Below are 56,557 nucleotides of genomic sequence, written 5' to 3'. Positions count from 1 at the left end.
CCGCCAAAGCCGAATGGCAGCCCGCGTAGCTCCGATTAGCGGTAGCGTAATCGGAGGAATTGTTGGCTTCGAGATGTGCGATTGCGCAAGCTAATCGCACCTAAATTTTGAGTAACTATTCAATGCGAAGTAAAAACGCCTTCTCCCAACGGAGCAGGGGAATGAACACCTCAACGTCAGCTACGCCGCTCGCTGAGCGGAGTCGAAGCGAAATCGCTGGCTTCGGCTCCGCTCAGCCAACGCCTTATTTCTACTCCGCTTAGCCAACTGCTTACATCGACTTTAACCGTTCAACTTAACGCCAATGGTAACTAACTTACCCAAGCGCCCTCTGAACCCTTACAATTTTGAATGACAGCGTATTGCCTTATTGCCGTCTCCGCAAATTTCATCTCATGTGATTGCAAAGGGTCGTCGGCATCCGATGCAATTTTTTTCACGCTTATAGGTAGGGTACACAGCCTCTTCGTTTGGCTTAGTGCGCATAGGGATCGAAAACAGTGTCCCGGTCTACAAGGAGAGCGCCCATGCCGAACCACCACCGCTTATCAAACCATCAGCCATCCGCTCGCGGCAAGTCCAAAATAATGCGCTTGGCGCTGGTCGCGGCGCTGGCCGGCTTGCAGTTGGCTAGCGCCCAGGCGGTGGAAGCCGATGTGGATTTGCACATGCCGGCGCAACCCTTGGCGGCGGCCTTGGAAGCTTATTCGCGCGCTACCGGCTTGCAACTGATCTTCCGCCCGGAAAGCGTGGCCGGCCTGAGCAGCCCGGCCATCGACGGGCGTTACAGCCGGGCGGACGCCCTCCGGCATCTGCTGAAAGGCACCGCCTTGAACGTGCAAACGGTTGACGACCATACCTTGGCCATCAAACCGAGCCAGCAAAATCCGGACAATATCGAAAAGCCCGACGCGGCGGCCACCTTGCCGGCCGTCAAGGTGGTCGGCCAAGCCGCCTATGACGCCACCGATCCCTACAATCCGGATTACGCGTTGCCCAACGCCAGTTCCGGCACCAAAACCGATACGCCGATTATGGAAACGCCGCTGAACGTGCAGGTGATTTCCAAGCAAGTCTTGAAGGACCAGCAAGTGATACGCCTCGATCAGGCCTTGAAGAACATCAGCGGCGTCAGCGTCGCCAACGGCAACAACAATTCAGCCGGCCCCAGCAACGCCGAGCAATACACGCTGCGCGGCTTCGCGACCAGCACCTTGTTCCGCAACGGTTTTCGGATGGATGCGGGCAGCACCTGGTACGGCAACGGTCAACAAATGGCCAACGTCGAAAGCGTGGAGGTCCTGAAAGGGCCGGCCGCGATTCTGTTCGGCCGGGTCGAGCCCGGCGGGATGATCAACGTCATCACCAAAAAACCCAGAGCCACGCCCTACTACGCGATCAACCAGCAGTTCGGCTCCTACGATTTGTTTCGCACCAGTGTCGATGCGACCGGCGCGATCAACTCCGACGCGAGTTTGCTATACCGGGTCAACGCCTCGTTTCAAAGCAATCATTCCTACCGCGATCTGGTCGAAAGCGACGACAAATTCATCGCGCCGGTCATCCAGTGGCAAATCGGCGCCAAAACCCAAGCGACCCTGGAAATGGAGTATCAGCATAAGCGGGCCAGCGAGGATTTCATGATTTTGCCGACCGACGGCAACAACCGGTTTATCGACTTACCCCACCAGCGCAACCTCGGCGAAAAAAACCTGGCCACGACCGACGGCTACTTCGCCGGCTTCAACTGGACGCATCAGTTCAACGAAGATTGGAGCATCAAGCATCAAGTCAACTTCCGGCGCCGCGAGGTGCGGCAAGGCCCCAGCACCTTGCCGATTTTCTTGGCGGGCAACACCCTGAGCCGGGTGGTTTACGGAATCAATCCGGAAACCAACGACACCTTGGCCAATATTCTGGACCTGACCGGCCATTTCACGACCGGTGCGTTGAAACACACCTTGCTGGTCGGCGGCGACCACTACGCCACCGATTATTTTCAGGACCTGACCTTCGGCGGCATCGGTTTCACGCTGTCCGATATCGACATCAACCGGCCCGCCCACCCCGGTCCGGGTTTGGTATTGGACCCCAGCTTGCGCCAGCTTTTCGCCCAAAAAACCGACAATTTCGGTGCCTATCTTCAGGACCAAATCGAGCTTACGCATAACATTCACCTGCTGGGCGGATTTCGCTACCAATATGTGCATTCGAAAATATTTCGCGGCGGCGCGGACGGCGTACTGCGGCCGGACGAATTCGGCCTGCCGCAAACCGACGACGACGTCACCCCTCGCGTCGCGGTACTGTGGCAACCGGCCGCGTCGCTCAGCGTCTACGGCAATTACGTCGAGAATTTCGGCGCCAATACCGGGCGGTTTTCGTTTGTGGAAGGCGCGGCCTTCGGCAAGGCCTTGGCGCCGGAAACCGCCCAACAATGGGAGCTGGGCGCCAAATCCGAGCTGTTCGACGGCCGTCTGCGCCTGTCCTTGGCCTATTACGATCTGACCAAACAAAACGTCGCCACGTTGGACGTCGCCCGCGGCGCGGCTTGCGGCAACAATTTTTGTTATTTGTCGGTCGGCGAAGTCAATAGCAGCGGACCGGAGCTGGACATACAAGGCGAAATTCTGCCCGGCTGGAACGCGATCCTGACCTACGCCCACCAAGACGTGCGCGTCACCAAAAGCTCGGACACCTCCGGCCAGATCAAAGTCGGCAACCGCTTGCAGTTTGTGCCGGAAAATACCGCCAGCGCCTGGAGTACCTACGAAATCCAACAGGGGCCGGCCAAGGGCTTGAAATTCGGCGGCGGCGTAAGCTTGCGCGATTATGTCGTGAATGCCAACAACCAAACCCGTTCGGTCGGCAATACCTTGGTCGGCCTGATGACCGGCTACAGTTTCAAAGTCGGCAAATCGAAAGTGACGGCGCAACTGAACGTCGATAATTTGCTGGACCAACGCTATTTCACCGACGCGTCGCCGGTGACCGACTCCGGTTACGGCTATGTCAGCTTCAGCAACCCGCGCAGTTTCATCGGCTCGCTCAACGTCGAGTACTGACGGCCCTCGTTGCCGATTCTCCCGGCCGTGTCGGCGGGTTTTCCGTCCGGCCGTGCCGGGAGAACGCTGCCGAGGATTAACGGAGCTTTCGAGGTGAAGTTTCTTTATCGAGCATGAAAAATCGTAGGGCAAAGTACGGACACACGCGTATCCGAAGGGGGTTCTCGGTCGCGGCTAAAGCCGCTGCTAGGCCCATCTTTTTTTTCATGCTCAGGGGTGACGAAGCATTTCATGATGGTTACCTAGATGCGATAAATCGCAAATTTCTGTCTGGATTTGACGCCGAGATTCGTCTTATGGATTAAACGACCTTTAACAAACTTTATATGACGCGACACTTCTGGGTTTTGGTACACCGTTACGCCGGCTTGTACATGGCGTTCTTTTTGACCGTCGCCGGGCTGACCGGTTGCGTGCTGGCCTTTTTCCACGAATTGGACAACTGGCTGAATTCCGACCTGTATCGGGTGGAACTTAGCGACCAAGCGATGCTGGACGAGTTTGTATTGCGCGACCAAGCCTTGGCACTGGAACCGCATGCGTACATCAACCAACTGATGTTAAGCCGGGAATCCAACCGGGTTTTCGAAGCGGGGTTGACGCCGCGCACCGATCCGGCCACCGGCAAACCCTACGAGCTGGCTTATCAAAACCTGCGGCTGGACCCTTATACCGGCGGGTTGCTCGGTTACGGTAAGGACGAAGGCTTGTGGCCGCTGACCCGCCGCAACATCCTCCGGGTGATCTACAGCTTGCACTATTCGTTGGCCTTGGACGAAGTCGGGGTCTGGTTGTTCGGCATCGCCGCGCTGATCTGGACCGTCGATTGCTTTGTCGCGTGTTACCTGACCTTTCCGGTGCGGCGTAAATCCCCTCACCCTAACCCTCTCCCTGAAGGAGAGGGAACAACTTCGCGCGGCTTTTGGTCGCGTTGGGCGATTGCGTGGAAAATCAAATGGCCGGCCTCGGCCTTTCGGCTAAATTTCGACTTGCACCGGGCCGGCGGTTTGTGGACCTGGCTGATGCTGTTCGTGTTCGCCTGGTCGTCGGTTGGCTTCAATTTGAGCGAAACCGTCTACCAACCGGTGATGGCCGCGCTGTTCGATATGCCGGATTTACGGCAATTTCCGGTCCCGAATCTGCCGGAACCGCGCCCGGAACCGCGCATAGCCTGGCGTGAGGCGCATGCGTTCGGCCGGCGTTTGATGGCCGAACAAGCCCAAGCGGCGCACGTGCGGGTGCTGGCGGAAGAGGCGCTGGCCTATCAACCGGAGAAGGGCATGTTTTTGTACGTGGTAAAAAGCGACCGCGACCTCAGCCCGGACCACGCCGGCACCGCGATCTGGTTCGACGGCGACAGCGGCCGGTTTGGCGGTCTACTGTTACCGACCGGCGAAAACCTCGGCTTGACCTTGAGTATGTGGCTGTTTGCGTTGCACATGGCAAAAGTCTGGGGACTGCCGTTCCAAATCTTCGTTTGCGCAATGGGCTTGGTGGTCGCGATGCTATCGGTCACCGGCGTCTATATCTGGCTGAAAAAGCGGAGCGCCGCCGGCTTGAAGCGTCAATCGCGAAATCGCCTGCCAAGCGAACAATGAAGCCGATAACCGCAGCCAGCCATTCGGTTTTCAGCTTGGTGCGGTAAATCAACTTTTTAACCGCTAGCCGCACCGACCGGGATAGCACTGTAAAGCTTCACTATTCGGCGTAACGAACCGGGAGAACAATTTGATATTAGAAGCATGCGATTTGAGTAAACGCTATGGGTCCCATTTGGCGCTGGACCGATTGAATCTACAGGTAAAGGCCGGCGAAATCTTTTGTTTGCTCGGCGCCAACGGTGCCGGCAAAACCACGACGATTCATCTGTTTCTGAACTTTATCAAGCCCAGCGCCGGCGTGGCCAGGATAGCCGGCCTGGACGTCAGCCAAAACCCCGATCAGGTTCGGCAACGGGTCGCCTATTTGCCGGAGAATGTCGCGTTGTATCCCAGGCTCTCGGGCCTGGAAAATTTGGACTATTTCAGCCGCTTGTCGGGCCATCGCTATGACAAAACCCGCTTGCGCGACTTTCTGTGCCGGGCCGGCTTGCCGGACGAAGCCGTCGACCGTCCGGTCGCCGCTTACTCGAAAGGCATGCGCCAGAAAGTCGGCATTGCAATGGCTTGCGCCAAGGAAGCCCAGGTTTTATTGTTGGACGAACCGACCTCGGGCCTGGACCCGCAAGCCGCCTACGAGTTTTCCAACTTGCTGGTCAAACTGGCGAACGCCGGCGTGGCCATCTTGATGGCGACCCACGACTTGTTTCGCGTCAAGGAAACCGGTCACCGGGCCGGCATCATGAAGGTCGGTCAACTGTTGACGGTTCTGAAAACCGCCGACACCAGCGCCGCCGACTTGGAACGGATTTATCTGGACTATATGCGGGCCGGTTTGCGCGCTGCGGAGCCCGTCTCATGATTGCCGTCATCGCCGAAAAAGAGTTCACCGAATGCCGCCGCGACGGCCGCTTCAAGCTGGCGGCATCGTTGATGCTGGCCTTGATGATCGCCGCCAGCGGATTTGGTTGGCGCAACTACCTGGATTTGCTAAATCAAGCCGACATCGCCGCCGAGCACGACTATCGGCGTTTCGGCCAACAAGACCCCAAACACCCGCACGACGCCGCTCATTACGGGGTGTACGCCTTCAAGACGCCGCGGCCGCTGACCATTGTCGATGGCGGGATCGAGCCGTACGTCGGCGCCTCGATCCTGAATGGTGCCCACATCCAAGGCGAAGTGGAATATCCGCCGGCCCAGGACATGAGCGCGCTGCAGCGCTTCGGCGACTTGAACCCGGCCAATGCCGCCCAAACCCTGCTGCCGCTGTTGGTGATACTGCTCGGTTTTTCGGCTTTCGCCGGCGAACGCGAGCAAGGCACCTTGCGACAATTGCTGAGCCTCGGACTGCGGCCTTCGCTGCTGCTCTGGGGCAAGGCGGCCGGCATCGCGCGGGCGCTATTGCCAATACTGTTGCCGCTTGCCGGATTCGGTATCGCCACTGCCGGCTATCTAACGCCGGCCGAATCGCGCGGCGACGAACTGGCCCGCGCCGGTTTACTGGTGGTGTTGTACGGACTGTATCTGACTCTGCTGTTGTTTCTGACACTCGGCGTGTCCGCCTGTTGCCGCTCGGCGCGAACCGCGCTGGCAGTGCTGTTGGTGTTCTGGGGCGTCACGGTGTTCGCGCTTCCCCGCATGTTGCTGGATGTCGGCGGCTACGTTTATCCGGTCCCGTCCACTCATCGGTTTTGGGTCAATTTCATGACCGATCTGAGCCAATCTTGGGAAAGCGCCAAACAGACCTTGCAAAAGCAGTTGCTCGCCGAGTACCGGGTCGAGCGCGTTGAGGACCTGCCCTTCGACTACACGGGCCGGAGTATGCAAGTCGGCGAGGAAGCGGCCTGGGCGGTGTGCGAACGTTACGACCGCCAACGCTACGATATTTACGCCCGACAAAACCGCTTACTGGAGTGGGGCACGCTGATCGCGCCGAGCGCCGGCGTCTCGCTGCTATCGATGGCCCTGGCCGGCAACGATCCGGCGCAGCATCAAGCTTTTACCCGGCAAGTCGAACACTATCGTCGCCACTTGAACCGCCTCCTCAACGATTACGTCTCCCGCCATCAAACTCGGAACGCCAACGGTTGGGACAGCACGTTAATCAAAGCCGACGCGAGCTTCTTCCAACGCGTTCCGGCGTTTCGTTATCGGCCGCCCGATTGGCGGGAAGCACTAAGCCCCTATGCAAGAGCCATCGCTTTATTACTAACTTGGACGGCCGCGGCGGTAACGTTTGCCCGCTACGCGGTTTCCCGTTTGTCGGGGGCATCGGCATGAAGGGCTGGAGCTTATGCCGCCTCGAGTGCCGGCAACTACGTCACGACCGGGTATTTTGGGCGACTAGCTTGCTGTGCGCGGCGGCCTTACTGTTCGGTTTCAACAACGGCAGGCAATGGCAAACCGGCCAGGATGCCTTGATCGCCGACTACGCCCAACAGAGCCGCCAAGATTTCGAGGAATTGTTGAACATGGCCAAGGAGCTGCGCGCTAAAAACCAGCCGCCGGCCCAAACCGTCGCGGAGCGGGAACGCGATCCGCGCTACGCGCTGGCCCTGGGCGGCATGGCGCAACATATATGCCGGCAAAACGGTGATCTGGCGGCGCTGACCGTCGGCCAAACCGATCTGTACAACGCCTGTATTCTGGTCAACGCCTGGGAAGTCGGCGGCGCTTACGACGAGCGCTTACATCGCACGCTGGAAAACCCGTTGCGCTTGCTGCTCGGCCGCTTCGACGCCACGTTTGCGATCCTTACGCTATTGCCGATCGCGATTTTGCTGCTGACTTACAACCAATTGTCCGCCGAACGCGAGCTAGGCACGCTGGCCCTGCTCGGCTGCCAACCGGTTCCGCCGCGACGCATCATAGCCGCCCGCTTCGCTGTCAGATCCGCATGCTTCGTCGCGTTGACGCTGCTCCCGTTGAGTCTGGCGCTGTGGCTGGCAGCACCGCCCGCCGACGCGCCAAGCTTTGTCGCGGCTTGGGGCGGTTGGTTGCTGGTCAGTACGGCGTATCTACTTTTTTGGTTTGCCTGCGCCTTTTGGGTCAATTCGCGCGGTCAGAGCAGCGCCGAGAACGGTTTGCTATTGGCGGGACTGTGGCTGTCCTTGGTGGTCGTGTTGCCGGGCTGCCTGAATCTAGGTTTGAAACAGTGGTATCCGCTACCCTCGCGGATGGCCTTCATCGACGCCAGCCGCGAAGCCACTATTGAAGTCGGCAAGCGTAAGAGCGCATTGCTGGGCAAATACTTGATCGATCATCCCGAGCGAGTGCCGCAAACCTCAAGTGTCAATGCCGACGACTTCATCCAGACCCGCATCGCGTTGGACGAGGAAACCCAGCGAGTAATGGCACCCGGCCGGGCCGAGTTCGCGGCCCAGCAAGGCCATCAACGCGAACTGGTCGAACGACTAGGCTTTTTGTCGCCGGCCATCGTCTATCAGCACACGGTTCAGCAACTGACGGGGCAGGGCCAGGATTACCAGCAAGCCTTTCTGGAAGCGGTCGCCGACTATCACCAACGACTGCGGGCTTTTTATTTTCCGAAATTTGTTCAGGACGGGCCGGAATTCAACGATTACCAGGCCATTCCGCAATTCCGGCACCCGGCGCCGGCCGATGCGTTTCGACGGTCCAATCTGCCGCTGGCTTGCGTCGGCGTGGGCTTGCCAAGCTTGCTGTTGGTCGTTGCCGGCTGGCGGAACATGCGCCGAATCCGTTTTAAAGTCGGCGCATGATGGGCATGACCGTTTTCCTGACTCCCAACCAACCACCCCGCCGCGCGGCGCACGCTAAGGCAACGGCCCGCGCATCCAGGTTTACATTGGAAAAGCCGATTGCCGCCTGGTTGGCGGCGTCGTGGTTAACCCTATCGGCTGCCGCATGGGCGGACGATCCGGTTGCCGTGCGGGTCGCGCCGCTCGCCCAAATCGCCATTTACCCCGAATCCGCCGCGCCGGCGCTGGTCGTCAGTTTGAATCACTCGCCGATCGCGGCCGAAATCGACGCCTCGGTCGTCGAGCTGCCGGTCAGGGTCGGCGACACGGTCAAGCCCGGCACGGCCCTGGCGCAACTGGCCTGCCGGAACTTTGAACTGGAACGCGCGCGCCTGCAGGGCGAAAGGCTAGCCGCCCAAGCCAAACTGGAACTGTCGCAATGGCAGCTCAAGCAAGCGGAAACCCTGGCCCAACAACAGACTCTGCCCGACGAGCAGGTCCAGGAAAAACGCGCGCAATTGGCGGTCTTGCGCGGCGAGCTGGCCGCGAATAGCGCCCGTCTGGAAACCACCGACCAACAAATCAAGCACTGCACCGTGCGTGCGCCGTTTGCCGGGGTGGTGACCGAACGTTTGATCGCCATCGGCCAATTCGCCGCGCGCGGCACGCCGTTGGTGCGCTTGCTCGACACCAGCCGGCCGGAAGTGTCGGCGCAAATCCCCGATCAGGAAACCCAGGCCTTACGGCAGGCGAGCGACTTGAGTTTTGAACACAACGGCAACCGCTACCCTCTAAAACTGCGCAGCGTTTTACCGGCCATCCGCACCGAAACCGGCACGCACGACGCCCGGCTGGATTTTGCCGCTACCGCCGCCGAAGCCGGCAGCGCCGGCCGCGTGGTATGGCGGGATAAACGAATGCACGTCCCGGCCGAATTCGTCGTCAAGCGCGGCGAACAATTGGGCGTGTTTTTGAACCGGCAGAGTACTGCGCAGTTTCACGCCTTGCCGGCCGCGCAAAGCGGCCGGCCGGCGGCCATCGCGTTACCGGGCGACAGCCAGCTCGTCGTCACCGGTCAATTTGCGCTACGAGACGGCGCCGCGATCACGGTCGAAGCAGCGCCCGCCGCCAAGAGCAAACCTTGAACATGCGGCTGGATTCGCTGTACCGCAACCATGTCCTGGCCAATCTCAGCTATTTGATGGTGCTGATTCTGGGTGTCTTGGCCTATCCGCAACTCCCCAAGGAAAAGGCGCCGGATACGCCGGTTCACGCCGCCAGCATCGCCGTGGCGCTGCCCGGCGCCGGCGCCGAGGACGTCGAGCGCTTGATCGTCGACCCGATCGAACGCATGCTGCGCGGCAAAATCCGCGACATCAAGCACGTCAGCAGCAACGCCCAAACCGGTATCGCAACAATCACGGTCAGCTTCGAGGAACTCGACAAACCGGTCTACGAACGCCGCATGATGGAGCTGCGGCGCGAGTTGCAGACCTTGGCGCAATCGGAATTGCCGAAGTCGGCCGCGCTGCCGGAGATTTTCGAAGGCAATTTGGGTTCGGATTGGTTCAAGATTTTGGTGTACGGCCCCGGCGAAGACGAAAACTTTCGCCGCCAGGCCCGCCAAGTCAAACTCGATTTGCAGCGCATGCCCGGCGTGGCAACGGTGGAAACGAAGGGCCTGGAAGATCCGGAATTACAAGTGACGTTTCATCCGGAACGTTTGGCCGGCCTGGGCATCAGCCCCACCGCCCTGGCCGATACGGTCGGCGCGTACTTCCGAGACATCGCCGCCGGCGTCGTCAAGGTTGACGAACGCGAGTGGCTGCTGCGCCTGACCGGCACCGAGGACGCGGCAAGCCGGCTGGCACAGTTGCCTATCCTCGGCGCCAAGGGTGAAGTCAGGCTGGGCGATTTGGCCGACATCAGCCGCGCCAGCAAAGCCGTGAAACTGGGCGCGCGGTTTCGCGGCCAACCGGCGGTGGCGGTGATGCCTATCAAGCAAGCCGGCGCCAACACGCTGACCTTGATCGATCAACTGAAAGCCTATATCGATGCCCGCAACCGGGTCGGCGCCCATACCGGCGTGCAACTGTTTTTACTGATCGACCAGTCCGATCAAATCAGGAGCGCCATCGCCACGATGGAGGAGCACGCCTGGTCCGGCATGTTGTTGGTGTTGGCGGTGACCTGGCTGCTGTTGGGTACCCGCTTGTCGCTGCTGACCACGTTGGCGGTGCCGTTCTCGTTGGCCGGGGTCTTCATCGCGTTGCAGATGACTCACCAATCGCTCAATCTCAGTGTGTTGCTGGGGGTCATCATCGTGCTGGGGATGCTGGTCGACGATGCGGTGGTGGTGATCGAGGCGGTCGGCCAACAGTTGCGGCGGGGTTTGCCGCCCTTGTCCGCGACGGTGGCGGCCTTGCGCGAAGTCTGGCTGCCGGTCGCCACCTCCTCGCTGACCACGATCGCCACTTTTGTGCCGCTGATGTTGATGAGCGGCTATCTGGGCATTTTGATGGGCGTGGTGCCTCAAGTGGTCTGCCTGGCCTTGCTGATCAGCATCGTCCAGGCCTTGTGGATTTTGCCGGCCCACGCCGCCGCTACCGTCAGGGCCGAAGCGCAAAATTCCGGCAAAGCCGCGACACATTGGCGAGAACGGATGCGTTTAAGCCTGCAACGCCGCTACGGCCATGCCTTGGTTTACGTGTTACGCCGCCCCATTCAGGCCTTGCTGTTGTTGCTGGCCTTCTTCGCGGTGGCCGGCTCGGCCGTGGCGTTTTCCTGGGTAAAATTTAATTGGTTACCAACGCCACCCGATTACGGCTTTGTCGTCACGCTGGAAATGGCCAGCGGCACGCCGTCCGCGAAGACCCTGGCCACCTTGGAGGAAATCGAACGGCGCATCGCCCCGTTATTCGAGCCGGGAGAATTGCGGGCCAGCGCGGCCGAAAGCGGCGCTATCGCCAAGGAAGGCCAATATTTGTACGGCCACCAATACGGCGATTTGTGGTTCAGCTTGAACCATGGCAGTCGCGATGCCGCCGGCTTGATACCCTCGGTCAAGCCCCTGCTGACGAATCTGGACGGGGCGGTCGAGGCTTGGGTCGAGGGCGAAGGCTCGGCATTGGGCGGCGGCGTCGGCAAGGCGATTAACCTCAACATCCAAGGCGGCGCCGGCGCCCAACTGGATGCCGCCGTCGTCGAATTGAAGAGCATGCTCGCCGCGACGCCCGGCATCAGCCAAATCCGGTTGGACCGGATCGCCGGACTCAGCGAATTGAAATTAAGGCTGGATAGCGCGGCGATTCAACGGGCCAGCCTAAGCCCGGACACCGTCTCCCGCACCCTGCAATTACTGGCGGACGGCGAGAGCGTCGCCAGCTATACCGAGCAAGGCGAGCCGGTCGGCGTGCGGGTGCGCGCCTATCAAAACGACATACGCGACATCGGCGAGCTACTGCGTTACACGGTGGCCCGCGCCGACGGCTCGAGCGTGCCGCTCGGCCAATTGGTCAGTGCCGAGCCGCGTATCGGCCCCGCCAGCATCAATCATATCGATTACCAACAGATGCTGACCCTGCAGGCCGATCTCGATAAAAGCCAAATGGATACCCTGGCCGCCAACCGCGAGATTCAGCGCCGTTGGGAATGGGTCAAGGATCGTTATCCGGACATCAAGGTGAGCTTCGGCGGCGAAATGGAAACCGTGGAAGAAGGCCTAAAACAACTCTGGCAATTTTTGGTGTTGGGGCTGGGGCTGATCTTCATCATCGTCGGCGCGCAGTTCCAAAGTTACGGCTTGCCGCTGCTGGTGTTGCTGAAAATCCCGATGGCCTTCGCCGGCGTCATCCTGGGGCTGATGCTGTCCGGGGAAGCGGTCAGTTTGTACACCTTTTACGGCGCCGTGGCTCTAGCCGGCATCGCCGTCAACTCGGCGATCCTGATGTTCTCGGCGGCCCACGATCGCTTGCAATCCGGCATGGGCGTGGTACATGCCAGCATCTGGGCGGCGCGGCGGCGATTACTGCCGATTCTAATTACCTCGTTGACCACCACGGTCGGCCTGTTGCCGCTGGCGCTGAGCGAGGACCAGTCCGCGACCGCCTGGCGGCCGGTGGCGACCGCGATCGTCTGGGGAGTGGGCTTTTCGACGCTGTTTACCTTATTCCTGATGCCTTTGTTGTACCGCTTGGGGATGGCGTGGGCCTTGCGGGGTAAAACGCATGGCGCTTAACCGCGCGGCGCGGCCGGCGGCCGCCCCAAGCCCATCCGGCCAGCGCCATGCCAGGCCGGCTCCGCGCCGGACTTGCTCGATCGGCTGGCTGCTGGCCGCCGCGCTAGCCGCTGTTCCGGCAAGCGCGCAAAATTTGCTGGCGGTGTATCGCGACGCCCTGCAAGACAATCCCAGTCTGGAAAAAGCCCGCGAAGGCGTGGAAGCCGTCGTCGAAAGCCAATCCCAAGCGCAAGCCGCGCTGTTTCTGCCGGAGGCCAGCTTTAGCGCGAATGTCGCCCGCGACTACCAAAATATTCGTTACGGCGGCGCGGCCGCGATCGGCTTGGGCGGTCGTAGCGAATTCATGACCGGCGCCTATAGCTTATCGATCAGCCAACCCTTGCTGCATATCGACCGCTGGGTCGCGCTGGAACAGGCCGACAATCGGGTCGCCCAAGCAGAGGCCGACAGCAGCGCCGCCGAAATCGCGTTGATGTTGAAGGTTTGCGAACGCTATTTCGACGTACTGGCCGCCGAGGAAAACCTGAAGTTTGCCCAGGCCCAACAGCAATCGCTGCAACGCAAACTCAACGAAGCCGAACAACGGCGGGCGGTCGGCTTTCTGGCGCTGACCGATGTCCAGGAGTCCAGGGCCGGCCACGACCGGGCAGTGGCCGACGCCATCGCCGCCGATCACCAACTGCGCGACGCCCGCGAGGGTCTGAGGGAAACGGCCGGCCAGCAATATCCGCAATTGGACGCACTCAGCGCCGACATGCCGTTGTTGGCCCCGGAACCGGCCGACGAGCAGCGCTGGGTGGAGTTGGCGCTCACCCAAAACTACGGTTTGCTGGCGCAACAAAAGGCCGTTCAGGTCGCCCAAGACGAAATCCAGCGACAGCGCGCCGGCCACCTGCCGACGCTGGATGCCAGCGGCAGCCACGGTTTTGCCACGTCCGGCGGCCGGTTCGGGTCGGCGGATATCGAAGACGACGTGATCGGCCTGAATCTGAACCTGCCGCTCTATCAGGGCGGCCGCACCGAATCCCGGACCCGCGAAGCCGAACACCGCTACCGCCAGGCGCTGGCCGATCTGGCCCAACAAAAGCGCGCGGTGCGGCGCGGCGCCAGTAATGCCTATCTGGGCGTGGTGGCGGGCATCAGCCGAGTCAAGGCACTGCGGCAAGCGCTCAAATCTGCCGAAGCCGGTCTCGCCGCCACCCAGGCCGGTTTCAACGCCGGCCGGCGTACCGCATTGGACATCATCGTCGCCGAACGCGAATTGCTCGGCGCTCAACGCGACTACGCCCGCGCCCGTTACGATTACTTACTCGACAGTCTGCGCCTGAAACAGGCGGTGGGTAGTTTGTCGCCGGCCGATCTGGAACAAGTGAACCGCTGGCTGATACCGGCTAAAACAAACGAGCGCGAGGATGCAGGCACGCCGCTGCCTTAGCATGTGTCGCGGGAAAAAAGGCTAGGGCCAAACCTTGGTTACGTTTTCAGGACGACTGACGGGGAATCAAGGGTTGATGGCGCTGAAAGGCAGCGGTCGCATAGGCGAGACACCGGTGTCGGAACGACATCGATCGCGGCTAAAGCCGCTCCTACACCAGTGATTTTTGATTTTCCGGGCTGCCCGTGTGCCGATCGTCAGGATAGGGGCGTTGATCGCTCCCGGACTACGGCGTGTTTCGCATCAGCCGTTTATGACCGTTCTCGCCAGCTGATTCGAGGGGCCGGCAATTTCCGCGTCGCTTAGATAGCAGCCGGGGTCCTCGGCCCAGAAATCGCCGGTCAATTGCTGGGCGCGGACGCGGGTGTTGCCATTGCAGATGGTTTGATAGTGGCAAGAACCGCAACGGCCTTGCAAGGGCCGGGGCGAGGCTTTCAATCCGGCCATCAGCGGATCGGAGACATCCGGCCAGATTTCCGAAAATAACCGCTTGCGAACATTTCCCAGACCGTAATGCCACCAAAAGGTATCCGGATGGACGTTGCCTAAGTTGTCGATATTGGCGACGTTGACGCCGGACGCGTTGCCACCCCATTGTTGCAATTTAGCCTGGATATGCTCCGTTCGCGCCGGAAAGCGGCGTTTGACCCAATGCAGAAAATACACCGCATCAGCATCGTTATTGCCGGTGACCACTTCGCGGTGCAGGCCTTGCGCCTCCCAGCTCAGCGACTTTTCGAACAACACCTCCATCACTTGGCGGGTCAATCGAAACTCGGCGTCGTCCTTGCGGTTTTTATTGCCGCGCCCGCCGTAATTCAGATGCGACAGGTAAAACTTGTCAATGTCCTCGTCATCCATTAATTGCAGCAGAGCTTCGAAATCGTGGGCATTGTCCTGGGTTAACGTAAACCGAATGCCGGCCTTGATCCCATACTCGCGGCACAGGCGAATGCCGGCCAGCGAAGCGTCGAACGAGCCTTGCTTCCGGCGAAATTTATCATGGGCCTCGCGCATGCCGTCCAGACTGACGCCGATATATTGGTAGCCGATCGCGGCGATCCGGGCGATGTTTGACTGGTCAATCAAAGTCCCGTTACTGGACAGAGCCACGTAAAAGCCCATGTCGCGGGCGCGCCGCGAGATCGCGAAAATATCCGGATGCAGCAAGGGTTCGCCGCCGGACAGAATCAACACCGGTACCTTGAAGGCCTTTAAGTCGTCCATCACCGCGTAAATTTCCGGCGTGGCCAGTTCGCCGGGGAAATCAATGTCGGCCGATGTGGTGTAGCAGTGCTTGCAGGTCAGATTGCAGCGGCGGATCAGATTCCAGATCACCACCGGTCCGGACGGCTTGCGCGCCGGCGTTAACGGCGTCGGCTCCAGCACTTCACGCATGAATTGGCTCAGTCTGAACATGGTTTAGCCGCCAATCCGCAAGCCGGTCTTTTTCAAAATTTTGGTGCTGTACAACACCTCGTGGGCGCGGGCATGTTCGCCCAGGCGTTCGGCGATCATCGCCACCTGCCGCGCGGCATCCCGCTCGGTTTTACCGTGCACCATCGCAAACAAATTGTAGGGCCAATCCGGCAAATGCCGGGGACGCCGGTAGCAATGGCTGACAAATGGCAGCTTCGCCACCTGTTGTCCAAGCGCGTCGACAAGATGATCCTCGACGTCCCACACCGTCATGCCGTTATAGCGATAACCCAGCTTGTAGTGATTAGGCACCGCCGCGATACGCCGAATCACGCCGGTCTGTTGCATCTCGGCCAGGCACAACATCACGGTGCGCGCGGACACTCCCAATTGTTCGGCAACGGCTTGATAGGGCTCGGCCACCAAGGGCAAGCCGGATTGGGTAGCCTGGATGATTTGGCGATCGAGGGGATCGAGCGGGCTGAGACGGGGCACGGTCATTTGCGGATCAGATAACCGATCAAGCCACCGGTGGCCGCTGAAAGAATCGACATCGTCCATTTCTTTTCCTCGGCACTGGCTGAAGCGGACAGCAACGTGGAGTAACACAAGGTAGCAATCGTGATCACAAAGCCCAGCGCCACCACGAACAGGGCCAAATCCTTGAACAATCTTACCCACCGCTCGCCGTCGGTTTCTTCCCGGTTTACCGAAACGCTGAAGGTATGGTTGGGCGGCGGCTGGTTAAGATCGATATGGTTCATAAACCAATGATTTCGGTTTCCAATTTTTGGGTAGTCGGCTCGACCAAGCCCAGCTTCAGCCCACGCCGGCGACCATCCTGCGCGGCCAAGTACAAGGTCATGGCCTTGCGCATGATCTCGCTTTTGTTGGTCTCATTTTCCTGGGCCACGCGATCGAGCTCGCGGTTGAGATCGTCCGACAACACGACATTAAAACGCACGGACATGGCAGACTCCTATTTAATAAATGATGTGTATTTTATACACTCATTCCACACACCGAACAACGTTACCCATGACTCGGATATTCGTATTTCGAGACTCGGCCACGCTAAGCCTCCAACTGCAAACCCACGAAATATTCGTTGATCTTCGGCATGTTGTAGACGACAAGGCCGGTGCGGCGCTCGATTTCGGCGATCACGTCCGCCACTTGCTCGGGTTGTTCGGTGGCCAGCACGAACCACATGTTCAAGACATGGTTGCGGGCGTAATTGTGGGCGACTTCCGGGAAGGCGTTAACGATGTCGGCGACTTCGTCGAAACGCGCTTCCGGCACTTTCAGCGCCGCCAAGCTTAACGCGCCACCCATTTGCTCGGCGTGATACATCGGTCCGAACCGCGATAACACGCCGTCGGCCAACAAGGCTTGCAAACGGCTCAGTAAATCCGCTTCCGCGATGCCCAATTCGTCCGCGATCCGCCGGTACGGCGCCGCGCAAATCGGAAAACCTTGCTGCAAACGGTTGACGATGGCTTTGTCGGTGGCGTCCATGTTCAAGCCAATTGCAGGTCGAAGTTCAACGTGGCCGCGGCCGCTTCGGCTCGGCCCTCGCCAGCCAAAACCGGGCTTTGCCGATGAGCGGCGTGGCGGGCGTACAAGGCTCCGCGCTGCTTGAAGCAACGCCGGCTAAACAGCACCTCGAAGGAGTACTCGTCCAAGCCGCAGGCATCGCGCAACGCCGCCCACTGCGCCAACACCACGTCGCGGCTCTTGCCGTGAATCATGCAATACAGGTTATACGGCCAGACCTCGCCTTGCCGCGGCCGTTGATAGCAAAGATTGACGCAGGCCTGCCGGCTGACCAAGCCGCCAATCTCGGCGACCCGCTGGTCGGGCACGTTCATCACGATCATTGCATTGGCGCGATAGCCCAACTGCCGGTGTTTGACGACGACGCCCCAGCGCTTGATCAGACCCTGCTGTTTCAGCCTGGCCAAGCGGCTGAGCACTTCGTTTTCGCTCAAGCCCAAGCGCTCGGCAATCAACGCATACGGCCGGGCGGCAATCGGCAGGCCCGCCTGCACGGCGGCAATCAAACGGTAATCGACGGCATCAATCATGCAAATTCAACTCGAAGCCCAGGTTGATGAAGTAATCGGCCAGCATCGGCAGTACCATGGCCGGATAGCCGGCTTGCGCTTCGATAGCGGCAATCACCGCGTTAAGATGGTTTTCGTCATCGGCGATCAGCACAAACCACAGATTGAAGCGATTCTCGCGCTCGTAGTTGTGATTGACCTCCGGATACGCACTGACCAATGCGGCGACGCGGGCCAGATCGGCGCCCGGAACAGCCATCGCCACCAACGCACTGCTGCCGATACTGTTTGGTGCGATCACCGGGCCGATACGGCTGATCATTTGCTGCCCGGCCAACTGTTCGAAGGCCTGCAACACCTCGTCCTCTCTGACGCCAAGCTGCGCGGCGATGTCGCGATAGGGTGTCGGGCTCAACGGAAAATCCTGTTGGTAATCGTTGAGCAGACGTTGCTGCAAGGGGGTCAACATGCGCTACCAGCCTATCCGATTCGCGCGGTCCGAGAAGAAAATGCCGCTGGGCTTTTGCGCCGGCAGACGGGCGGTTTCGGCGAAGGTTTCGGTGTCGTAAACCATCACCCGGTCGTCATCGCGCACCGCCAGCCACACCGCTTCGCCGCGCGGGCTGAATTCCATGTGCAACACCCCCTTGCCCGGTTGCAGGGTTTTGACGATATTGAAATCCTTGACGTCGATGACTTGCACGGTCTGATTATCCGGAAAGGCAAAATTCACCCAAATCTGCCGGCCGTCGGGCCGGCCGCTGACGAACACCGGCTGGCCGGCCACCGGAATCCGCTTGACCAATTCCCAGTCCTTTTTATCAATAACCAAGACTTCATGCGCACCGATTGCCGGCACGAACAACCAATCGCCAGCCATGGTCCAGCCTTCCAGATGCGGCATTTTATAAACCGGCAATTGCTCGTCGTCCTTGCCGTAATCTTCGAGGATATGCTCGACGCCATTTTCCGGCTGCCACAAGTCCAGCAAGGCCAAACCTTTTTCGCCGAACAGGCCGGCGGCGTAGAAACGGCCGTCCGGGCTCAACAAGGCGTCGTAAGGCGCTTTGCCGATGTCTTTGAATTTTTTGACTATCGGTTGACGCGGATTCTTGGCGTCGATCAGCCAAATTTCATTCGCTTCGAACAAACTGCAGACGAAACGTTGTCCGGGCGCATCGACCAAGCCGACCACCTTGGACAACTTACCGTCGTCGCCGTAGACGGCCGAAATATCGGCCAGCGGCTCCAGCGTATCGGCATCGAATAATTTCACGCCGCCCGGCGTGTAATTGGATGCGGCGATGACCTTACCGTCCTGCGAAATCGCGCCGCCTATGCTGTTGCCGGCTTGCACGATGCGCTTGGCTATCTGGTCTTGCAGCAAATCCAGCTTGGTCAATCCGCCGTCGCGACCGAACACGTAGGCGTAACGCTGGTCGCGCGAAAACACCACCGAAGCATGCGACAAGTCGCCCAGGCCTTCGATGCGACTCAGCATCGCCGGCTTGCTGGTGTTGACGATTTGCACCGTACCGGCCTCGCGCTCGATGACTACACCGAGATCGCCGGTGGCGCGCAAATCGGCGCTAGCGGACAGGGTGTAAAAAGCGAAAGCGCCAGTCAAAGCAATGAGTCGTTTCATGAAAAACCGTAAAAATTATTCGGCAAATACTTCCTGCAAATCGACCATACAATCCGGAAACATATGCGGTGAAGCGGTATCCTCGCCGGCAAACATCGCCAACAACCGGTATTGATCCTGCTCCTCGTCGAGCACGAATTGATGCACCGCTTGCTCGAACGGGTAAACGATCCAGTATTCCTTGACGCCGCTTTCCCGGTACAGCTCGAATTTGGTCTGGATTTCCTTCTTGGAATTACCCTTAGACAAAATCTCGATGATCCAGTCCGGCGCTCCCAGACAACCGCGCGGGTCGAGTTTTTCGACATCGCGAATCACACACAAGTCGGGTTGAACAACGGTATAAATATCCTGGTTGGCGGCTACCGATTTACGGCGGTCGTATAGACGCACGTCGAACGGGGCGGCAAATGCCCGGCAAGGTTTCTTCCGAAAATACTCGAAAAGCAAACCATTCAACTGCCAGGAAACTCGTTGATGATCCAGACTCGGCGCCGGACTCATCAGGCTGATCTTGCCTTTAATCAGCTCTATGGTTTCGTTCAGGCTCCAGCTCAGGTAATCGGCATAGGAATAATGACCGTTCGGGTCCAGTTGCGAGAGTTCGGTAATCGTGGTCATGGCTGTTCCTCTGAAATCGAAAAGCAAGGTCCGATTGTAAATGGCGAGGTCTTATTGATAAACCCTGCCGCCATGCTTCAACCATCCAGCTGCGTGCCGCCCACCCGGATCGCGATGGGTCCAGTGCAAGGTGCCGCCTTTATCGCTCCACTCGTATTCGCCGGCAAAAGCCAGCTTGTCGCCAACCTTGAGGCCTTCGATTTTCGGCGCCAGGTCAATGTTATGCGCCACCAACAGGGTTTGTCCGGACTCCAGGCGAATGATGAAACGCTGATGACGGCTACCTCGATTGTCGTCGGCCAGCAGCTTGATCACCGTGCCTTCGCCTTCGATTTGCAGGTCGCTACGCTGCTGGCGGTAAGCCTGTTCGATTTGCGCGTTGTCCGCCCAAGCCAAGGGCTGGACGGCGAGAAATAGCGCGCAGCCCAGAACCAGCGCATTGCGTGTCATGGCAGCCAACCTTGCCTCAATCGCGCGATCAACCAACGGCTTTCATTGATGCTCAAAAACGGCTGCCAAGGCGGCATCGCCGTGCCGGCTCGACCTTTCTGGATCGCGTCCAGCAATAGATCGTCGCTCTTGTCGGCCAATGCTTCCGGCATCAACGACGGCCCCAAGCCGCCTTTCGGCGGCAGGCCGTGGCAGGAACCGCAATCATGCTTGAGCATGTTCAGCAATTCCTGCTGGCGAGCCGGGCCGGGTTGGTCCGCCTGCGCGGCAACGCCGACGCTCCAAGCCAGACAGCAAGCCGCCGCGCGCGCGATCAAGGCTTGACGCTACCGTAATACGCGGCGATGTCGTTGATCTCGCTATCGGTCAACGAGCCGGCAATCGCGTTCATGATGTCCGATTTCCGGGTTTTATCGCGGTATTGCTTGATCGCGGTTTTCAAATACTCGGGATCGCGGCCGCCCAGCGGCGGAAACGGCGCGTCGGCGCTCGGCATCCGAATGCCGTGGCATTGCGCGCAAACCGCGCCGGCCTTGTTTTGGCCGACGTACAAACTGGTGGCCTGTCCGGGACCGGCCGCGATTAAGCCACCGAGCAGGATCAAGGAAATTTTCGCTCTCATTTGCCTTGCTCCATTTCGTCGGGCGACAAACCGCGAGTCATGTATTTGACCCGGCCTCTGGAGAAAATGCCGGCCGGGCTTTCCATCGGAATGCTGGCGACTTTTTGCAGGCTGTTGGAGTCGTAAACCACCACTTCGTCGCCGTTATAGCCGGCGCTGATGTAGAGGAATTTGCCGTCGGCGCTGTATTCCGGGAAGTAGGCGTGACCGCCGACATCCAGGGTTTTAACGACTTCCAACGATTTTTTGTCGATCAACTGCACGGTGCGGGCGCGTCTGTCCTTACTGATGATGTCCACCGCGACATAAGGCGCGTTGGCGTGAGCCGCCGGCGATTCGGTGCCGCCGGAAACCGGTACTTGCTTCACGACTTCCATTTTGTCCAAGTCCCAAACGCTGACCACCATCTTGTCGCAATCGCCGAAGTTGGTGCCGAAGCCCAAGGTACGGCCATCGACCTTGACCGCCGAGCCGCCGCCGACGTGCGGCACGCAACCGGCTTCGAGTTTTTTAATCAATTTGCGTTCTTCCAAATCGATCGCGGCGACGATGCTGTCGTCATAGGAAGCGACCATCAACTTCTTGCCGCCGTGGGTCAGGAAGGCGTCATGCAAGTGGCGGCCGACATTTTCGATCCGGGTCACCGGGAAACCTTCTTTCTTGTAATCGACCACCCAAACCTGGCCGGCGTTTTCCAGTGCGATCGCGAAGATGTCGGCATAGGGAGTGCCGATGATCATCCCGGAGTCGGAAGATACGTGTTTGCCGTCGGGATCGGTGCCTTCCAGTTCGAAGGTTTTCAGCGGTTCTAGCGTGTCGGCGTCCAGGATCACGGCGTTATGCGGCACGAAGGAGCCGGCCATGATGTATTTGCCGTCGCGCGAGACGCCCATGCCGGGCCCGTTCCAACCGGTTTTGATGCTGCGCACCGCCTTCATTGAATACAGATCGACCTTGAAAATCTCGGCGGTATCGGTTTTCACGTAAGCCCAACGCGGATTGGCCGGGTTGAAGTCGATAATGTGGGCGGCGGTGCCGGTCGGCACTTCGCCGACTTTTTGATGGGTCGCACTATTGATGAAAATGGCTTTGGAGCCTTCGCCGCGGCCGTATTTACCGCGCGCCGCGACGCCGATCAGATTTTCGAATTTATCGTCGATTTGAAAGGTCGGCTTGGCCGGCAACGTGGATTCGTCCTTGACGTAGACTCTCAGCGACTTCTTCATGTCGTCCATGGTCCAGGCCGGATTCGCTTGCTTCGGCGTGGCTTGCAAATATTTGATGACGCCGCGAATTTCGTCGTCACTGAGTTTGCCGTAGAACGGCGGCATCAAGGTATCGAAACTGCCGGCCATCACGATGGTGCGCAATGCGGTCGGACTGCGGCCCTTCAGCGTGGTGGCGTTGATCGCCGGAGCCAAATAGCCGCCCAAATCCGAGCCGTGGCAGCTGGCGCAGTTATCTTGAAAAATCTGGTGCATGTCGTCCGATTTTGCGTTCGCCAAACCGGATGACAACAGTGTCGCGACGGCGCCCGCCAATAGGGATAGGTTCAGTTGTCTTTTTCTAGTTGTTTTCATTGAAATTCCTGGTCATCCGCTGGTGAAAAAAAGAGTCAACGCGCGGCATTAAACCATAAAAGGTCAGGCCGGACAGCCTTGGGACCCGCATGGTAAAATAAGCGCTTGTTGACTCCAGGCCGAATGTTATACATTAATGTTTCGATTCGCTATCAATTTAACGCTCGATGCACGCTCTTGTCAACCTTCCGCATCCAAACCGAAAGCAACGTATGCAACAGACTGATATTTATGAACTTATCGAGTGCATGACCACGCTGATCCGTTCCGAGGAACGGAAGAAATGCACGGAGTTGGGCTTGCAACCGGTCCATTTTCAAGTTTTAAACTACCTGTCTCGCTGCAACAAATACAGCGACACCCCCGCGGCGGTCGCCAATTATCTGGGAATGACACGCGGCACCGTATCGCAATCGCTGATTATCCTCGAGAAGAAAGGCTATATCGGCAAGACTCAAGACACCCGCGACAAGCGGGTCGTGCATCTGCAATTGCTGGCCGACGGCGCGGACGTGCTGAAACAAGCCAGACCCTCCGACTTGTTTCAAAGCGCCACCCAAATCCTGATCGCCAGCGACGCCCCGCCGTCCGACGCCAACGTATTTCAGCAAGCGCTGACCGCGCTGCAGAAAGCCAACCAGTCGCAATCGTTCGGCGTCTGTAAAACCTGCCGCAATTTCAGCGAGAAAGACGGCGACTATTTCTGCCTGCTGACCCAGGAAAAACTCAGTAGCGCCGATAGCGAACAAATCTGCCAGGAACATGCGCCGCGCTAACCTTGGTGGCCGCAAACGGCGTTCCGCATGACTCCGGCGGTCCGCATCGCGCTGACGCCGGGCGAACCGGCCGGCATCGGTCCAGATTTGTGCGCGCAGCTCGCGCAGTCCGCCCATCCCTGCCAATTGGTAGCCGTCGCCGATCCCGAACTGTTACGGCAACGCGCCGATAAACTTGGACTGCCGCTGACGATAGACCTGTTCGACCACTCAGCGGCTATCGAGCCCAGCCAACCCGGCCACCTCATGGTCCTGCCGGTCGCGATGAAAGCCCCGGCCGACTGCGGCCGACTCGATCGGGCCAACAGCGCTTACGTGCTGGAAACGATACGATTGGCAACGCTGGGCTGCCTGGACGGCCGGTTCGCGGCAATGGTCACCGCGCCGGTGCATAAGGGCATCATCAACGATGCCGGCATCGCGTTTAGCGGCCATACCGAATTCATCGCCGACCTAACCGGCGGCACCCCGGTGATGATGTTGGCGACCCCCGGATTGCGCGTGGCGCTGGCCACCACACATTTGCCGCTAGCGCAGGTCAGCGCGGCAATCACGCCGTCAAGCTTGACCGAGGTTATCCGCTTGCTGGACCGCGACTTGCGCCAACGTTTCGGTATCGCCCAACCTAAAATTCTGGTCTGCGGCCTGAATCCGCATGCCGGGGAAGGCGGTCATCTGGGTCGAGAAGAGATCGAGACCATCGAACCGACCCTCGCCTCGCTACGCGCCGCCGGTTTGAACCTGATCGGCCCGCTGCCGGCCGACACGCTGTTCACCCCCAAATACCTGGACGATGCCGACGCGGTGTTGGCGATGTACCACGATCAAGGCCTGCCGGTGCTGAAATTCAAAGGCTTTGGTCAGGCCGTCAACATTACGCTGGGATTGCCCATCGTCCGGACCTCGGTCGATCACGGCACCGCGCTGGAACTGGCCGGCACCGGGCTGGCCAATCTTGGCAGCCTACAATTCGCGTTGCAGACCGCTCTACAAATGACAGCTAACAAGCAGCCGGTCTAAGTCTGCGTCTAGGGGGCTTTTTCACAAAGTTCCGGCAAATTTGCTTCCTAAAAAGAAATAAGCCATGTCAAGTTTCACCCATTGTTAATTAATTGCTCAAGCCCTATTGTGTCAGCGTGTTAGATTTTTAGGAGATCGACATGAGTAATTTACAACGCGACATTTTGACGGGCTTGATTTTCGTCACCGGTCTCGTCGGCTTTTTCTCCGGCGAATACATTATTTCCTCGGCGCTGTTCGCGGCCAGCACCTACGCCAGCAATCTCGGCGGGGACGATAGAAAAAACCACTCTAAGTAAACGCGACCGTGGTTCGGGCTTCGTGGCGAATGGACCAAAGCGGCATCAACCCGGCACGTTAGCATCGGCACTGGAGTGCGATTAAGACGGCGGCGACTAGCGTTCCGTTCCCTTGGAACGGCAAACGCGGCTGGCATGGACTGTCGATCGGAACGGCGATGCACTAAAATGCCGGCGCGGGTAGGTGCCCGCGCAGTCTTTAATTCGAAATGACCGACAGTAAACTCTATCTGAACGTGCCTTACGCGCAAAAGGATGCCGCCAAGGCGCTGGGCGCGCGCTGGGATGCCGCCGCCAAAAAATGGTACGTCCCGGCCGGCAAGGATCTCGCCGCCTTCGCGCAGTGGACCAGCGCCGAGCTCGGCGACTCCCCAGCCAAACCGGCTAAATCATCGCCGCCCAAGTCTTCGAGCGGCAACGCTACCGTCACGCTGCCGACAATAGCCGATTTCGTTCCCTACGACGGCGACGAACCGCCCTGGAATCCATGACCGAACTGGCCGCCCTGTGGGCGGGCATTCCGATTCAACACGGCTGGGCTTATGTGGCGGGCGGGATCGGCGTGCTCGTGGAATGGCGGGCCTATTTCGCCCAAAACGGCTTGAAGTTCCGACGCTGGTCCGCCGCCGGAGCGCTGTTGTGGGCCTTGCAGTACGTTTTGCTGGCCGCCTGGACCGCCGCGCTGACCATGGCGTGTACCGCGTTGCGGACAGCACTGTCCGCCAAATGGGACCAAGCGCCGCATAAGCACTGGGCGGCAATCGGCTTCGTCGCATTATTCATCGGGTTGACCGCAATGTCCTGGCAAGGCGAAGTCTCGTTGCTGCCGGCGTTCGCCGTCGTCAACACCACGCTGGCCTTGTTTTATCTGGACAACCGGCGCATGCGCATCGGACTTTTGGCATCCAGTCTAGCCTGGATCGGCAACGACTGGTATTGGCAAGCCTGGCCGGCGCTAATCGCGGAAAGCGTGGCGATGTTGATCAACCTACGCACCCTGAGCCGGCTACCGGTACATCGTTGATCGCGAAAAGGGCTATTTCTACCTTGTCAGATTCTCGGTAGTGCCCGTCATTTCGGCAGGGATTGCCGAAATCCAGACTCCACGGACGGATCGAAGCTTGCCATCCATGGCACTGGATGCCCGCTTCCCGGCGGGCATGACGGCGTTGCTCAAATCTGACAAAGTAGAACTATCGCCTGAAACGCAAAAAACCCCAGCCGCGGCTTTCGCCAACGGCTGGGGTTTCGATTGGCGCCGCGGAACAAGCCGCGCCGGCCGAACTTAGGCGTAAGTCGGTTGAAACGCCTGCTCCGGATTGGCGACCGGGCAATTGTTGACGCTGTCCCAATACGGCGACAGTTTCCGCAAAGTTGCGACAATGTTAGGCATTACCTTCAACACTTCTTCCACGTCGCTCATCGTGTTGTAGCGCGAGAACGAAAAGCGGATCGTGCCGTGAGCGGCGGTGTAAGGAATGTCCATCGCCCGCATCACGTGAGAAGGCTCCAGCGAGCCCGAAGTACAGGCCGAACCGCTCGAAGCCGCGATGCCCGCCTTGTTCAGCAACATCAAAATCGCCTCGCCCTCGATGTATTCGAACGCGATGTCGGTGGTGTTCGGCAAACGGTTTTCCAGGTCGCCGGTCGCGAAACAATGCGGAACCGCCTCGACGATGCCTTTTTCCAAGCGGTCGCGCATCGCCTTGACCTGAACGTTTTCGAACTCCATGTGCTGCATCGCCAACTCGCAAGCCACGCCGAGACCGACAATCGATGCGGTGTTCTCGGTACCGGCCCGCCGACCGCGCTCCTGATGACCGCCGCGCAACAACGGACGGAAACGGGTGCCCCGGCGCAAATACAACACGCCGATACCTTTAGGCGCATGCAGCTTGTGGCCGGACAGGCTGAGCATGTCGATTTTGGTGTCCTGCAACATCATCGGAATCTTGCCGACCGCCTGCACCGCGTCGGTGTGAAACATCACACCGGCCGCGTTAGCCATTTCGGCCATTTTTTCGACCGGGAAAATCGTGCCGGTTTCGTTGTTGGCCCACATCACCGATACGATCGCGACTTGGTCTGACAACAGCTTTTGATAGGCATCCAGATTCAAGCGGCCGCATTTGTCCACCGGCAAGCGGTGTACCGTGTAGCCTTCTTTTTCCAGATTTTCGACCAGATTCAGGATCGCCGGATGCTCGACCGTCGTGGTAATGATTTCCTTGCGGTTTGGCTGGCACTTGATCGCCGACAGAATCGCGGTGGAATCCGACTCGGTACCGCACGAGGTAAAGATAATCTCGGAATCGTGCTCGGCGCCCAACAGTTCCTGAACCTGGCTACGGGCTTTTTTAATGCCCCGCGCCACGCCGTCGGCGAAGCGGTGAATCGACGACGGGTTACCGAACTGTTCGGTGAAATACGGGATCATCGCATCGACGACCACGCTATCCACCTTGGTGGTTGCGTTGTTATCCAGATAAATATCAGGCATGACCCGCCTCCTGGATGCTCACCAGTTTAGGCATTTGCGAAGCCGGCACGACTTTAATGAATTCGCCCATGACTTCCATCAGCCTTTGCTGAATACCGGCGATGGTCATCGCCGACATTTGGCAACCGTTGCAAGCGCCGGTCATGTTGACGTAAGCGGTTTTGTCGACCACTTCCACCAACTCGACGTCGCCGCCGTCGGCCATCAATTGCGGACGGAAGGACATGATCACTTCCTCGATTTTCTTGATGCGTTGCAAATTGGTCATAGGACCTTTTTCGGCGACCACCGGTGCCGGTTTAGCGATTGGCGCGGCGTTCGGATCGAAGGTCTCGCCGCGTTCCTTCAGGACTTTTTCCAGAATCGCTTCGATGTCTTCGTGGCAAGCCGCGCAACCGCCGCCGGCTTTGGTGTAGTTGGTCACGTCTTCAACAGTACGCAGCTTGTTGGCCCACACCATCTCTTCGATCATCACGGCATCGATAGCAAAGCATTTGCAGACCAGCGCGCCTTCTTCGTGATCGTCTTTCCACTCTTCGCCGCGATAGTTGGCGACCGCCGCTTGCAGGGCTTCACGACCCATCACCGAGCAGTGCATTTTTTCCGGCGGCAGGCCGTCCAGCTCGGCGGCGATATCTTGGTTGGTCACTTTCAACGCTTCGTCCAGCGTCAAACCCTTGATGATTTCGGTCAACACCGAAGAAGAGGCAATCGCCGAACCGCAACCGAAGGTTTGGAAACCAGCATCTTCGATGACCTCGGTATCTTCATTGACTTTCAAGGTCAAACGCAACGCGTCGCCGCAACTGATCGAACCGACTTCGCCAATCGCGTTGGCATCGGCAACCGCGCCGGCGTTTTTCGGGTTGAAAAAATGATCTTTAACTTTATCTGAATAATCCCACATGACTTTAACCTCGCAAACTTAAGAACAGGATTTAGGAGCACCGCCGTTGTCGCCGGTAGTGAACGACGAACCGCAGGCGCAGCTCTTCACTGCGTTGGGATTGGTAAACTTGAACCCGGAGCCTTCCAGGCTATCGACGAAATCGATCGACATGCCGTCCAGTTTTGGAAAGCTGAGTGGATCGACAAACACTTTGACTTCGCCGCAATCGATAATACTGTCATCGGGATTTTCCTTGGCTTCCAATCGCAAGCCGTAAGACAAACCGGAACAACCGCCATCGGTAACTTCGATGCGCAGTCCGCCGGTCGGCTTGTCGGAACTGCTGATAAAACGACCCACGGCCTTAATTGCGCTTTCTGTTAATGTAATCATGTTCTTGAGTCTCCTGAGAACGGTTTGGCATTGATCTTGTAACTCGTTAATGCAACCAGCATGCCATGCCCGCCAATTTCGGCAAAAAGGCTGATTTTGCTGGATAGCAGGCCGCCGAAAACCTCGATTCGGCGAGCCGTTTCGCAACAATGCCGGCCTATTTGTCGGCTTTGCTACAAACAAGATTGGAGAAAAAAATGAACGTAGAAGATTTGGATTTGGGCGACGTGGTTTATGCGGCTCATAGCATCATAGACGACGGCAGCATGCCGGAAGGCGAGGAAGGCGCGGTCCTGGCCGAAGCCGGCGCTCGCGGCGTGATCGTCATGAAGGGCCACGTCGAGGAAGACCCGTCGCTGACCGTTTTTCTGGTGCGCTTCGAGGACCAGGAAATGAATTTGGGCCGCCCGATAGGCTGCTGGAGCGAAGACTTGGTCGTGCCGGAATCGGAGGCCGAAGCGGTCACCCATCACTGAACCGCAACCATTCCATATCGTACCGGCGAATGAAATACATCGGCGTAGCAGCGGTTCCGGCCGCGATTGACGGCGTTCCGACACCGGATTGGCGATTCCGCGCCGCATGACTTTCATCGCCACTCGTTAACCGAACCGAGCCCTTACCGCCCCATGCCCAACGCCACCGCCGTCATTGCGTACCACAACCGCACCAAACACCAACTCAACGCCTACGCCAAAGGCCCGGAGTCGCTGGACTGGGACGACCAGCCCAGCCCGTTTCGGCGTTTTGCCGATTGCGATATCGTCAAACTACCGTTACCCGGCGCTGAGTTGGCGTGCCGCTTTGCTGAGTTGGACCGCCCCGAAGCCATAGCCCCTCGGCCCGTCTCACTGGAAAATGTCGGACTATTGATGGAACTGGCCTTCGGCTTGTCGGCCTGGAAACAATTCGGCCCGGACCGCTGGTCGTTGCGCTGCAATCCGTCCAGCGGCAACCTACACCCGACCGAAGCCTATCTGATCAGCACCGACCCCGAGCTGCTAGGCCCCGGCGTCTACCACTACGTCAGCCACGACCACGCGCTGGAACGGCGGGCGGCGTTTAGCGCGGACGGTTGCGAGCCGGCGCTGTACCTGGGCTTGTCGTCCATCCATTGGCGGGAAGCCTGGAAATACGGCGAACGTGCCTTCCGCTACTGCCAACACGACATCGGCCATGCGCTAGCGGCGCTGAGCTACGCGGCCGCCGGGCTGGGCTGGCGCGTGGAATTGCTGAGCGAATGCGGCGACGCCGACATCGCCGCTTGGTTGGGCCTGGATCGGGCCGACGACTTCGTCGCCAACGAGCGCGAGGCGGCCGACCTGTTTTGTCGCATTCACGCCGACGCGCCAAGCACGGCCGATTTCGATCCGGTCGCGTTGTCGGGTTGCCTGCAAACGGCGGAATGGTTCGGCAAAACCGGTCGGCTGAGCGGCCGGCATTTTTACCGCTGGCCGGTGGTCGACGAAGTCGCCGAACACGCGTTGAAACCGCCGACGCCGCCCGAGCGGCAAACTTGGCCGGCCGCCGACCTGCCCGCGCCCAGCCGTGACGATTCGGCCAGCCGGCTGATTCGCGGCCGCCGCAGCGCCCAACACTTTAACGGCAAATCGGCGCCGCTGCCGCTCGCCGATTTTTACCGCATCCTCGCCGCGCTTCTGCCCGGCGCCAAACCGCCGTTCACGGCCTGGAACTGGCCGGCGCAAGTGCAATTGTTCTTCTTCGTACATCGGGTGGACGGTCTGGAGCCGGGACTGTACTGTCTGCCGCGCGCCGGCGAACTCGACGCGCTGAAACAAGTCTGCTCCGCCGACTACGTTTGGCAGCGCGTCGAAGCGCCGTTCGAGTTTTACTTGCTGACCGCCGGCAACGTCCGCCAAGCCGCGAAAACCCTGTCCTGCCACCAACCGATTGCCAGCGACAGCGCCTTCAGCTTGGGGATGTTGGCCCGCTTCGCCGCCAACGTCAACGCCGAAGCCTGGCGCTACCGGCGGTTGTTTTGGGAATGCGGCCTGCTCGGCCAAATTTTATACCTGGAAGCCGAAGCCGCCGGCGTACGCGGCACCGGCATCGGCTGCTTCTTCGACGACGCCGTGCATGGCGTTCTGGGCTTGCAAAACGACGTTTGGCAAAGCCTCTACCACTTCACCGTCGGCGAACCACTGGACGACAACCGCCTGCAAACCTTTCCGGCGTATGCGCATTTGAGTGATCCGGGGGCACCTTAGAGCTTTTGGGGATCGCGAAAATGCTGTTTGAAACGATCAAAGATGCTATCTGACAGTCGAGAAAGGATTTTCTCCTCGGAGAATGAAAAGACGGACAGAACAGTTTAACCCCGATTGAGGACAGTCCTTCCCCATAAATGGGTTTTGCCGAAGACCTTCATAGGGAAGTTAGACAACCGATAATAGAGATGTTACGTTACTGAGTAAATTTACTCAGTAACGTAACATGAAATATACCCGCCCCCAGGAAGCCCTGCTCAAAACCCGCCTTGGCGACCCGGTTCACTTCATCAATTTACTCGCCGGCCCTAGGCAAGTCGGCAAAACCACCATTATCCGTGACATCGTTGCATCCGTGCCGACGCAAGGCTATTACGTGTCCGTGGACGATGAGCCAAGCAACGTTTCGTATGGGAAAAGCAACTTAGCCGCAGCTACCTCTCCGCCCCAGAGGAAGGATAAAGCCTGGTTGGCATTTCATTGGCAGGAAGCCAGAAACCGCGCCGCCGCCTGGCTTAAAACCACACAACGCGACGAAGCCTTTGTGTTCGCGATAGACGAAATCCAAAAAATCGAACACTGGTCCGACATCGTTAAAGGCTTATGGGACGCCGACCGTGCCAACGGCGTGCCGATGCATGTAGTGTTGCTGGGTTCCGCGCCGCTGTTGATGCAAAAAGGCCTGTCGGAAAGTCTGGCTGGACGTTACGAAACCCTGCCCGTCAGTCATTGGGGCTTTGCCGAAATGCAAGAAGCTTTTGGGTTGACGCTCGAACAATACGTCTACTTTGGCGGCTATCCGGGCAGCGCCTGGCTGATAAAAGACGAAACCCGCTGGAGGCGCTACGTGCGCGACAGTTTGATTCAGCCCAATATCGAAAAAGACATCCTGCAAATGGTGCGTATCAAAAATCCGATGCTGCTGAAACAGTTGTTCGAACTGGGTTGCCATTATTCCGGCCAGGAGCTGTCGTTGACCAAGATGATAGAAGCCATCATTGAAGCCAAACACACCGAGACTCTGGCCGACTATCTGCATTTGCTGGCGGAAACCAAACTACTGGCCGGCCTGCACAAATACGCCGGGCAGGAAGTCCGCAAGCGCAATTCCGCACCCAAGTTGCATGTGTTCAACACCGCCCTGATGTCGGCGCTGCAGGATTACAGCTTTGCCGAGGCTCAAGCCGACCGCAGCTATTGGGGCCGCTTGGTGGAAAGCAGCGTCGGCGCGCATCTCTTGAATACCTGCGACGAAGACACCAAACTTTACTACTGGCGCGAAGGCAATCAGGAAGTCGATTTCGTGCTGGCCAAAGGCAAGAAACTGACGGCGATTGAAGTCAAAAGCGCACCCAAGCCGGTGGTATCGGCGGGATTGAACGTGTTTGCCGAAAAATATCCCCAGGCCAGAAAGATTCTGGTGGGCGCGGGCGGCGTGCCGCTGGCGGAGTTTCTATCTCAACCTGCCGACGACTGGCTGGAATAACAAATGTTGCAGTACCGCGTACTTCGAACCGTCACCGAAAAACCAACGGAAGATATCCCAGTAGAGAGCCGTCCTATCGCAGACTACAGGGATCGTCCAGCCTATGTATTGCTGGGCGAACCGGGCGCTGGGAAATCCACGTTGTTCGAAGAGGAAGCAACGCTTACCGGCGGGCGTTGCATTTCCGCCAGAGACTTTATCGATTTAGATAATGACGATTGGCGCAATAAAACTCTATTTATTGACGGTCTCGACGAAGCACGGGCCGGTAAGGACGACGCGCGAACGCCATTGGGCGCCATTCGCGGCAAGCTCAATAAATTAGGCTGCAAACGGTTTCGTATTTCCTGCCGGGAAGCGGATTGGTTGGGGGATTTTGATAACAAAGATTTAGCCAAAGTCAGCCCATCTCAAGAAATCGTTCAATTGTATTTAAACCCTTTAAATTCCGTTGACGTTAAGACGATACTCACGAACGATAAGCGTGTCGGCGATACTGATAGTTTCATCGAAAAGGCGGAGCGCATCGGCCTATCCGGCTTGCTGGAAAACCCGCAAACCCTTGATATGTTGATCGAAGTGGTCAAGGGTGGTGTGGATTGGCCGAAGACCAAGCAACAGGTATATCGCCTAGCGTCGGAAAAGCTAGCGACGGAATTCAACGAAGAGCATCGGGTCGCCAAAAAATCCCCCTTGAATATTCCAAGCTTGCTTGATGCGGCTGGCTTGCTATGCGCGATTCAATTACTCGCCAACCTGTCGGGCTTCAGCGAAGGTAACGCCCAAGCGGGGCGCATCAGCCTTGACTCCCTCGACCTTCCCCCTGCGCCCCGTGCCGCCTTAAAAACCCGCTTGTTCAGAAAGGTGGGCGACGAATACAGCTATGTACATCGTAGCGTCGCGGAATATCTGGCGGCCGGCTACATAGCTGGCAAGATCAAGGACGGCTTATCGGTCAATCGAGTGTTGGCGTTAACGACCGGCGTGGATGGTGGCATCGTTGCCGCATTGCGCGGTTTGATGGCCTGGTTAGCCGTATTGTCGGAACCGGCGCGTGATCCTTTGATTGAAATCGATCCTTTAGGTGTGGTGCTGTATGGGGATGTGCAGTTGTTTTCTCCGGCAACCAAAGTAAAACTGTTGAATGCTTTGAAAGCAGAAGTCACAAAAACAAGCTATTCGCGCCACGAATGGGACGACCGATCTTTTGCTGCCATCACAACAAGAGACATGGTGCCGCACTTATTGGGGCTACTCAATAACCCTTCGCGGGAACAACCGGAGCAAAGTCTCTTAGATTGTGTGTTAGATGGTTTATACCACGGTGAAGTGATCGAAGAACTTAAGCCCGCGTTGTTAGCCACAATTAGAGATAGTTCTTACTGGGAAGGTATTCGCGTTCGTGCATTACAGGCGTTTATGCACCAATACCCACAAGACGCGAGCAGTTTATTGACGCTCGCCGATGAGATTCGTCAAAACAAAATTGAAGACAACAAGCGACTTTTGGGTTTATTGCTCTATAAATTGTTTCCGGCTTTTATTCCTGCCAGTGACATATTGCAGTATTTAAAGCCAATTAGAAATGATCATTTAGTGTCACACTACGATGTCTTTTGGCGAAATGAATTTAGCACGCGTGTGGCAGATAAAGATTTGCCAATTGTTCTTGATCAATTAGTAGGGCTTGGTGTCAATTTACTTAAAATTTCACCCGTACAAGACCTATTTTCAATGGCTGGCGAATTACTGACTAGGGGAATAAAAACACACGGAGTATTGATTTCAACTGAAAGATTATATGACTGGCTATGCATTGGACAGCATGAGCACCACGCTAAATTACGGAATGAACATAAGCAGAAAATCCGAGAATGGCTTGAACAACAGCCGGCTATTTATTTATCGATTTTCGAATTAGGCTTGCAAAAAATAGCTAAAAATACCAATAAGTTTAGCCACGAGCTGTATAAAAAAGTAGGGTCTCTTCTTTACGGTGCTGCCGCGCCTAACAATTTCGGATTGTGGTGCTTGGAAAAGGCCGAAGATTGTGACGATTCTCAAATCGGTAGAGAGCTCGTTCGCCAGGCTTTTATGACTTTAATAAATGAGATAGGTAATCATGGATTATCGCTTGAGTATTTTCAGGAATGGATAATTCAACATAATAAATTTAGTGAGTTATTCGAATCGTTAATTTTTAATCCTATCGAAGATTGGCGATTTGAAGATGCACAGTCCGAAAACCATTGGGAAATGGAGCGAAAACAAGAGTTAGAAGAAAGATTGGCATTTTTTAAGCAGCATAAAACTGAAATCAAGGAAGGCAGAGCCAATCCACATGCCTTTCATCATCTTGCATTGGCATACTTTGACCATTTTAGCGGTGTCAATGGAAGCACCGGAGAAGAGCGTTTATCGGACTTCCTGAACAACGACCCTGAGCTGATAGAGGCTGCAAAAAGCGGGTTACAAAAAATATTGGATAGAACCGATTTTCCTGAACTCGATGAGATATTTTCACTCGCCCTAGAAGACCGTGAACACTATATTCGCCTGCCTTTCTTGGCATGCATGGAAAAACTTTATCAAGAAAGCCCTTCCATATTACTTAACTTAAGCCCCGATTTGATCAGTAAGGCTCTAGCGTTTTGGCACACCTACGGCTGCGGAGACGAGCCTATATGGGTTAAACCGTTAAGCTTATTGCATAAAGCTTTAACCGCTAAAGTATTAGCTGCCTATATCGGCACCATGTTGAGCGGAAAAAAACAACATATTAACGGCCTTTACCAATTGGCATATGACGAGGACTATCGAGAAATTGCCAAACTGTCGGTTATTCCTCTTTTAAATAAATATCCTACTAGAGCCATTACACAACAGGCTCCACATTTGGAGTGTTTACTAAAGGCGAGCATTAGCTGGCTAGATAAAAATGAGCTATTGGTACTAATCGATAAAAAGTTGGCTTGTAAGGGTATGGATGTAGCCCAGCGTATCTACTGGCTGATTACCGGATTAATTATTCGACCGGAAAAATATCAGGATTTATTCAGAAAGGAATTGATCGGTAAGGCTGAACGCATCAATCATTTATCCGCTTTTTTATGCCCAAGCTGGAAGATAAGAAACGAAACTTACGCACTAGCCGCTTCGGCAGTCGGTTTGTTAATTGAACTGTTCGGGCCTCGTTGCTCGCCGCGCATCGAAACAGGCGCTCATTTTGTTGGTAGAGCCGAAAATGAACGAGATTATGTTCGATACTCTCTGAATTTGCTTGCGAGCGACCCAAGCGAAAGCAGTTCGGAAATTCTTACTTCTTTATTATTGCAACCAAAACTGACCGCTTGGCACTCACTAATCCGCGACGCCCAACAAGCCCAACAAATCAGCCGCCGGGAAGCGCTGTATAAACACCCTGACGCATTCCAAGTTATCGAAACGTTGAACGACCGAAAGCCGGCCAACGTCGCCGATCTTTCGGTGCTGGCGTTGGATTGTTTACAGCAATTGGCGGCGGAAATGCATACGAGCAATACTAACCGCTACCAACATTTCTGGAACTTAAAGGGCAAAGAAACTTTAGTCCCCACAGAGCCTTACCCGGAGAACGACCCTAGATGCGAAGAGGTTGGTCGCAATTATCTGGTTGATCTCCTCAAGCCGATGCTACTGAAATACGATGTCAATGTCGAACCGGAAACATTGCAAGCCAACGAGAAGCGCGCCGATCTGAAATTGTCCTTCATCCATGAAGGCCGAGCTTATTACCTGCCCATCGAAATCAAGCGCGATTATCACCGCGATTTGTGGAAGACCATTCACCAACAATTGATACCGCGCTACACCATCTCACCGGAAACCGAAGGCCGTGGTTTGTATTTGGTTCTGTGGTTTAACTTTAAAAAGCTGCCGCTCCATCCGCAAGGCTTGCTGCCACCCAAGTCAGCCCGCGAATTGGAGGACATGCTGAAGGCCACATTGACACCAGCGGAACGAAAATTAATCGACGTCTTCGTGCTCGACGTTTCGGCGACAACGCCGTCGAAACCAAGCTGAATATGTCTGAAGCCGACTCCCTCCAATTCCCGGCTCTTAAATCTTAAACAATCCACAAGACGGTTGCGGCAATCCGGTAGGGCAACGTTCGTGACCGGTGACTAACCTTAAGCCCTGACGTCCAACCCGCCCGGCAACGGCATGCCATCGATGCGTTTCAGTTTGGTCAGTACCGATTCCAGAAAATCGGTATTGGTGCCTCGACTTTTGTCGAAGGCGATGGCGCCTTCGATTTGGCCGAGATAATCGATCTTGACGTCGGCGCGGGCTTGGGGATCGGCGTTTGCGAACAGGTTGCCGTGCATCATCGGCGCGATGTCCAGCAAGCCGTCCACGCCGGCCTTGATCAGCGAGTTGATTTCGTTCAGCGACACGTTGCGTAGATCGACCGTACGCGTTGCGTTCGCAGCGACCGGCGTTGCGCCCGCTTCGCGGCTGGTTACGTTGGCCGGCCGGCTGTTGCCGGCTTGGGCGGTATAGGCGGCAAGGGTTTGCCCGATCGTGGCAATGTTCATAGTGAGCTCCGGTTAATGGACTTGCGGATCGTCCGGTCTGAGGCGAATGTTGGCCGGACGGCAGCCGGCGCTTGGAAATCCGTCAGCCAATTGCATGCCACTTTCCCAGAGCAAGCTGCCCAACAACGGCAATTCCGCGCGGCACCAAGCCGCGAACCGGGAATAGCGGAGATCATGCCGTCAGCGCCAGCCCGGCAATATCCGTCGCCGTCGTCATCGCACTTCACCTTTGGGTTTATCCCCCTCATCCTGCCCTCTCCCGCGAGGAGAGGGTTCTGTTTCGACTTTTACGACGGCCTCCACCGGGGCTTTTACGACACGCTCCGTGGGCGAGGGAGCGGACGCGCCGAAATTTGAAATGCGCAAGGCTATTCGGCGTCTACCGCGTCGGCCGCCGGCAGCCAGCGGCTCAACAAGGCGTACAGCGCCTCGGGATCGACCGGTTTATGCAACACGACATAACCTTCCAGGTCGGCTTGATGCAGCGCCGGGGAGTCGAATTCGCCGCTGATCATCGCGCCGACTGCGGCTGGGCAACGTTCCAGCAAGGCTTGCAGCAGTTCGAAACCGCTTTCGCCGGAGCGCAAGCGCTGGTCGCAAAAAATCACCTGCGGTTCGAAGCCGCCGGCCAGCGCGGCGAAGGCCTCGCCGCCGGACCCGACGCAGACGGTTTCCACGCCCCACGCCGCCAACATGGCTTGCCAGGCGCCGCGTACTTGCGGCTCGTCGTCCAACACCAGGCAGCGTCCGTTCAAGGCCCCGCCCCGCCCCGCCGGCGAAAAATCGCGGTCGCGGGTCGCCGCTCGCCGTTCGACGATGTCGGCGCTCGGCAATTGCAACCAAAACCGCGAGCCCTTGCCTTCCCGCGAACTCAAGCCTTGACTGGCCCCCATCAGATCGGCGCACCTTGCCACCACCGCCAACCCCAGGCCGTGGCCGGCGTTGTCGATGCGCCAAGCGTGCTCGGGCCGGAAGAACGGCGAAAAGATGCGTTGGCGGTCGTCCTCGGCAATGCCCACGCCGGTATCCCACACTTCCACTCGCCAGCCGCCGCCGCGTCGGCGCGCCGCCAGCAACACGCCGCCGTGTTGGGTGTAGCGCAGCGCGTTCTGCATCAGATTAATCATGGATTGGCGTAACAAAGTCGAGTCGGCCCGCACCAGCGCGTTACCGGCACCGACGCGCACCCGCAATTGGATGTCGCGGGCATGGGCTTCCTCGCGAAACAAGGTGGCAACGTCGTTCATCATCGGTTCCAGCGCCACGGTTTGCAGATTGACCGGTTGGGCGCCCAGTTCGATGCGCGACAGGTCCAGTAGCGAATTGAACATCTGCGTCACCGATTGCACGCTCTGTTTGAGGTCTTGCAAGGCCGGACTGAGCAGCAAATCCCGGTTGCGACGAGAGATGGATTCGATCAAGAACCCCATCGCATGTACCGGCTGGCGCAGATCGTGGCTGGCGGTGGTCAAAAACTGGTTTTTGGCCCGTAGCGCTTCCTCGGCCTGCTCCATGGCCAGACGGTAACTTTCCGCGAGTCTGGCGCTATCTTCCTCCAGTTTGATCTGTTGCAAGAAAAAGCCGTGGGCAATCGACGAATGGCGGTGTATCGACAATACGTAGCTGAGGCACAAGGGTAGCGTCAACGGCCAGTGCTCGGGAAAGGTCCACGGCGTCAGCAGCGTACAAACGCCCCAACTGGCGGCGAAGAAGCGTTTGAAGGCGCTGAATACCGGCGATTGATGGGTAGCGTTGGCCGCCATCACCGCCGCCAAGCTCATGTACAGCGTCAACGCGAATTCGAACGGCACCCGGCCGGCGACGACCAACACCAATGCGGTCAACCCGAAGCCGTGCAGCAGCGCCGTCCTCAGGACTACCGGCAACCATTCGGCCACCGCGAGCGCCGGATCGAGTTGCGCGCGATCGCGCAGATATTGGCGATGCAGCCGCCGAACCGCGACCACGGCAATCGAGTAGGATGCGGTCCACATCAACAAACCCCAGGGGTTCCGGTCCAGTTGGTATTTCCAATAAGCGAAGGGCAAACCGACGAAAGGAATAATGGTAATGCTGTAGACCAAGCGGTTTAAGGTCATATCCAACAAGCGCGCCTGACCGTCGGGGCTGATGTCTGCAAAACGTAAAGGGTCGGCGGCAGTTGAATCAGAGAGCGCCGACTTCATTACGAACCTTCCAGTTTTCTGCCGCGCAGCATGGTAATCACCTCGATCCGATTGCGGGCACCCAGCCGTTCCAGAATACCGGTGACGTGCTCTTTGACGGTTTGTTCGGACAACGACAGGTTCAAGGCGATGCGTTTGTTGGGCAAGCCCTTCAACATCATCGCCAGTACCTGGCCTTGACGGGCGGTCAGACCCAGCTCGGCGGCGGTGACCGGCAGCTCCTTGAGCGGCTGATTGATACCGGTCGCGGCAAATGGACCGGTGTGAAACCAAGTGTCGCCCCGCAGCAACGCGGCCACGGCGCGGCCAAAAATATCCGGCGCTTCCTGCTTGTGCAGAAAACCGTCGGCACCGGCTTCGCGCACCTTGCCCGACACGGCCGAATTGTCGTCCGCGCTGATGGCCAGCAAACGCGTCGCTGGGCATTGCCGTTTCATTTGCACGAGTAAGGGTAGCGACGCACCTTCCGGCAGCCAAAAATCCACCACGGCCAACGACGGCGGCTGGGCGGTATCGAGAACTTCCCAAAACTCGGCGATGCTGGACACCGGCCGCGCCTGACCAAAGCCGCAATGCGATAGCAAAAAATCGGCGATGCCGCTCGCCAACAGCGGGTGGTCGTCGATAACCAACGCGCTTGCCGAATTTGTCACATTCAATTCTCCCCAATGGTCGACAATCTCGTTCGGCATTCTCCGCCGAACAAGGCTGTCGCTAAAACATGCAAAATGATTACATCTTAACAATAGCCGGCGTGTCCCAACACCCTACTCCGGTAGGGTTCCGCCGCCACGCCGCGCTTCCGATAATGTCGCCCACTCATGTAGCCAATAGCCTGGTTTTCGGGTATCCGCATCCGTTCAAAAACGGCTGTTTGGCGGAAGTTTTTTGGCCTTGCTGATTTATAAAACAATTAATTAGAGCAGCTAATGCCGAAGGTACGACAAGTTACGAATTTTATAAGACATTCGATGCCGTATGCATCACTAAGGCCTATCGATTAAAAGGAGGCGCGGTGAGACCTTGCTTTCTATCGTTATCGGTTGTTGTTTTAACGATTAGTTGGATGTGCTTTAGGTTTTCACGCCAATGACAAGGCTAATTCATGAAAAATGTTATGACAACAATTGCCGCGTCCATGCTCTGTTCATGTGGTTTTATGACGCCGGCCAAGCAATATGCGGGCGACAGTCTGGGACCAGACGAGATTGCGGTAATCCAAAGTGTTGTGGGCTCCCCGTTTGCCGATGCTTATCATACGACCATCATCGGCTATTCGAAGATTGAACCCACCGGCTCCGGCGAACGGAAGGAATTTGGCTGGCCGGGTTTTACGGACTACCCCAGCGAAATTCATCTCCTGCCTGGAGAGTATGAAATTCAAGTCTATTGCTTTAAAGGGTTTTCGAGTCGTAGACCCAAGAAAACGCTGGTCCTACAAGCAGGTCGAATCTACCGGCTCAAATGCGATGTCCGAAACGATCAGGCGCTCATCACCGTGAGCTTGCGAGTCAACTAGCCCGCTAGGGTAGTCGGTGTTTACGCAACATTTAACGCGATCTACGATTCTTGCTCAGTCGAAACCCATTTTCCGAGACCAACGCGCTGTTCCGCTTGACGTTACAAGACCGACAATAGCCGGCTCCGATGGTTGAAACAGCGCGGCGCAGGTTTGCCTCATGCCTGATCGTGTCTCTGTTGATACATCTTGGGCTAGCGTCGGCGTTGACCGATATATTTCGACCGAGGAAACCGGCGGACCGGTTGCCGGATCGCTTGGCAGTGCTACCAGTGGAATTCAAAATCCTACATTTAGCGGAAAATGGCAGGGACAATCAGTCGCCGCCAAGCTTGCCTGCTAAGATGGCGGGAGGCAGATCAAGGGCTCAACCCAAGCCTGCGCCGATTTTGACGGCCTCGCCACGGCAAGCGATTAACGTTGCACCGCGGACCGATAAGTCAGCTAACCCCGCACATCCGGAGCCTCCCAAACTCGACCTATCCAAGGTATTGAACGACGTGCGTCAAGTCGCCCGAGAATCGGCGGAGCATAATGGAGAACAGAAATTCGATCGCCGCAAATTGGCAGTTAACCCGGAAAATCTTCACGCTCCGGATAGCGGGCCTAAGGACGTAATAGAGACTTATACGCTTCCCAATGGTTACCAGCGCCGATGCGCCGTCACTGCGGACGGCAAAAAGCAATGTATGAGTAAAGAAGCGGATGACGACGGCATTTGGAACGCTAAGATTTATGTACCGGACTCGCTGCCGTCCGACGGCAAATCCGTCGAGTTTGCTCGACGTCTACAGCAGGCTGTCGGAAAACATTAGCGCTGTCGCTCGGCTTGATGAAAACTGATGACTTAGGGTCGCATCGTAATTTCGATTCGGCCGATGTAGGCTTCGGCCAATTGCACGGCGCTCGCTAACGCGAGCCAGCCGAACAACACGCCTTCGGCAACGCGTTGGATCAGTCCCCTGTAGTCCGCCAGACAGGGGATGGCAAGCGACACCAGAACCGTCAGTACCAGTGCGCCGGAAATCTTCAAAGGGATTGCGATGCGGGAGCCCGGAATGCGCCCAAACAGCAGCAAAGCCAAACCGCCTCCCAGGTATTCAAGCGCACCGAATAGGTTATGAATTTGCTGGCGCCAGGAGCCGATCAGCGGGGAGCCGGGATCGCACGGGAATAGCGCGCAGAATACATAAGCCGTTCCCACCCAGGAAAATGCCAGTAATCCTTCGCGTAGACTGGGGTACTGCTCGAGCATGCGGTACTGGCAGACCAGTGCTAGCCATTGCATCAAGCCCACCGGCAGGAAAAGTCCGTAATTGATTTGGTCCGCCAATGGCGTTCCGAACGCAGCCAATTCGCTGACTGTCTGGCGCGCGGCGTCGTAGTTGGGTAGCGTTTGGGCATAGTGCCAGTTTCCCCAAGCCAACAGGCCCGAGGATGCCAGTCCCAACCAGCCGGCATGGCTACTAAGTGGCAGTTTCATTTGTCTGGGCTACCCCTGTCGGCAGATCGGATGGCAATAGCCGGCTTAGCAGAGCATACGAAGCCACCGGGTCCGACCGCTTGTGCAACACCAGATAACCCTGCTGCTCGGCTTGGGCCAGGGTCGGCGAATCGAACTCGCCGCCGATCATGGCCCCGACGGCGCCCCGCCCGACCCAAACCGTGGCCGGCATTGTCTATCCGCCAGGCAGATTCGGGGCGGAAGAACGGCGAATAGAAGCGTTGCCGGTCGTCTTCGCCGACTCCGACTCCGACTCCGACTCCGATGTCGGGCATTACTTCAGCATTTGCCGGCAGCTCGTAGTAATGCATTACAGTTTGCATTGTTGGTTTTTCCGATGTCGCTCGATCCCCGAGTAAAATCCGTACACATGGCGTCCGCCCCGCTTGCCATCCCCCACGTCGCGAATTTACCGAGCCCCGACGGCTCCAAAATTTCGCATTTAAAGGTGGCCCCATCGTTCGTTTTAACGGTGTACTGCATACCGTTATAACCAGTGGGCGCTTCCGTTGCCTGTGAATTAGTGATCGTGAAGTTGCCAATTTCACGGCCGATCGCCATTGATATTTTGCTCTCGGCTTTGTTGCCTCCTTGGGCGGGAGCGTTATTTGCCGTGGTTGCGCAGCCGGAAAGTACCGACAACAGCGTTACCGTCAGAAGTTTTTCTACCATTTTTGCTCTCCAACGCTCCGAGTTACAAAAAACGCAAGGCATCGGAGCGTGAAGATATGCCTAACGTCGAGTTACGGTATCAAGCCGCCAAACTAAGCATCCGGTGGGTTATTGCCACATGAGTCGATTGCCGGCACTGGCTGATTTTCTGCAGTTGGCGGGACTCATTCAGACCGGTTCAAAACATGCAAAATAATTACATCTTAACAAACCGCCTGGTTGGCATGACACCCTACTCCGGTAGGGTTCCCAGCCTGTATCTGTCTTCCGATAATGTGCCCAGCCTTAGAGCCGTTAGTCCCGTTACCGAGTATCGGCATCTGTTCGAGAACAACCTTTTGGAGAAAACGATGAAACATATAATTTTACGCACCGCGTTGTCGGCGCTCGGCACGCTGGCTGTCGGCAACGCGCAAGCCCAGTTGTTCGACCGGGGCGGCGGCCTGATCTACGACAGCGAACAAAACGTCACTTGGCTGGCGGACGCCAACTACGCCAAAACCAGCGGCTACGACGCCGAAGGCAAAATGAGTTGGCAAAACGCCGTGGCCTGGGTGGATGGCTTGACCTTCTTCGACGACGTACGCGGCGCGAGTTACGACGATTGGCGCCTGCCGACCTTCAACGACCTGGGCGTGCCCGGTTGCGACTATGGATACAGCGGTAGCGATTGCGGATTCAACGTCTCCACGGCCAGCTCGGAACTCGCGCATCTGTTCTACGGCGATTTCGCTAACAAAGGCGCCCTCGATTCGCATGGCGGACCGCAGTCCGGCTACGGCCTCGTCGACGACCCGGCCACGGCCGACGACGAAAGCCTGTTCAGCCATCTGCAATCCTTTGGCTATTGGCTAGGCACCAGTTACGGCGGCGACGCCAGTAAAGCCTGGTATCTGAGCACCGCGACCGGCATGCAAAATTACATCAGCAAAGGCACCAATTATTACGTCTGGGCAGTCCGTGACGGCGACGTCGCCGCGCCGGTGCCATTGCCGGGCGCGGTCTGGCTGTTCGGTAGTGCGCTGATCGGCTTGATATACGCGAAACGTCGCGGCGTATAACTTGATTTTTAATCCGGCGGGCGGCTTTTGTAGGCCGCTTGTTACTTTCGAGGAAATCTTATGAAATTGAAACAAATGGCTGGGGTTTGGGTTATGGCCTTATTAAGCGTATCGGAGGCTTATGCCTCGCAAACCGTGCTCACCTTTGAAAACTTGAACGATTGGGATTTGGTTGACGGTTACGGCGGCATTTCCGGATGGCAAGCCGGCGGAAGCTTGCGAGATTATTCCATTTACCCGTCCCATCAACCGGACATGGGGGATCGTTATTTTGCGGTTTCTTACGGCGGCGCGGAGCTGAGTTTCGACTCGGCGCCGGTGGTATTCGAGGGCGTGCATTATAATTTTGTCGGCTTCGACAGTCATGTCAGCTACGACCTGTATTACCAAAACCAACTGGTTTACAGCGCACCGCTGGTTCCGGAAAATCAGCCGCCGGAAGTTTATTGGTTGGCATCTGGCTACGCTGGGCTAATCGATAAAATCTATTTTCACGGGACGTCGGACGGCGTCGTCGTCGACAACCTGACCTACTCGACCACGGCCCCGGTACCGCTACCCGGCGCGGCTTGGCTGTTCGCAAGCGCCTTGGCCGGCGTCGCGGTCCGCCAGCCGCGTCGGCAAACGAGGTGGAAATAAAATGCGTGCGGTCAAACCCGCGGCCTAGGCAATCATTCCTCCGGTCCCGCGCGATAAAGCCGTGCGCCGCCGGTTAGCTCTGAGTTAGACTCCGCATCTATCTCTGATTGCCGCGGCCGCCGCTGATGAAACTCCTTAAACTTCTACTCGCGATAACCGTCGGCGCCGGTGCCTATAATCACTGGCTGCGGCACCGGCAAGATAGTCCCCCTGGGAGTTCCGAAACGCTCGCAAACGTATCCAGCGCGTTTGTGGAGTTACCCGCGATCAGCGGTCAGAGTCCGTCCTCGGTTATTGTGGTCGCGGCCGAACACTGCCCGCATGCGGATGCGCGGCGCGCCGATCGACTCGCGGAGGACTTGTCTCGAAATGGCGTGCCGGTGGTCCGAACGCACTCGGTAAACTTTGACATACCCAACGGCGGACAGGCCGATCTGGACAAAATCGACCAAGTGATGACCGGTCCGCTCCCAGTCGTCTTTGTCCACGGCCGAGCGAAGGCAAACCCAACGCTAGACGAGGTACTTTCAGAATTCAGAAGCTCGGAACAGTGACTGCCTCGGCATTAGAAAGATTCGACATCAAGCCAGCCGTCAACTATTTCTTGCGGCCAAATAATCAAGGTGAAATTCTCGCTTGATCGCGATCGGTGACCGCGTGTTCAATGGGCATGTCTGCCTGTTCAGCGGAGAAGCTTGGCTGTTTACATGGCGATGCCGAGTGTTGGTATAAGAACGCCGCGCATGCAAACGGCAACGTTGCCTATCTCTATTAGACCGCCGCCGGTCTAACACTGACGCTCGACTGTTCAAACGACAACACCGCCAGCCCCCACCGCGACTCATTGCGGCGATGGCGAAAAAGTTCCCTAATAAACACAAAGTTTATGTGATTTTAATCATAAATTAATTTTAAGTTAATTATTAAATGCTAATGTTCAGCCGGGAACTTTTCCGGTTCCGCCGTTCGTCACGACTCGCGTTGCGATCTTAGAATCCAAGCCAGAAGACAGGAAGCCTCGCGCGAGTACTCGTCACCGATTATTGAAGGTAATAGGTTGAACACCATGAGAAAAACCGGTTTTCTGATTCTGCTGACCAGCCTTTTGGGCTTGATGATGAGCCACCAAAGCCAGGCCGCCAATGCGGTTTTGTTGGGCTGGAATAATCTTGGCATGCACTGCATGGATTCGCGCTACGCCGAATTCGCGATCCTGCCGCCTTACAACACCATCGAAGCGCAATTGATCGTCGGCGGCAAATTGATGAAGGCCAGCACGGTACCGAACGCCGCCGATTACACGCTGAGTTATCAGGCCATCGTCGATCCAGTCAGCGGCGTGATGAACAGCACCTCCAGCGGCAAGAGCGATTGGGAAACCTACGCGCCCACGCTGTTTCCGGTTTTGAAAACGTTCAATCCGGCCTACACCGCCGACATGGGCTTGGCGGGCTGCAACATGCCGGGGATCGATAGTCCTTACGTGCTGAACACCGCGCAACCGATGAGCTTTCAACCGGCCAACTCGCCGGAAAATACCTACCAGGCCGAAGGCGTGCCGATCACGCCCACCGACGATCAGGGCAACAAAAACACCTATCCGTTGATGCGTTTGGTCGCCCGAGATGCCAACAACGCCGTGGTCGCGCAAACCGACATCGTGTTACCGGTCTCCGACGAAATGAGCTGCAAAACCTGCCACGCCGCCAATACCAACGACAAGGCCAAACCAGCCGGCGGTTGGATCAGCGATGCCAACCTGGAGCGCGAATACCGGTTGAACATACTCAAACTGCACGACGACACCGAATTCGCCGAGCACGCCGCCTTGTACAACGAAGCGCTTGCCGCCAAAGGCCTGGACCCGGCCGGCTTGTACGCCGCCGCGACCACCGACCAGGACCCGGCGATGCCGGGCGTACAGGTCAAGCCCATGCTGTGCGCGGCTTGCCATTCCTCCGAAGCACTGGGTGCGCCTAGTTTTAGCGGCGCCAACGGCACCGTGCCGGCGCTGACCCAATCGGTACACAGTACCCATGCCACCGTCACCGCGCCAGGCAGTTCGCTGACCTTGGATAGCTCCGACAATCGCGCGGCCTGCTACGACTGCCACCCCGGTTCCAAAACCCGCTGCTTGCGCGGCGCGATGGGTAGCGCGGTCGCCGCCGACGGCAGCATGGAAATGCAATGCCAAAGCTGCCACGGCAACATGAGCAAGGTCGGCGACAGCCATCGCACCGGCTGGCTCGAAGAGCCCACTTGCCAAAGCTGCCATACCGGCACCGCCACCAACAACAACGGCAAAATCCGTTACAGCTCGGTGTTCAACAATCCGCTGACCTACGACAGCCAACGGGTCGCGGTCAACCCAACCTTCGCCACCAACGCCGATACGCCGGCCGCCGGATTGTCGTTGTATCGTTTTTCCAAGGGTCACGGCGGCTTGCAATGTTCCGCCTGCCACGGCTCCACCCATGCGGAATTCCCGTCGTCTCATCAAAACGACAATATCCGCAACGAGCAACTGCAAGGCCATGCCGGCGTGACGGTGGAATGCAAAACCTGCCACACCGCCGGCGTACCCAACACCACCAACGGCGGTCCGCACGGACTGCACCCGATCGACCAATCCTGGGTGGGCCGGCACGGTGACGCGGTCGAGCGCTCCGGTACCGCCGGCTGCAAAGGCTGCCACGGTAGCGACCTGCGCGGTACCGAGTTGTCGCGAGTCCAGGGCGACCGCTCGTTCAACGTCGAGAGCCTAGGTACGGTCAAATTCTATCGGGGTGGCACGGTCGGCTGCTATTCCTGCCACCGAGGTCCGAACAGCGAAAGCATGAACACGGCGGCCTATCCGATCACCGCCGACGTTTCGGCAAGCACCGCCGCCGGCACACCGGTCAATTTGACCTTGCCGGTCACCGGCACCGGCGTGACGATGCGCATCCTGAAGCAGCCGCAACACGGCACGGTCGGCTTGAACAATGCGGTCGCCACCTACTTCCCGGAAGAAGGCTTCAGCGGCACCGATAGCTTCTTGTTCGCCGGCTACGACGGCGCCAAAAACACCGTGACGAGCACCGGCAACAAGGGTGCGGTTCCGGCCACGGCGACCATTACCGTCAATGCCGCGTGTTCTTATAGCCTGCAACCCGGCAGCCAAGCCGCCGCCAACAGCGCCGGCAGCTTCAGCGCGACGCTGACCACCGGCGCGAATTGCGCCTGGCAATTGCAAAGCGACGCGGCTTGGCTAAGCGTGATGTCACCGACCAGCGGCAGCGGCCCGGCGACGATTCAATACAACGTCGCGGTCAATCCGGCGCTCAACACCCGTATCGGCAACCTGACGGTATTGGGCGGCAGCAATCAAAACGCCGCCCAGTTAGCGGTTACTCAAGCGGCCGGCACCGATGGCGACGGCGACGGCGTGGTCGATGCGGTGGACAACTGCACCGCGCTCGCCAACGCCACGCAACTGGATAGCAACGGCGATCACTTCGGCAACCTCTGCGATGCCGATTTGAACAACGATTGCAAAACCAACTCGCTGGACTTGGGCTTGTTCAAAAGCGTTTACGGTAACGCCGCCGGCAATGCCGACCTGAAGGCCGCGGCCGACATGAACGGCGACGGCAACGTTAACTCGCTGGACCTGGGCTTGTTCAAACGCATCTACGGCAAAGCGCCGGGACCTTCCGCGCAAGCGACTTGCCCGTAAGCGCGCCAGGCTGAAAATCAACTTTAATTGGGAGTTAAATCCATGAAAATAAAAACCTTGCCCGCCGCATTCACCCTGCTGGGCGCGCTCTGTTTCGGCGAAGGCCAGGCCGCGTTAGCCAACCACGTGTTCTTCGATCCAAGCAGCCTGGATGTCAATCTGGGGGATACCTTCAGCTTGGTGTTGAAAGGCGAAGCCTTTAGCGGCGGACTGGACGGCGGTTCGGTGGATCTGAGCTTCGACAGCGCCATCCTGCAAGCCGATTCGGTGGTGGTGAATGCCACGTTGTGGAGCTTCATCAATCAACCCGGCACGATCGACAACAACGCCGGGAAGATCGAGTTTACCGATTTCAGCCAATTCGGCGCCAATTTGAGCAGCGGCTCGTTCGACATCGCCACTTTCACCTTTGTAGCGGTCGGTAGCGGCTCGAGCGCGATTAATCTGTCGGTGAACAATCAAGACCCCTTCGGCTCGGCCGGCAATGTCATCACCCCGGATTTCAGCAGCGCGCTGATTAACGTCAGCGGAATTTCCAACGTACCGCTACCCGCTTCGGCGTGGTTGATGTTCAGCGCGATGGCGGGCTTTATGACGCTCAAGCGCCAACGAAAATAAGCGAACGCAAGCCCCCAATAAAGCCGGCGGACCGCGCTTTCCGGCCAAAGCATCCCGAACCGCGCGAAGCGATTTCGGGATGCGATGGAGCCGAACCGTCAGTGTTTCAATAACCGGCAGCTTCCCTTTAAGTCCGCTCCGGGAACATGCCCGTCACTCGCTAATCGGAATCGTTCGATTCGCGAACGAAATCCTTCGCCCCCTCGAGTAGCCTTTAGCGCCATGAATGGTTCCGTTCATTTCTCAAGCGGGTTATTTGTTCCCCTAAGCAACTTGCGCGTTCCCTAAGTGAAGCCACCTCTCCCTGTTTAGAGCTGCCGTTGCCTGTCTACAGCCGCCGTTCCCTGAGCGGAGCCGAAGGGAACAGAAAACACCAAGCCCCCCAATCAATAGAACTCAAACAGACCGCGCCCCGCTGTTCCTCCTGCCTCGGCAGCTATCAACCGCTCCGTAGTTTCGATCCTATGGCCCACTGTCAGCGCTGCCAGCGGCTTGTCGAGGATTGGCTGAGCGAGTTTTGCCTTTTTGGCGGACCAAACGGCTATTTGCAGCCCCCGATCTTTCGAATCCGGTAGGCTTAAATCAGATATCTACCTGACATTCGCTCGGATTGAATTTGTTTGTGGCAAGCCCCCTGTCAGACTCGGACTTGGATATGCAATCAAACGACTGAGAAATAAAATGGTTCGTGACCCAACCGATCGGTAAACCATGGCTTTTGCTAGCATTCTCCGATTGCAACGTGACATTGTTCGGAAAATTAGCTAAAACACTGAGCTCTTTAACTAACCGGCCGTCAGCCCGCCGGAATTGGAAAATCGAATATGGAAATCCTTAGTCTGCTTAATCAGCAACTGGTCAAACTATTAGCTTCATCTTTACAAGCACTGGATTCAGACTGGTGGACTTCACTGGCACTGGACAAATTAACCTACCAACAAAGAAGCTTTGCCGTATCTCTGCCGGCACAAGCATTGGATCGCCTGGATTTGGCAGCCTTACTTAGAATCGCTGATCAAAACTGGTATGACATAGCCAACCAAGAATGAATAACACCGAATTACTAAAAATTCGAGCATTGAACGGTAGCCAACACTTTGCTTTCGAAGAATTATGTTGTCAGCTTGCATCTCTTGAACCAAGAGCAATAGAAGATGAGTTTCTCCGCAAAGGTATTGGATCAGATGCCGGAGTTGAATGCTACATACGTCACGCTGACGGAACCGAAACAGGTTGGCAAGCAAAATTCTTCGATAAATTTGATTCCGGCCAGATATCTCAGCTTACCGAGTCTTTGAAACAAGCCATCGAAAAGCATCCAAAACTGACCCGCTATATCGTCTGTTTGCCAATAGATCTTAAAGACGGGAGAACCGGAAAGAATAAAACAGAGGGGCAACGCTGGATAGATTGGAAAACAACTCGTCTCTCAGAATTAAGCGAAGAGCGCAATATTGAAATTATACTTTGGCAAGCCACCGATATTCGAGAACGCTTGCATCGCAACGATCCGTATTACGCCGGGAGGATAAGTTTTTTCTTTGATGAACTTCGCTTTACGCCTGTTTGGTTTTCTCGACACATCAACGCTGCCTGTATTTCTTTAGATTCCCGATATACACCTCAATTTCATATATCGTTACCAATACGGCAGGTGTTTTTAGGCATTAGTCGATCACCTTGGCTTGAGGATCAGCGAGAGGAATTAATTACGCCACTAAGAAAACAACTCAATAGCCTAAAATATGACTTTCAGCAGGCCAATGTCTCGGAAACCGATTTAAAGGTTCTATTAAATTACAGCAACAACTTAATCGACGCGCTCAAGCAAAGTTTTCCCATAACAAAGCCTTATCCCATCGCGGATTGGCGCAGCCAAATTCAACAAGTTCAAACTGCTGCGAATCAATGGCAGGCCCATTTCTGGCACCTCGACTCAGAAGAAAAAGATAAATCTAAAAAAGATAATATCCGGGCCGCATTAAACGAACTTCATGGGTTCGGACAAACGCTTGATGAAATAGACGAAAAACTAAACTCAGATACTTGGATACTGGCAAATGAACAGGCTGTGCTTCTTTACGGCGAAGCAGGAACAGGCAAATCTCATCTGTTGGCTGATATTGCCAATGATGCGATCAAAAAAGGTTACCCGACTATTTTTTTGATTAATAGTCAGTTCTTCCAACAAGACCCACGTACGCAAATTCTTGAGCACTTGGATTTAAGGCATATTCCATTTTCAACTTTTCTTGGAGCGTTGGATGCGGCGGGCCAAGCCGCAGGCGTGAGAGCATTGCTGATAATCGACGCATTAAACGAACGTTTCGGTACCGAAATTTGGCCTCAATACCTGGCACCGTTAATCGAAGAAGTTAAACGCTACCCTCATCTTGCCCTTATCGTTTCATGCCGCACAACTTACCTGCCCTTTATTTTGCCAGCCGATTCTCTTCTGTGCGATAGCTTGAAGCAGATAGAACACAACGGTTTTGCCGATGGAGGCGGATACGCAGCCAGAACTTATCTGGCCAAACGCAAAATTATCAGGCCTAGTGTTCCGCACTTATTGCCAGAATTTAACAACCCGCTTTTCCTTAAAACCTTGTGCGACAGTTTGGAACGACAAGGGCTCGATTGTTTTCCACGAGGAATACAAGGTTTAACGGAATATTTCGATTTTTATCTTAAATCATTAGCCAACCAAATTGAATTGCGGATGGGGCTGGATAAACGGCAGAATATTATTGTGCGTGCGTTAAAGGCATTTACTGAAAAACTAACATCCAATCAATCTTCCTACCTTTCAATTGAAACGACTATCGCTTGTTTTGATTCGATATATGCTTCTAAGGGCCAACAAGATCGCAGCTTGTTGAGCCAATTTGAACACGAGGGAATTTTAACGATTGAGCCTGTTTATATCGAAAATAATCAGTTAGAAGAACAAGCACGTTTTACGTTCGAGCGTTTCAGCGATTTTCAAATTGCTGGGCATTTGTTAAATGAGCATATTTCTTCGAAAAATAGCGTTCAACCCTTGGAAACAGGGACTCCGCTACATACTTTTCTTTCCCGTAAAGATATAAATAGGGTTGCCGACATTATCCACGCTTTAGCGGTTTTGCTGCCAGAATCTACGGATTACGAATTGCTCGATATATTTCCATCAGCGAACGGATCATACAAATGGACAATTAATGAAGCATTTTTTAAAAGTTTATTATTGCGCCGTCAGAATTTTTTTACCGATAGAACCCGTGAATTAGTGATTGGTTTATCGCAAAATTATCCGAATCACTGGCTGGAAACGCTTATCGCAGTTGGTACGGAGCCCAACAACCGCTTCAATGCCAATTATCTGCATGAAAAATTAGCTCATCTGACGATGCTTGAGCGCGATGCGAAATGGACTATTGCTATCGCTAATCTCGAACTAGAGGATGGTTCACCACTTGATATATTGCTTTCCTGGACAGTGGAATCGGGTTTTGAGGAAATAGATCCGCTGCGTGCCGAACTGGCGGCAATTATGTTGACATGGTTATTTTCGACATCGTATCGCGCTGTTCGAGATCGGGCTACCAAGGGATTGTCCGCTTTACTGGCGCCACGTTTGCCGTTGGCACTTAGCTTGTTGGAACGCTTCAAGCAGGTCGATGACCTTTACATTTTAGAGCGATTATTGGCCGCCTGCTATGGCGCTGCATTACAAGCACAAACCCAGAAAAATCTTGCCGAACTTGCTCTTTTTGTTTACCAATGGATTTTTGCCGATGGTAAGCCGCCAGCCCATTTGCTACTGCGCGACTACGCCAGGGGTATTATCGAATACACATTGCATTGTGACTTATTGCCTGAAGAAATTAAAATTGAAAAAGTACGGCCGCCCTATCAAAGTGATTGGCCGATTGAATTTGTAGCCGAAAATAATTTAGAGATATATGGCGACAAATACAAAGATGATATTGTTAGGTCGGCAAGCAGCGAGTGGCTTGGCGATTTTGCCAAATATATTATCAAACCTTCAGTTCATCATTGGACAACAACACCGCTTGGCGTCGATAAGGCGTTAACACCATACGAAAACTTTGAAGTCTTCTATTCAATGTTTGCCGATCATGCAAATTCCGACCAACTTTCGGCATTTAATGAAATTCTACAATTCTGTATCGACTGCAATAGACCGGAGCCAAATTCGGTAGGTCAAGAATCACAAAAAAAGGCGTCCAGCACTGAAATCAAGATCAAAATTATTGCTTATGACTATAAGGAGTTAGAAATTAAGAAGCAAAACGAAGCCAGATTCGAAGAGCTTGAAACAAAATTTATTAACTTACTCGATGACAAATATAAATACAAATACTGGCCTGGATGCCGACAAAGAATAAGACAAATTCTGAATCGATATTCGAATAATCTACCTGAGCATTTTGACGATATTTTAGCTCAGCTATGGGTAACCAAAAGGGCTCACGATTACGGATGGTCAACTGATTTATTTGGAGAATTCGATAGAAGAATTGGCTCCGGCCGAGGCAGACGCCATAAACAAATGGAACGGATTGGAAAAAAATACCAATGGTTAGCTTTGTATGAATTGTTGTCTCGTATGGCCGATAATCTGATTTATTACTCCGGTTATAGCGATGGCGCTAACCGATATGAAGGTCCTTGGCAAATATACAAACGAAATATCGATCCTTCATTACTTATTAGTAAAACCAAAGACGACAATTGGGAAAATCATCCCCATGCTTGGTGGTCACCACAAACGCTAAAGTTGCGCTTACTGAAGAAGCAGGAGCAAAAACTCTGGTTACAAAACGAATCCGACCAATTGAATAGTGCATCGTTGCTGGATGTAATCGATCCGGACACAGGTCAGCGCTGGTTGGTTATGAAAAGTTTTAAGCAGTACAGCACTTCCTATGATTTGGATGCGCGTATCGACTCATGGTGCAGATGCTGGTGTGTGGTTGTTAGAAATCGGTATAAAAACCAATTCATTGATGCAATTTCCACACATAACTTGATTGATCCTGATGCATTTCCGAAAGTCGGCGAATTTTATGGCTCATTTATAGGCGAATACCCTTGGCATCCGTCGTACGAAATAGACGATGACTGGTCAACGGTTGATCGTGACTATGGCTTTCGGCATAAAGTGTTAACTACATTCGCCGAGTACACTGCGGAACGTGGAGGTTACGATTGCTCGATTGAAGGGACGATCAATACTTATTTGCCGGCGCCGTGGCTAATACAAAAACTTGGTTTAAGACTAATTGACGGACGCACATTGTCATTCGCAGACGCGAAAGGCCAAATTTTGTTCAAAGATCCCTCGGTGCATGAAGAAGGGCCAAGCGCAGCACTGATCGATAGAATGGCATTTTTAGATTTACTGGATAAAGAAAACTTGGCTCCGGTCTGGATTATTGCTGGAGAAAAAGGCGCATATGGCGAGCATCACGATGATTTCGTTGGGCGCAGAGTTCATTCATTCGTTTATTCATTGAACAAGCAAAATGAAATCGTTTGCGTAAAGCAAAAAATTGATATTGAAGAACCTTGAAACATTGGACTTTGCAAGTTTTTGGACATTTTTAAATTAAAATTTCTGGAGAACAACTTAAATGACCATCGCCGACACCATCTACCAACACGTCAAGACCCTGCCGCCTGCCAAAGCCTTGGAGGTCTTACATTTCGTCGAATTTCTGGAATCGAAGCCCGACTCGACACCGGAACCCGCAGCCGACGAAGCCTTGGCCGCTTTCCTGCAAAGTCTGCCTATCGGACAACGTAGCGATGCAGAAATCGACGCAGAATTTCAAACCATGCGCGACGAGTGGGATCAACCGTGAAACTGTTCCTGGACGCTTGCGCCGTCATTTATTTGATCGAGTCGCACCAGGAACAAGGCCGAAAAACCCGCGTCCTGGTGGATGATGCTCGGAAAGCGAACGCGCAATTGGCGGTATCGCGGCTTTCCTTTCTGGAATGCCGGGTGCTGCCGTTGAAAACCAGGAACGCGGAATTATTGGACTGCTACGACCGATTTTTTCGATTGCCGGGTTTGGAAATCGTCGAACTCGATACCACGGTCATCGACATCGCCACCGAACTACGCGCCAACCATGCGGGAACCTTACGCACCCCGGATGCGATCCAACTGGCTTGTGCCCTCTTGTCCGGAGCGGACCAGTTTTTGACCGGTGATAAGAAGCTGGCTGCTATTCAGGAAATAAAGGTCATTGTCGTATGATCGATAGCGCTTTCGTGGTTGCATATCGCTAAAACGCACTGACTGCTTACTAGCGTGTATTTGCCATTTGCAAATTTGGGATGAACGTCGCTTTACTCTGAAAGTCATTGTGGGAGCGACGCATAGTCATGCATCGCGACTATGCGTCGCTCCTACAGAAGCCTTTGATTTACCGGGGCGATTGCCAAGCCTTCATGATCGTTAGGTTCGATTTACTCATTGAGCCTGCATCATTGCCCCTTCTCGGCGCCAATACGGTCCACAAGCAATCCGGCAAAACCTAGCCGAACCGTAACCGATCGACCGCGAAGTTTGCAAAGGCAGTAACAGGGGGCGAACCCCAAAATATCCAAGCCTTCCGGCTAGCGTGCGGTAACCGCTAGCCAATCGCCAATAGGCTCGGCTAACACTTCGCGCTTCTCCATCACAGGGGCGTTGCTTCATGCCGGACACGCAAACATCGCCGCTAAACAGCCGGCATTCCAACGCGAACAGCGAGCGATGCTTGGTTAACAGGCAAGCGTCTGATTCGAACACCGGGCGGCCAGTGTTTAACACCCGCGTTCCGCGAATAATCACCGGGCGCCCGCCGATGAACACGCGGCGATTTTATGCGAACACCGAGATGTCGCCGATGGACAGTCGGCCGTTTCCGTCGAACAGCGGCGCGTGTCCGATGAACAGCGGCCCGCGCCTCTTGATCGGCGACGCTTGCGTGGTGAACATGAAAGCTTGCGTGTTAAACCATCGACGTTGCATGTGCATCGCAGAAGACTGCGTGTTCAACAGGCAAGTCTGCCTGTTCGGCGGAGAAACGTGGATGTTTAAATGGCAACGCCGACGGTTCGGATAAGAAGCTTGCACATGCAAACGACGGCGTTGGCTGTCGCGATGAGATCGTTGCGGTTCAAACACGGCCGCGCGACTGTTCAAACGGCAACGTCCCCCGTTTTTTTATCCCGTCGTCTGTTTACCGGTATGTTGTTGGGCTTATGCCTGACCGATTTTAAATTTCCGGCAAGACCCACGTGATTGGCGCGGCAAGGCTGCGCTATTCGGTTTGAGTCAGCCGCCGTTGCTTTTCGGCTTGCCGAAAGCTCAAACCCAATATGCCGGATTTTTGCATCGATTGCTTCAACGAATACGCCAACGCCGAGGCCAGCACTCTGGCGTAATACGGCAGGGTTTCGACGTAGACCGGCAAAGCGTCTCCGATTTTTTCGGCCTGTTGCAGTGCCTGTTCCAGTTGCCGGCGGCGTTCGGCTATTGTTTGCAGGAAGGCCCGGTCGTTGGCGCAATCGGCGGACAGTTCCAGGGTCCAGGTCAAATCGGCTTGCAGCTCGCAGGCGCCAATGAAGCGGCCGGACCGATCCGGCGACCACTGCACCGGCGCGATCAACGACAGCCGATATTCGCCGTCTTTCAGATACAGCCAATAGGTTTGCTTGGCGGTCGGTTTGAAACGAATGTGGCTGTTTAACACGAACAACGAGGTAAACAAGTCGCTGCTGATTTGCCGCAGGCTTTTGGCCGGGGCGACCAATTGGTTCCGGGCCTGCTGCAAGCTGTCCAGCACGGCGACGCTCCCCTTCCCCTGCGGATTGGCCGGTTTCGCGATCGAGCGAGTCATTCGAGTTTTCCTTTGGCTGGTCAAAAATCCAAGTCGATGCCGGTTGGTTTGGCGTGGGAGGCATTGTATCGATTCGGCGTTTGGATGGGAGACGTTCCCTTCGACTCCGCT

General features: G+C 56.2%; 49 protein-coding genes. 27 read left to right on the top strand and 22 right to left on the bottom strand.

What is annotated here, in order from left to right; genetic code table 11:
* The first annotated feature begins 527 nt into the window (after window positions 1-527).
* From A1355_RS20555 to A1355_RS20515, 8 genes are all read left to right on the top strand, one after another.
* Complete coding sequence (locus A1355_RS20555; protein ID WP_082885681.1) at window positions 528-3,065, top strand: TonB-dependent siderophore receptor; 2,538 nt, start codon at window positions 528-530, stop codon at window positions 3,063-3,065.
* A gap of 326 nt (window positions 3,066-3,391) precedes the next feature.
* The gene (locus A1355_RS20545) at window positions 3,392-4,663 is read left to right on the top strand and encodes a PepSY-associated TM helix domain-containing protein (protein ID WP_064031152.1); all 1,272 of its coding nucleotides are present in this window, start codon (window positions 3,392-3,394) and stop codon (window positions 4,661-4,663) included.
* Between the two features lie 130 nt (window positions 4,664-4,793).
* Window positions 4,794-5,525, top strand: a complete 732-nt coding sequence (locus A1355_RS20540; RefSeq protein WP_197471863.1) for an ABC transporter ATP-binding protein — start codon at window positions 4,794-4,796, stop codon at window positions 5,523-5,525.
* Entirely contained in the window at window positions 5,522-6,946 is a 1,425-nt protein-coding gene (locus tag A1355_RS20535) for a DUF3526 domain-containing protein (RefSeq protein WP_064031151.1), read from the top strand. Before A1355_RS20540 ends, A1355_RS20535 begins: the two co-directional genes overlap by 4 nt.
* A complete protein-coding gene (locus A1355_RS20530) occupies window positions 6,943-8,406 on the top strand; it encodes a DUF3526 domain-containing protein (RefSeq protein ID WP_064031150.1) in 1,464 nt (487 codons plus the stop codon). Before A1355_RS20535 ends, A1355_RS20530 begins: the two co-directional genes overlap by 4 nt.
* Window positions 8,407-8,411: 5 nt before the next feature.
* Window positions 8,412-9,530, top strand: coding sequence for an efflux RND transporter periplasmic adaptor subunit (locus A1355_RS20525; protein ID WP_197471862.1), 1,119 nt, complete (start codon window positions 8,412-8,414; stop codon window positions 9,528-9,530).
* 2 nt (window positions 9,531-9,532) lie between these two features.
* On the top strand, window positions 9,533-12,622 hold the full coding sequence (locus tag A1355_RS20520; protein ID WP_064031148.1) for an efflux RND transporter permease subunit: 3,090 nt from the start codon (window positions 9,533-9,535) through the stop codon (window positions 12,620-12,622).
* Window positions 12,612-14,057 carry a TolC family outer membrane protein gene (locus A1355_RS20515; protein ID WP_082885679.1) on the top strand — a complete coding sequence of 482 codons (1,446 nt, stop codon included), beginning with the start codon at window positions 12,612-12,614 and terminating at the stop codon, window positions 14,055-14,057. Before A1355_RS20520 ends, A1355_RS20515 begins: the two co-directional genes overlap by 11 nt.
* 243 nt (window positions 14,058-14,300) lie before the next feature.
* Here A1355_RS20515 and nirJ read toward each other — a convergent pair whose 3' ends face one another.
* The 13 genes from nirJ to A1355_RS20450 all read right to left on the bottom strand — a co-directional run bounded on the left by nirJ (window position 14,301) and on the right by A1355_RS20450 (window position 22,460).
* Window positions 14,301-15,476 (bottom strand): heme d1 biosynthesis radical SAM protein NirJ, encoded by a 1,176-nt coding sequence (gene nirJ, locus A1355_RS20510; RefSeq protein ID WP_064031147.1) that lies wholly within the window; start codon window positions 15,474-15,476, stop codon window positions 14,301-14,303.
* A gap of 3 nt (window positions 15,477-15,479) precedes the next feature.
* Window positions 15,480-15,977, bottom strand: coding sequence for an AsnC family transcriptional regulator (locus A1355_RS20505; protein WP_064031146.1), 498 nt, complete (start codon window positions 15,975-15,977; stop codon window positions 15,480-15,482).
* Window positions 15,974-16,240 (bottom strand): hypothetical protein, encoded by a 267-nt coding sequence (locus A1355_RS20500; protein ID WP_064031145.1) that lies wholly within the window; start codon window positions 16,238-16,240, stop codon window positions 15,974-15,976. Before A1355_RS20500 ends, A1355_RS20505 begins: the two co-directional genes overlap by 4 nt.
* The gene (locus A1355_RS20495) at window positions 16,237-16,446 is read right to left on the bottom strand and encodes a ribbon-helix-helix protein, CopG family (RefSeq protein WP_064031144.1); all 210 of its coding nucleotides are present in this window, start codon (window positions 16,444-16,446) and stop codon (window positions 16,237-16,239) included. Before A1355_RS20495 ends, A1355_RS20500 begins: the two co-directional genes overlap by 4 nt.
* Before the next feature lie 104 nt (window positions 16,447-16,550).
* Window positions 16,551-16,994 (bottom strand): Lrp/AsnC family transcriptional regulator, encoded by a 444-nt coding sequence (locus A1355_RS20490; RefSeq protein WP_064031143.1) that lies wholly within the window; start codon window positions 16,992-16,994, stop codon window positions 16,551-16,553.
* A gap of 2 nt (window positions 16,995-16,996) precedes the next feature.
* A complete protein-coding gene (locus A1355_RS20485; RefSeq protein WP_064031142.1) occupies window positions 16,997-17,563 on the bottom strand; it encodes an AsnC family transcriptional regulator in 567 nt (188 codons plus the stop codon).
* On the bottom strand, window positions 17,556-18,011 hold the full coding sequence (locus A1355_RS20480; protein ID WP_064031141.1) for an Lrp/AsnC family transcriptional regulator: 456 nt from the start codon (window positions 18,009-18,011) through the stop codon (window positions 17,556-17,558). Before A1355_RS20480 ends, A1355_RS20485 begins: the two co-directional genes overlap by 8 nt.
* Window positions 18,012-18,014: 3 nt before the next feature.
* Window positions 18,015-19,187 (bottom strand): cytochrome D1 domain-containing protein, encoded by a 1,173-nt coding sequence (locus A1355_RS20475; protein WP_064031140.1) that lies wholly within the window; start codon window positions 19,185-19,187, stop codon window positions 18,015-18,017.
* A gap of 15 nt (window positions 19,188-19,202) precedes the next feature.
* A complete protein-coding gene (locus A1355_RS20470; protein ID WP_064031139.1) occupies window positions 19,203-19,808 on the bottom strand; it encodes a Uma2 family endonuclease in 606 nt (201 codons plus the stop codon).
* Window positions 19,809-19,859: 51 nt separating this feature from the next.
* Window positions 19,860-20,258, bottom strand: coding sequence for a DUF3465 domain-containing protein (locus A1355_RS20465; RefSeq protein WP_064031138.1), 399 nt, complete (start codon window positions 20,256-20,258; stop codon window positions 19,860-19,862).
* The gene (locus A1355_RS20460; protein ID WP_231883741.1) at window positions 20,255-20,575 is read right to left on the bottom strand and encodes a c-type cytochrome; all 321 of its coding nucleotides are present in this window, start codon (window positions 20,573-20,575) and stop codon (window positions 20,255-20,257) included. Before A1355_RS20460 ends, A1355_RS20465 begins: the two co-directional genes overlap by 4 nt.
* Window positions 20,572-20,880, bottom strand: a complete 309-nt coding sequence (locus tag A1355_RS20455) for a c-type cytochrome (RefSeq protein WP_064031137.1) — start codon at window positions 20,878-20,880, stop codon at window positions 20,572-20,574. The genes A1355_RS20460 and A1355_RS20455 overlap by 4 nt, the downstream gene beginning before the upstream one ends.
* The gene (locus A1355_RS20450; protein WP_064031136.1) at window positions 20,877-22,460 is read right to left on the bottom strand and encodes a cytochrome D1 domain-containing protein; all 1,584 of its coding nucleotides are present in this window, start codon (window positions 22,458-22,460) and stop codon (window positions 20,877-20,879) included. Before A1355_RS20450 ends, A1355_RS20455 begins: the two co-directional genes overlap by 4 nt.
* A gap of 212 nt (window positions 22,461-22,672) precedes the next feature.
* Between A1355_RS20450 and A1355_RS20445 the strand changes: the two genes are divergently transcribed.
* The 5 genes from A1355_RS20445 to A1355_RS20430 all read left to right on the top strand — a co-directional run bounded on the left by A1355_RS20445 (window position 22,673) and on the right by A1355_RS20430 (window position 25,579).
* Window positions 22,673-23,236 (top strand): MarR family winged helix-turn-helix transcriptional regulator, encoded by a 564-nt coding sequence (locus tag A1355_RS20445; RefSeq protein ID WP_064031135.1) that lies wholly within the window; start codon window positions 22,673-22,675, stop codon window positions 23,234-23,236.
* 27 nt (window positions 23,237-23,263) lie between these two features.
* Window positions 23,264-24,256 carry a 4-hydroxythreonine-4-phosphate dehydrogenase PdxA gene (gene pdxA, locus A1355_RS20440; protein ID WP_064031134.1) on the top strand — a complete coding sequence of 331 codons (993 nt, stop codon included), beginning with the start codon at window positions 23,264-23,266 and terminating at the stop codon, window positions 24,254-24,256.
* A gap of 140 nt (window positions 24,257-24,396) precedes the next feature.
* Complete coding sequence (locus A1355_RS25845; protein WP_168033175.1) at window positions 24,397-24,555, top strand: hypothetical protein; 159 nt, start codon at window positions 24,397-24,399, stop codon at window positions 24,553-24,555.
* Between the two features lie 209 nt (window positions 24,556-24,764).
* A complete protein-coding gene (locus A1355_RS20435; RefSeq protein WP_064031133.1) occupies window positions 24,765-25,046 on the top strand; it encodes a DUF5710 domain-containing protein in 282 nt (93 codons plus the stop codon).
* Complete coding sequence (locus tag A1355_RS20430) at window positions 25,043-25,579, top strand: YgjV family protein (RefSeq protein WP_064031132.1); 537 nt, start codon at window positions 25,043-25,045, stop codon at window positions 25,577-25,579. Before A1355_RS20435 ends, A1355_RS20430 begins: the two co-directional genes overlap by 4 nt.
* 261 nt (window positions 25,580-25,840) lie before the next feature.
* Here A1355_RS20430 and nifS read toward each other — a convergent pair whose 3' ends face one another.
* From nifS to A1355_RS20415, 3 genes are read right to left on the bottom strand one after another with little or no spacing between them, the layout of a single operon-like run.
* Window positions 25,841-27,055 carry a cysteine desulfurase NifS gene (gene nifS, locus A1355_RS20425; protein ID WP_064031131.1) on the bottom strand — a complete coding sequence of 405 codons (1,215 nt, stop codon included), beginning with the start codon at window positions 27,053-27,055 and terminating at the stop codon, window positions 25,841-25,843.
* Window positions 27,048-27,962, bottom strand: a complete 915-nt coding sequence (gene nifU / locus A1355_RS20420) for a Fe-S cluster assembly protein NifU (protein ID WP_064031130.1) — start codon at window positions 27,960-27,962, stop codon at window positions 27,048-27,050. The genes nifS and nifU overlap by 8 nt, the downstream gene beginning before the upstream one ends.
* 18 nt (window positions 27,963-27,980) lie before the next feature.
* Window positions 27,981-28,337 carry a HesB/IscA family protein gene (locus tag A1355_RS20415; RefSeq protein WP_064031129.1) on the bottom strand — a complete coding sequence of 119 codons (357 nt, stop codon included), beginning with the start codon at window positions 28,335-28,337 and terminating at the stop codon, window positions 27,981-27,983.
* Window positions 28,338-28,534: 197 nt separating this feature from the next.
* On the opposite strand from A1355_RS20415, the gene A1355_RS20410 reads away from it, so the two are divergent.
* The 4 genes from A1355_RS20410 (at window position 28,535) to A1355_RS20395 (ending at window position 36,113) form a co-directional block, all read left to right on the top strand.
* Window positions 28,535-28,813 carry a nitrogen fixation protein NifZ gene (locus A1355_RS20410; protein WP_064031155.1) on the top strand — a complete coding sequence of 93 codons (279 nt, stop codon included), beginning with the start codon at window positions 28,535-28,537 and terminating at the stop codon, window positions 28,811-28,813.
* Window positions 28,814-28,966: 153 nt separating this feature from the next.
* The gene (locus tag A1355_RS20405) at window positions 28,967-30,565 is read left to right on the top strand and encodes a SagB/ThcOx family dehydrogenase (protein ID WP_064031128.1); all 1,599 of its coding nucleotides are present in this window, start codon (window positions 28,967-28,969) and stop codon (window positions 30,563-30,565) included.
* 226 nt (window positions 30,566-30,791) lie between these two features.
* On the top strand, window positions 30,792-32,051 hold the full coding sequence (locus A1355_RS20400; RefSeq protein WP_064031127.1) for an ATP-binding protein: 1,260 nt from the start codon (window positions 30,792-30,794) through the stop codon (window positions 32,049-32,051).
* A gap of 3 nt (window positions 32,052-32,054) precedes the next feature.
* Window positions 32,055-36,113: an NACHT domain-containing protein gene (locus A1355_RS20395; protein ID WP_064031126.1), complete on the top strand. Its 4,059-nt coding sequence runs from the start codon at window positions 32,055-32,057 to the stop codon at window positions 36,111-36,113.
* A 107-nt stretch (window positions 36,114-36,220) separates the two neighbouring features.
* Here the strand turns inward: A1355_RS20395 and A1355_RS20390 are convergent, their stop codons facing one another.
* From A1355_RS20390 to A1355_RS20380, 3 genes are all read right to left on the bottom strand, one after another.
* Window positions 36,221-36,628: a hypothetical protein gene (locus A1355_RS20390; protein ID WP_064031125.1), complete on the bottom strand. Its 408-nt coding sequence runs from the start codon at window positions 36,626-36,628 to the stop codon at window positions 36,221-36,223.
* Window positions 36,629-36,996: 368 nt separating this feature from the next.
* Window positions 36,997-38,814: a hybrid sensor histidine kinase/response regulator gene (locus A1355_RS20385; protein WP_064031124.1), complete on the bottom strand. Its 1,818-nt coding sequence runs from the start codon at window positions 38,812-38,814 to the stop codon at window positions 36,997-36,999.
* Complete coding sequence (locus A1355_RS20380; RefSeq protein WP_071156053.1) at window positions 38,814-39,467, bottom strand: LuxR C-terminal-related transcriptional regulator; 654 nt, start codon at window positions 39,465-39,467, stop codon at window positions 38,814-38,816. Before A1355_RS20380 ends, A1355_RS20385 begins: the two co-directional genes overlap by 1 nt.
* Window positions 39,468-39,919: 452 nt before the next feature.
* On the opposite strand from A1355_RS20380, the gene A1355_RS20375 reads away from it, so the two are divergent.
* Window positions 39,920-40,333: a hypothetical protein gene (locus A1355_RS20375; protein ID WP_064031122.1), complete on the top strand. Its 414-nt coding sequence runs from the start codon at window positions 39,920-39,922 to the stop codon at window positions 40,331-40,333.
* A gap of 272 nt (window positions 40,334-40,605) precedes the next feature.
* Window positions 40,606-41,148, top strand: a complete 543-nt coding sequence (locus A1355_RS20370; protein WP_139306142.1) for a hypothetical protein — start codon at window positions 40,606-40,608, stop codon at window positions 41,146-41,148.
* Window positions 41,149-41,180: 32 nt separating this feature from the next.
* On the opposite strand, the gene A1355_RS20365 is transcribed toward A1355_RS20370, so the two are convergent.
* Entirely contained in the window at window positions 41,181-41,816 is a 636-nt protein-coding gene (locus tag A1355_RS20365) for a DUF998 domain-containing protein (protein ID WP_064031120.1), read from the bottom strand.
* A 300-nt stretch (window positions 41,817-42,116) separates the two neighbouring features.
* Complete coding sequence (locus A1355_RS20355) at window positions 42,117-42,509, bottom strand: hypothetical protein (RefSeq protein ID WP_064031118.1); 393 nt, start codon at window positions 42,507-42,509, stop codon at window positions 42,117-42,119.
* Between the two features lie 350 nt (window positions 42,510-42,859).
* Here A1355_RS20355 and A1355_RS20350 point away from each other — a divergent pair, with 350 nt between their 5' ends.
* The 8 genes from A1355_RS20350 to A1355_RS20310 all read left to right on the top strand — a co-directional run bounded on the left by A1355_RS20350 (window position 42,860) and on the right by A1355_RS20310 (window position 54,816).
* A complete protein-coding gene (locus tag A1355_RS20350) occupies window positions 42,860-43,570 on the top strand; it encodes a DUF1566 domain-containing protein (RefSeq protein ID WP_064031117.1) in 711 nt (236 codons plus the stop codon).
* A 60-nt stretch (window positions 43,571-43,630) separates the two neighbouring features.
* Window positions 43,631-44,209, top strand: a complete 579-nt coding sequence (locus tag A1355_RS20345) for a hypothetical protein (protein ID WP_064031116.1) — start codon at window positions 43,631-43,633, stop codon at window positions 44,207-44,209.
* A 1,066-nt stretch (window positions 44,210-45,275) separates the two neighbouring features.
* A complete protein-coding gene (locus A1355_RS25395; protein WP_064031114.1) occupies window positions 45,276-47,927 on the top strand; it encodes a dockerin type I domain-containing protein in 2,652 nt (883 codons plus the stop codon).
* Between the two features lie 42 nt (window positions 47,928-47,969).
* Window positions 47,970-48,545 carry a hypothetical protein gene (locus tag A1355_RS20330; RefSeq protein WP_064031113.1) on the top strand — a complete coding sequence of 192 codons (576 nt, stop codon included), beginning with the start codon at window positions 47,970-47,972 and terminating at the stop codon, window positions 48,543-48,545.
* Between the two features lie 824 nt (window positions 48,546-49,369).
* Window positions 49,370-49,594: a hypothetical protein gene (locus A1355_RS20325; protein ID WP_064031112.1), complete on the top strand. Its 225-nt coding sequence runs from the start codon at window positions 49,370-49,372 to the stop codon at window positions 49,592-49,594.
* Window positions 49,591-54,123, top strand: coding sequence for an ATP-binding protein (locus tag A1355_RS20320; RefSeq protein ID WP_157197974.1), 4,533 nt, complete (start codon window positions 49,591-49,593; stop codon window positions 54,121-54,123). Before A1355_RS20325 ends, A1355_RS20320 begins: the two co-directional genes overlap by 4 nt.
* A gap of 61 nt (window positions 54,124-54,184) precedes the next feature.
* Complete coding sequence (locus A1355_RS20315) at window positions 54,185-54,415, top strand: DUF2281 domain-containing protein (protein ID WP_064031110.1); 231 nt, start codon at window positions 54,185-54,187, stop codon at window positions 54,413-54,415.
* Window positions 54,412-54,816, top strand: a complete 405-nt coding sequence (locus A1355_RS20310) for a type II toxin-antitoxin system VapC family toxin (protein WP_064031109.1) — start codon at window positions 54,412-54,414, stop codon at window positions 54,814-54,816. Before A1355_RS20315 ends, A1355_RS20310 begins: the two co-directional genes overlap by 4 nt.
* A gap of 1,051 nt (window positions 54,817-55,867) precedes the next feature.
* Here the strand turns inward: A1355_RS20310 and A1355_RS20305 are convergent.
* On the bottom strand, window positions 55,868-56,446 hold the full coding sequence (locus A1355_RS20305; protein WP_064031108.1) for a DUF2452 domain-containing protein: 579 nt from the start codon (window positions 56,444-56,446) through the stop codon (window positions 55,868-55,870).
* Window positions 56,447-56,557 lie beyond the last annotated feature (111 nt).

The sequence above is a fragment of the Methylomonas koyamae genome (genome assembly GCF_001644025.1).
Lineage (GTDB): Bacteria > Pseudomonadota > Gammaproteobacteria > Methylococcales > Methylomonadaceae > Methylomonas > Methylomonas koyamae_A.
Note: the sequence above shows the minus strand (reverse complement) of the source record. Positions and strands in the feature narration are given on the sequence as shown.

Bases quoted from the DNA above. Each gene is read 5' to 3' on its own strand.
- A1355_RS20490 (WP_064031143.1), bottom strand. From the start codon at position 16,994: ATGGACGCCACCGACAAAGCCATCGTCAACCGTTTGCAGCAAGGTTTT.
- A1355_RS20465 (WP_064031138.1), bottom strand. From the start codon at position 20,258: ATGACACGCAATGCGCTGGTTCTGGGCTGCGCGCTATTTCTCGCCGTC.
- A1355_RS20330 (WP_064031113.1), top strand. From the start codon at position 47,970: ATGAAAATAAAAACCTTGCCCGCCGCATTCACCCTGCTGGGCGCGCTC.
- nirJ (WP_064031147.1), bottom strand. From the start codon at position 15,476: ATGTTCAGACTGAGCCAATTCATGCGTGAAGTGCTGGAGCCGACGCCG.
- A1355_RS20410 (WP_064031155.1), top strand. From the start codon at position 28,535: ATGAACGTAGAAGATTTGGATTTGGGCGACGTGGTTTATGCGGCTCAT.
- A1355_RS20555 (WP_082885681.1), top strand. From the start codon at position 528: ATGCCGAACCACCACCGCTTATCAAACCATCAGCCATCCGCTCGCGGC.
- A1355_RS20470 (WP_064031139.1), bottom strand. From the start codon at position 19,808: ATGACCACGATTACCGAACTCTCGCAACTGGACCCGAACGGTCATTAT.
- A1355_RS20320 (WP_157197974.1), top strand. From the start codon at position 49,591: ATGAATAACACCGAATTACTAAAAATTCGAGCATTGAACGGTAGCCAA.
- A1355_RS20365 (WP_064031120.1), bottom strand. From the start codon at position 41,816: ATGAAACTGCCACTTAGTAGCCATGCCGGCTGGTTGGGACTGGCATCC.
- nifU (WP_064031130.1), bottom strand. From the start codon at position 27,962: ATGTGGGATTATTCAGATAAAGTTAAAGATCATTTTTTCAACCCGAAA.
- A1355_RS20545 (WP_064031152.1), top strand. From the start codon at position 3,392: ATGACGCGACACTTCTGGGTTTTGGTACACCGTTACGCCGGCTTGTAC.
- A1355_RS20530 (WP_064031150.1), top strand. From the start codon at position 6,943: ATGAAGGGCTGGAGCTTATGCCGCCTCGAGTGCCGGCAACTACGTCAC.
- A1355_RS20415 (WP_064031129.1), bottom strand. From the start codon at position 28,337: ATGATTACATTAACAGAAAGCGCAATTAAGGCCGTGGGTCGTTTTATC.
- A1355_RS20305 (WP_064031108.1), bottom strand. From the start codon at position 56,446: ATGACTCGCTCGATCGCGAAACCGGCCAATCCGCAGGGGAAGGGGAGC.
- pdxA (WP_064031134.1), top strand. From the start codon at position 23,264: ATGACTCCGGCGGTCCGCATCGCGCTGACGCCGGGCGAACCGGCCGGC.
- A1355_RS20480 (WP_064031141.1), bottom strand. From the start codon at position 18,011: ATGTTGACCCCCTTGCAGCAACGTCTGCTCAACGATTACCAACAGGAT.
- A1355_RS20315 (WP_064031110.1), top strand. From the start codon at position 54,185: ATGACCATCGCCGACACCATCTACCAACACGTCAAGACCCTGCCGCCT.
- A1355_RS20445 (WP_064031135.1), top strand. From the start codon at position 22,673: ATGCAACAGACTGATATTTATGAACTTATCGAGTGCATGACCACGCTG.
- A1355_RS20435 (WP_064031133.1), top strand. From the start codon at position 24,765: ATGACCGACAGTAAACTCTATCTGAACGTGCCTTACGCGCAAAAGGAT.
- A1355_RS20500 (WP_064031145.1), bottom strand. From the start codon at position 16,240: ATGAACCATATCGATCTTAACCAGCCGCCGCCCAACCATACCTTCAGC.
- A1355_RS20515 (WP_082885679.1), top strand. From the start codon at position 12,612: ATGGCGCTTAACCGCGCGGCGCGGCCGGCGGCCGCCCCAAGCCCATCC.
- A1355_RS20395 (WP_064031126.1), top strand. From the start codon at position 32,055: ATGTTGCAGTACCGCGTACTTCGAACCGTCACCGAAAAACCAACGGAA.
- A1355_RS20350 (WP_064031117.1), top strand. From the start codon at position 42,860: ATGAAACATATAATTTTACGCACCGCGTTGTCGGCGCTCGGCACGCTG.
- A1355_RS20535 (WP_064031151.1), top strand. From the start codon at position 5,522: ATGATTGCCGTCATCGCCGAAAAAGAGTTCACCGAATGCCGCCGCGAC.
- A1355_RS25845 (WP_168033175.1), top strand. From the start codon at position 24,397: ATGAGTAATTTACAACGCGACATTTTGACGGGCTTGATTTTCGTCACC.
- A1355_RS25395 (WP_064031114.1), top strand. From the start codon at position 45,276: ATGAGAAAAACCGGTTTTCTGATTCTGCTGACCAGCCTTTTGGGCTTG.
- A1355_RS20525 (WP_197471862.1), top strand. From the start codon at position 8,412: ATGACCGTTTTCCTGACTCCCAACCAACCACCCCGCCGCGCGGCGCAC.
- A1355_RS20400 (WP_064031127.1), top strand. From the start codon at position 30,792: ATGAAATATACCCGCCCCCAGGAAGCCCTGCTCAAAACCCGCCTTGGC.
- A1355_RS20405 (WP_064031128.1), top strand. From the start codon at position 28,967: ATGCCCAACGCCACCGCCGTCATTGCGTACCACAACCGCACCAAACAC.
- A1355_RS20325 (WP_064031112.1), top strand. From the start codon at position 49,370: ATGGAAATCCTTAGTCTGCTTAATCAGCAACTGGTCAAACTATTAGCT.
- A1355_RS20505 (WP_064031146.1), bottom strand. From the start codon at position 15,977: ATGACCGTGCCCCGTCTCAGCCCGCTCGATCCCCTCGATCGCCAAATC.
- A1355_RS20485 (WP_064031142.1), bottom strand. From the start codon at position 17,563: ATGATTGATGCCGTCGATTACCGTTTGATTGCCGCCGTGCAGGCGGGC.
- nifS (WP_064031131.1), bottom strand. From the start codon at position 27,055: ATGCCTGATATTTATCTGGATAACAACGCAACCACCAAGGTGGATAGC.
- A1355_RS20520 (WP_064031148.1), top strand. From the start codon at position 9,533: ATGCGGCTGGATTCGCTGTACCGCAACCATGTCCTGGCCAATCTCAGC.
- A1355_RS20475 (WP_064031140.1), bottom strand. From the start codon at position 19,187: ATGAAACGACTCATTGCTTTGACTGGCGCTTTCGCTTTTTACACCCTG.
- A1355_RS20450 (WP_064031136.1), bottom strand. From the start codon at position 22,460: ATGAAAACAACTAGAAAAAGACAACTGAACCTATCCCTATTGGCGGGC.
- A1355_RS20355 (WP_064031118.1), bottom strand. From the start codon at position 42,509: ATGGTAGAAAAACTTCTGACGGTAACGCTGTTGTCGGTACTTTCCGGC.
- A1355_RS20385 (WP_064031124.1), bottom strand. From the start codon at position 38,814: ATGAAGTCGGCGCTCTCTGATTCAACTGCCGCCGACCCTTTACGTTTT.
- A1355_RS20455 (WP_064031137.1), bottom strand. From the start codon at position 20,880: ATGAGAGCGAAAATTTCCTTGATCCTGCTCGGTGGCTTAATCGCGGCC.
- A1355_RS20390 (WP_064031125.1), bottom strand. From the start codon at position 36,628: ATGAACATTGCCACGATCGGGCAAACCCTTGCCGCCTATACCGCCCAA.
- A1355_RS20375 (WP_064031122.1), top strand. From the start codon at position 39,920: ATGAAAAATGTTATGACAACAATTGCCGCGTCCATGCTCTGTTCATGT.
- A1355_RS20430 (WP_064031132.1), top strand. From the start codon at position 25,043: ATGACCGAACTGGCCGCCCTGTGGGCGGGCATTCCGATTCAACACGGC.
- A1355_RS20495 (WP_064031144.1), bottom strand. From the start codon at position 16,446: ATGTCCGTGCGTTTTAATGTCGTGTTGTCGGACGATCTCAACCGCGAG.
- A1355_RS20345 (WP_064031116.1), top strand. From the start codon at position 43,631: ATGAAATTGAAACAAATGGCTGGGGTTTGGGTTATGGCCTTATTAAGC.